The following is a 54507-nucleotide window of genomic DNA, read 5'->3' as shown; positions in this document are numbered from 1 at the left end:
TGACACCGCGACCGACTATAACCATTATACCAAGCGCGCGATCCTGGCGGGCGTCTATGGTGCGACGGTCACCGTCTTCCTGGGTGACGAGAGCGAAGGCCATGCCGATACCCGCGCCTTTCTGGGCCGCCGGATCGAGGGCATCATGCGCTTCGAGAAGGCCAAGGCGCAGTTCATCGCCCGCACCGAGCATCGCCCCAGCCTGTCGCGATTCATCGGCCGGCTGCGCTATCCGGTCGCCTGACTGCTATAAGGCTAGGGTAAGCCACCACTAGCGCGGTCCCGATGTTATTGATAATGAATCGCAGCATGAATGCCCCCGCTGCGATTCCCGTGCCTGTTCGACTCGCACATCTACCGCGCCAACGCCCCGGAACGGTCTCGGCCGTCGATTGGGACGCGCTCGCAAAGCCCGAGGCGCGGCGCCTGCGCGAGCTCGGGTTGGACGAGGGAGTCGAGGTCGAATTGCTGCATCGCTCGAGCTTTTTCGGCGGCGGACCGATCGCCTGCCGCATTGGTCGCATGACCGTGGCGCTGCGCCGCCATGTCGCCGCCGCGATCCACGTCACTCCGGCCGCCTGAGATGAACCCCGCCCCGCTGGTTGCGCTGGTCGGCAACCCCAATGCCGGCAAGAGCGCGCTGTTCAACGCGCTGACCGGTGCCCGTCAGAAGGTCGGCAATTATCCCGGCGTCACTGTCGAGCGCCACGCCGGCCGAATGGCCCTGCCCGATGGCCGCCCGGTCGAGCTGCTCGACCTGCCCGGCGCCTACAGCCTCGATCCGTCGAGCCCCGACGAGGCGGTCACCCGCGACGTGCTGTTCGGCAAGCAGGAGGGTGAGCGGCTGCCCGACGCGATCATCACCGTGATCGACGCGTCGAACCTCGACAATCACCTGCGCTTCACGCTTCAGTTGATCGCGCTTGGCCTGCCGATCGTCGTCGCGCTCAACATGGTCGATCTCGCCGAGCGCGACGGGTTGACGCTCGATGCCGATGCGCTCGAGCGCGAGCTCGGCGTCCCCGTGGTGCCTACCGTCGCCGTACGCCGTCGCGGTCTCGACGACCTCAAGGTCCGGCTCGCCGAAGTGGTGAAGGGTGTCCACAAGATCCGCCCCAGCGCCGGCGTTCAGCACGATATCGTCGTGCTGCAGCGCCGCGCCCGCCAGATCGCCACCGCGGTCACGGTGTCGGAGACCGCCGCGCGCCGCTGGACCCACCGTCTCGATGCGATCGCGCTTCATCCGGTCTCCGGCCCGATCATCCTGCTCGGGCTGATGTTCCTGATGTTCCAGGCGGTGTTCGCCTGGTCCGAAACCCCGATCGGCTGGATCGAGGCGGGCATGGCAATGCTGTCCGATGCGGTGGGCGGCTTGTTGCCCGCCGGCTTCCTCCGGTCGCTGATCCTGGACGGCGTTATCGCCGGCGTCGGCGCGGTGGTGGTGTTCCTGCCGCAGATCCTGATCCTGTTCGCCTTCATCCTCGTGCTCGAGGCGACAGGCTATATGGTCCGCGCCGCCTTCCTGATGGACCGGGTGATGGCGAGCGTCGGCCTGTCGGGCCGCGCCTTCATTCCCTTGCTTTCCAGCTTCGCCTGCGCGGTTCCCGGCATCATGGCGACCCGCACTATCGCGGACGAGAAGGACCGGCTGACGACGATCCTGATCGCCCCACTGATGACCTGCTCGGCGCGGCTGCCGGTCTACACGATCATCATCGGCGCGCTGATTCCCGATCGAAACATCCTGCCCGGCATCGGTCTGCAGGGCTTCGTGCTCTTCTGCCTCTACATCTTCGGCATCGTCGGCGCGTTCGGCGCGGCGCTCGTGCTCCGCCACACCGTGACGAAGGGCGCGACCTCGGGCTTCATGATGGAAATGCCCAAATACCAGCTGCCGCGCTTGCGCGACGTGGTGCTTGGGCTGTGGCAACGCGCGGAAATCTTCCTCAAGCGCGCCGGCACGATCATCCTGTTCACCACCGTGGTGCTCTGGGCGCTGCTCAGCTTCCCCAAGCCGCCCGAGGGGAGCAACATCTCCAAGGTCGATTATTCGATCGCCGGGCGGATCGGCAACGGCCTCCAGGTGCTGGTCGCGCCGATCGGCTTCAACCGCGACATCGCGCTTGCGCTGATCCCGGCAATGGCGGCGCGTGAGGTTGCGGTCGCGGCGATCGGTACCGTCTACGCTGTCGATGATCCCGAAGGAGACGCCGGTAAGGCGACGATCCGCCAGAATCTACAGGCGCACTGGTCCCTGCCGACCGCGCTTGCCTTCCTGATGTGGTTCGTCTTCGCGCCGCAATGCATCTCGACGATCGCCGTCACGCGGCGCGAGACCAATGGCTGGAAATGGCCCGCCTTCATGGTCGGCTATCTGTTCGCGCTCGCTTATGCCGCGGCGGGGATCACCTATTGGAGCGCGGTGGGGCTGGGGCTGTAGGGCCGGCCAGGCCTTGCAATGTAGGATTTCGGAGCCGATCCGGGGGCGGCTCTTTCTCATCGCGAATATGATCCGGTCACGCGCGCAGGCGCGCGAAGAACCTGTGAGTTTGGGACGTTAGGGTATCCGGCTACCGCTCGGAGCGCTCGCTACGACGAAAAGTCGGGGAAGAAGATTTTTCGACATAGCAGGTGTCAACCGTGTCAACTTATCCGGCGCCGAGCCGGACTAGTCTCGCTTCGAATCGTCCAGCAACTGGCCGATCCTCGCGGTTTCGGCAGCATCCCCCGCCTTTTGCGCCTTGGTCCGGCCGAAGCGCACCCGGTTCTCCTCGGCCTTGGCACTTTTCTCTGCGCGGGCGCGTTGCTTGCGGGCTTGGTTAAGGTTGATGATGTCCGCCATCGATAGTACCCCGTTCGTTCGCGCGCCTCTGGGCGCCTCTTTTATTGATTGCTAGGCGGAGTTTCCATGGCGGGCAGTGTTAACAAGGTGATTCTCGTCGGCAATCTTGGCCGGGACCCGGAATCGCGCAGCTTTCAGAACGGCGGCAAGGTGGTCGAACTGCGCATCGCCACGTCGGAAAGCTGGAAGGATCGCGGCACCGGCGAGCGCAAGGAAAAGACCGAGTGGCATACGGTAAAGGTCTTCAACGAAGGCCTCGCGACCGTTGCCGAGAAATATCTGCGCAAGGGCAGCAAGGTCTATATCGAAGGCGCGCTGCAGACTCGGAAATGGCAGGACCAGTCGGGTGCCGACCGCTATTCGACCGAGATCATCCTTCAGGGCTTCAATTCGGTGCTGACCATGCTTGACGGCGCACCGGGCGCGGGCGGCGGCGCGTCGCGCGGCGGCGGCGCCGAGGATTGGGGCGGCGGCGATGAATTCGCCGGCCAGTCCTCGAGCCGCGGCGGCGGCAATTTCAACAGCGGCGGCCAGCGTGGCGGTGGCGCCGCCGCTGGCAGCGGTGCTCTGGGCGGCGGCTTCCCGGACGATCTCGACGACGACGTCCCGTTCTGATTCTGTGAGGGAGAGCTTCATGCGACAGGCAGTGCTGACGGCGGGGTTGCTCCTCGCCGCGTGCGGCGGCTCTCCCAAGACCACGGATGATCCGGTCGGCCAGAATGTCGCGGCGGCCGCCGCCGAGGGCAAGCCGGCAGCGCTGACCGCGGCAACCGATTGCGGCCAGGCGCCGCCCGATTTCGTGCCGCTTTATACCAATGCGAAGATCATAAGCTGCGTCTCCGGCCCCGATGGGCAGCAGGATCATGTCAGCGGCACGATCGTCTATGTGACCAACGCCAAGCCGGCCGAGGTGCTTGGCTGGTCGCGCGGACAGGCCAATGCCTCGGGGCTCGCCCAGCGCATGGCGACCGACAAGATGTACTCGGCGGGCGAGGAGCGCCGGCGCAGCCTGATGGTGGTGGTCGATACGGTCGACGGCCAGACCCGGGTAACCGTCAACTGGGGCAAGGATATCTGAGCCGCCCTTCGGCGCGGCTTGCAATGTAGGATTTCACCTGCTCGGTTCGAAGCGTCGCCCTGTGCGGCCGCTCTTTGAAACTTGATTCGCGACGAAACAAAATTTCACAATTGCGCGCGTTGGCGCGAACTTGGTTATTTTGGAGGTCGGGCTTCGACGATCTCCGCTACGCCGAACTTGCCCGCCTGGTAATCTGCATAGGCCTGTCGGATCTCCTCGATCGTGTTCATCACGAACGGTCCGTGCGCGGCGATCGGCTCGTCGATCGGCTCGGCATGGCCGAACAGGAACAGCGCCGGCTCGTGCGCGGCTATCGTCACCGCGCCGCCATCGCTCAGTTCGGCCAGGTTGAACTGCGGCACGCGCGTACCCGCCACGTCGATCGCGCCGCGCGCGGAATAGAGGAAGACGTCGCGGCCGCGCAGCCCCTTGAAGGTCAATTCGGCGCCCGGTCGCGCCTCGACCCAGGTCATAAACACGCCGCTGATCGATTCGATCGCGCCGCCGTGGCCCGCATAGTCCCCCGAGACAAGGTGGATCTTGGCGTGATCCGCCTCAACCGTTGGAATCGCTTCCGCCTGCACGCCCACATAGCGCGGACTGGTCATCTTCAGCCTCGCGGGCAGGTTCACCCAGAGCTGGAGGATCTCCATCGGCCCGCCGTCGCGCCGGAAATCGGCGGGCGAGATCTCGGCATGGACGATGCCGCTGCCCGCGGTCATCCACTGCACGCCGCCCTTGCGGATGATGCTCTCATGGCCGGCGGAATCGGTGTGCGCCAGCTCGCCGTCGAGGATGAAGGTCACCGTCTCGAACCCGCGATGCGGATGCGGGCCGAAGGGCAGGCCGCGATTGTTCGGCGGATAGAGCTGCGGCCCGTGATGGTTGAGGAACAGGAACGCGCCGACATTACCGATTCTAGCGCCGGGCAAGGGCCGGTGGGTCACCAGGTCGCCGATATCGTCGCGGATCGCGGAGTGCAGGCGCGTAACAGTGCGGCTGGTCATGAATCCTCCTTGCTGAGCAGGAACACCGCATGCTCGGCGAACAGGTTCGCCATGGCGGAGCCGGTGCCCTGGTCTCCGCTAAGGAACCAGCAGCCTTGAATCGCGATCCCGCGTTCCTTCAGCAGGGCGCGAAAATCATCGACGGTTACATGGTGGATGTTGGGCGTGGCATACCATTTGAGCGGCAGCAGCCGGGTCACCGGCATCCGCCCTCCGAACAGCAGCGATGCGCGCACCCGCCAATGCGCGAAATTGGGGAAGGAGACGAAGGCTTGGCGCCCGATCCGGAGCAGCTGCTCGAGCACCCAGTCGGGTCGCTTGGTCGTCTGGAGCGTCTGGCTGAGGATCGCATAGTCGAAGCTGGCATCGGGATAGTCGGCCAGGTCGCTCTCGGCGTCGCCCTGCACCACCGAGAGACCCCGGGCCATGGCGGCGGCGACATTGTCCGGATCGATCTCCAGCCCGCGCGCGTCGCATTGCCGCTGGTCGCGCAGCGCCGCCATCAGCGCGCCGTCGCCGCAGCCGACATCGAGCACGCGGCTGCCCGGCGCGACGTTGGCGGCGATGATCGCAAGATCAGGGCGAAGGCTCATCGCTCGTATAGATCCACTTCGTGCCGCTCCATGCAGCGCTCCGGATGTGGGATCGGTGTCCAGCCGAGCTTGGCATAGAGTGGCTGCATGTCGCGGGTGAACAGCAGCCAGCGGCGCAGGCCCTGCAGCTCGGGATGTGCCTGCAGCGCCTCCAGCATCTGCCGCGCCAGCCCTTGGCCGCGATGCTCCGGCAGCACGAATACGTCCGCCAGATAGGCGAAGGTCGCCCGGTCGGTGATCACCCGGGCAAAGGCGACCTGCTCATTGTCCTCGTCGTACATGCCGACGCTGAAGCTGTTCGCAACCGCCGCCTCGACGATGTGGCGCGGAATCCCCTTCGACCAATAGGCGCCGCTCAGGAACGCATGGATCAGGTCGATCTGCTGGTCGGCAGGGTCGAACGAAAGCCGGTACGCCATCAAGCCTCTCCCGCGCGCAGGAAGCCGCCGATCACCCGGTCGAGCTCTGGGCTTTCGAGCAGGAACGCGTCATGCCCGAACGGCGATTTGAGTTCGACGAAGCTCGCCCGGGCGCCGGCCGCGTTGAGTGCATGGACGATCGTGCGTGATTCGGAGGTGGGATAGAGCCAGTCGGTGTCGAAGCTCACCAGGCAGAAGCGCGGCGGATTGTACCGGAATGCGCTGGCGAGCATCCCGCCATGCTCCTCGGCCAGGTCGAAATAGTCTAATGCTCGCGTAATGTAGAGGTAGGAGTTGGCGTCGAACCGATCGACGAAGCTCAACCCTTGGTGGCGCAGATAGCTCTCGACCTGGAAATCAGCGTCGAAGCCGAAGGTCTTGCTCTCCCGGCTCTGCAGCTTGCGCCCGAACTTGGCGGTGAGCCCCGCTTCGGAGAGATAGGTGATATGCGCCGCCATCCGCGCCACGGCGAGGCCGGCTGTGGGCGGGTCGTTGCTCTCGTAATAGTCGCCGCCGCGCCATCTGGGATCGGCCATCACCGCCTGGCGCCCAACTTCGTGGAAGGCGATGTTCTGCGCCGAATGCCGTGCGGCGGAGGCGATCACCACGGCCGAGGCGATGCGCTCCGGGAAAGTCGCCGCCCAGCTCAGCGCCTGCATGCCGCCCATCGACCCGCCGACCACCGCGAACAGCTGCTCGACGCCGAGATGGTCGAGCAGCATCGCCTGGGCGCGAACCATGTCGCGGATGGTGATGACCGGAAAGGCCATCGCCCAGGGTTTGCCCGTCGCCGGATTGATGCTGGCAGGCCCCGAGGAGCCCAGGCAGCTGCCGAGCACGTTCGAGCTGATCACGAAATAGCGATCGGTGTCGATCGGCTTGCTCGGCCCGACCATCCGCGCCCACCAGCCGGGCTTGCCGGTGACGGGGTGGGTGGAGGCGACATGCTGGTCGCCGGTCAGCGCGTGGCAGACCAAAATCGCGTTGCCGCCGTCGGGCGCCAGTGTGCCATAGGTCTCATAGGCAATGTCGACCGGCGACAGCAGCACGCCGCCATCGAGGCGCAGCGGCCCCGGCAGCGTCACCGAGCGGGCAAGGCCGAAGCGCGGGTCACCAGACATGGCGCCTGACTAGGGATGCGCGAGGCAGGGTTCAAGCCGCGCGGCGCATCCTCCGTTTGCCGGTGACCGCCTCTGCGGCCAGCCGCCCGGTCTGTGCCGCGCCGTTCATATAGCCCGGATAGGCATCGGATAGGTGCTCGCCGGCGAACAGGATGCGGCCCGCTCCGGCGACCTGGGAGGCTCCGCCATGCGCGTCCTCGAGCCACATCAGATGGCCGAAGCGGGTGAGCTGGCCCGGCGCGAAGGTTGAATAGGCACCGAGCGTCAGCGGGTCGCGGTGCCAGGCGGTGCGCCGGAAGGGGCCCGCTGTCGAGGCCGCGCCGATGCCGGGGATCGCCTTCTCCGCGCTCGACGCGAACGCGGCCGCCAGCGCCGCTGCCTGCTCCGGCGCGTCGACTTCGTTGCCTCCGAGAAACCAGGTCCATGCATGATCGATGCGATCCGGAAGGTGGACGCTGCCGTCCCAGCCCAGCGCATAGCCCGCAGCCGCATCGGTCTGCCAAAGCTCGCCGCCCAACCCCATCGGTTGCTGCCAGGGGAGCTTCTGCGTCGCCACTTGGACCTTCTCGCAGCGTCCGAGCGCCATCTCGGCGATATAGGCGCGCCACAGCGCGGGCAGCGGCACCGCGAAATCGATCTGACGGGTGAGGGGGGCGGGGACGGCGACGATCACCGTCTCGGCCTCGACATGGCTGCCGTCGAGGAAATCGAGCCGCATCCCGCCACGCGCCGAAGCGATGCGGAGCAGGCGCTTGCCGGTCTCGATACGATCACGGTGCTTGTCGGCGACCGCCCGGGCCAGGGCCTCGCTGCCGCCTTCGATGACGAAGCGTTCGTCCGATTCGCCGAGCACTTCGATCCGCTTGCCGTCCACGGTCGGCAGGTTCCAGATCAAAGTGACCGCCGATGCCTTGTCGGGCTCGACGCCATATTCGGTGCGGCTCGTCGCCTCCAGCAGACCGCGCAGCCAGGGATCGCTGGTCAGCGCCGTGTGCCGGTCGAGATAGTCGCGGATCGAAAGCCGGTCGAGTTCGGCGAATATCCGCGGGCTGGCGTCCATCCGCTTCGAATCGCGATCGATCTGATCGGCGATCGGGCGCAGCGCCTCGGTCAGCGCGTCCTCGGCGATTTCGCGGTCGCCGGACAGGATCAGCGTGCGGTGCGGATCGGCCTTGCGGTCGATCAGGCCGATGCCGAACGCCTTGGCGAGTTCGTGCATGTCGGCATGATCGGTGTTGACCAGCTGACCGCCCACTTCGAACGCAGGCCCCTGGGCGGGGCGATGGGTGAACATCCGCCCGCCGATCCGGCCACGGGCTTCGTAGATCCGGGCGTCCACGCCCTCCTCGCGCAGCCGGTGGAGTGCGCTGAGCCCAGCGATGCCGCCGCCGATGATCGCCACGCGCCCGCCGCGGAAGGCATGCGCGGGGCGGGAAAGGGCGGGGACCAGACCCGCGGCCAACATGCCCTTGAGCAGCGCCCGCCGCGTCGCCCCCGGGCTGCCCGTTGCAGGCAGAGCCTCGCCGGCCGCACCGAGATTGCTTCGCCGTGCCGCCTCCAGCGCGCGCCACAAAGTACCGCTCCCCCGCATGTCGCCCTCCTTGCAGTTTCGTGCAGCTTGCCATTCGCCGGCCGTTCCGCCAATCCGCCGCCCATGACCGCACCCGTTCCCAAGCCCTGGATCATGGAAATCGCCCCCTATGTGCCGGGGCGGTCGACCACCGATGACGGCCGCAAGGTCCACAAGCTCTCGTCGAACGAGAACCCGCTCGGCACCTCGCCTAAGGCACGTGAGGCGTTCCTGACCGCGGCGACCAGCCTGGAGCGCTATCCCGACGCGAGCGGCACCGAACTGCGCGAGGTGCTAGCGGCGAAGTACGACCTCGATCCGGCGCGGATCATCTATGGCAACGGATCGGACGAAGTGCTCCACCTCGCCGCCGGCGCGTTCGCGGGGCCGGGCGACGAGATCATCTACGTCCATTACGGCTTCACCGTGTATCCGATCGCCACCCGGCGCGTCGGCGCGACCCCGGTGGTGGCGCCCGACAAGGACTATGCGACCGATGTCGACGCGATCCTCGCCTCGGTGACCGACAAGACGAAGATCGTCTTCGTCGCCAATCCAAACAACCCGACCGGCACCTATGCGCCGCGCTCGGAGATCCTGCGCCTGCACGCCGGCCTCCCGAACCATGTCCTGCTCGTGCTCGATCATGCCTATGCCGAATATATCGAGGGCGACGATGACGATGGAGGCATGGAGCTCGCCCGCACCGCGTCTAACGTGCTGGTGACGCGCACCTTCTCGAAGATGTACGGCCTCGCCGCCGAGCGGATCGGCTGGGGCTACGCCTCGGCGCCGATCATCGAGGCGATGCACCGCATCCGCCTGCCCTTTTCGATCACCATCGCGGGCACCGCGGCGGCGGTCGCGGCTTTGGGCGATACTGATTTCGTCGCCCACACCAAGGCGCACAATGCCGAGTGGCGCCGCTGGTTCGCGGACGAGATCGCCAAGCTGGGCAATGCGGGCCTCCGCGCGGTGCCCAGCCAGGCGAACTTCGTGCTGGTGCTGTTCGAAGGCCAGCTGACCGCCGAGGCGGCGTACAAGGGCCTGATGGACGCCGGCTATATCGTCCGCTGGCTGCCGGGGCAGGGGCTCCCGCACGGGCTGCGCATCACCATCGGCACCGAGGACGAGACGCGCGGCGTGATCGCGGCGCTCCGGAAGATGGCGGGCGCCTGATGCTGCCCTTCGCCCGCGTCACCATCATCGGTCTGGGCCTGATCGGCTCCTCGATCGCCCGCGCGGTCCGGCAGCACATGCCGACGGTGCGGCTGACCGGGTACGACATGGATCCGGCGGTGCGCGAGACGGCGGTGCGGATCGAATTGTGCGACGATGTCGCCGACAGCGCCGGTACGGCGGTGATCGATGCCGATCTCGTCATCCTGTGCGTGCCGGTCGGCGCTATGGGCGCGGCGGCGGCGGAGCTGGCGGCGGACCTGCCGGCCGAAGCGATCGTCAGCGATGTCGGCTCGTGCAAGGCGATGGTCATCGAGGCTGTGGCTACCGCGCTGCCCAATGCCGTGTTCGTGCCCGCCCATCCGGTGGCAGGTACCGAGAATAGCGGGCCAGAGGCCGGCTTCGCGACCCTGTTCCACCATCGCTGGTGCATCATCACGCCGCCCGAGGGGACCGATGCGCTCGCCATCGAACGGGTGTCCGAATTCTGGCGGAGGCTGGGCGCGCTGGTCGAGACGATGGCGCCGGACCATCACGACCGGGTGCTCGCGGTCACCAGCCATCTGCCGCACCTCATCGCCTACACGATCGTCGGCACCGCATCGGACATGGAAGAGGTGACCCAGTCCGAGGTGATCAAATATTCGGCGGGCGGCTTCCGCGACTTCACCCGCATCGCCGCATCCGATCCGACGATGTGGCGCGACGTGTTCCTCGCCAATCGCGAGGCGGTGCTCGACATGCTCCAGCGCTTCTCCGAGGATCTGAGCGCGCTGCAGCGGGCGATCCGCTGGGGCAAGGGCGACGAATTGTTCGACCTGTTCACGAAAACGCGCGCCATCCGCCGCTCGATTATCGAGCAGGGTCAGGACGATGCCGCACCCGATTTCGGCCGCTCGCACGAGTGAGCGACGCCCGGCTAAGTTGACACGGTTGACACCTGCTATGTCGAAAAATCTTCTTCCCCGATTTTCGTAGTGCGACCGCGCCTGAACGGTAGCCGGTTACCCTAAAGTCTCAAATGTCACGGGCTCCTCGTGCGCGCGCGAACGGATTATATTCGCGATGAGAAAGAGCCTGGTCAGGCTCCCAGACGAAATCCTACATTGCAAGCGTTGGGCTCCCCTCGGTCTTGACGTTATGTTGTATATACACCATAATTGACCCATGACGACGAACACGAACAATCAGAGTGCCGGGGCGTCCGTGGTGGCGGAAGTTACCCGCGATTGCCTATTGACGCGCACGCGCCGGATCTCGCGCGTCATCACCAGCTTGTACGATGCTGCGATACGGCCCCTCGGGATCAATTCGACGCAGGTTTCGCTGCTGGTGACGATCGCCAAGCTCGGCGGGGCGAGCCGCGCCGAGATCGGGCGGGCCAATTATCAGGAACGCTCGACCCTGACGCGGAACCTCGCGCTTCTGCTAAAGGACGGCTGGATCGAGGAGTTGGCGGCGGAAGGCCGCAGCCGACCGATCATCCTGTCGGAGGCCGGGCGCAAGCTGCTGGTCACGGCCGCGCCGGCATGGCGGGCGGCGCAGGAAGAGGCACACAAGCTGCTCGGCGATCAAGGCGTTGCCGCCCTGATCGGCGTGGCGGACAACCTGCCCATCCATGAGCTCGCGGACTGAAGCTACTAATGTTGTATATACAACAATAATTGCCCCTACAAATCAAGGACAGTGATATGACTTCCCAACCTTCGCACGACCGGCCCATTCTCGTCACCGGCGCGGCCGGTGCTGTCGGCGCCATCGGCCGCCACCTCACCGAAATGCTGCTCGCCAAGGGGCACAAGGTTCGCGCCCTCGTCCGGCGCGAAGACGAACGCGCCGAGGCGCTCCGCCGGATGGGCGCCGAGGTGGTGCAGGGCGATCTTACCGATCTCACCGACATGCACCGCGTGATCGAGGGCGTTAAGCGCATCTATTTCGGCATGTCGGTGTCGGCGGCGTATCTCGAGGCGACCGTCAATGTGGCAGCGGTGGCGCGCCATCACCGCGTCGAGGCATTCGTGAACATGTCGCAGATGACGGTCTCGTCGATGAGCATCACCGAGACTACACCCAGCCCGCAGCACAAGCTGCACTGGCTGGCGGAGCAGGCGCTGGCCTGGTCCGGGCTCCCGGTCGTCACGGTACGGCCGACGGTCTTCATGGAAGGCTTTTTCGGGAATTTGGCGGCAGTCAATATCCTGGCGCACGACGAGCTCGCAGCGCCATTCGGCACTAGCAGGACCTCGCCGATCTCCACCATCGACGTGGCGCGCGCGGTCGCCGCGATCCTCGACGATCCGGCCCCGCATATCGGCCGGGCCTACGATCTGACCGGACCGGAATCGGCCGATCTCGACCATTATGCCCGGGTCTTCTCCGCGGTGCTGGGCCGGACGATCCGCTATCGCGACGTGCCGGTAGAAGCGTGGACCGGCAAGCTGCGCGAATATGGCATGCCGCCGCACCTGGTCAGCCATCTGGCGGTGATGGGGGATCTGCATGCGGCGGGCCTCTATGACCGCATGACCGACGATGTGTTTCGGCTCACGGGTGAGAAGCCGTTGAGCATGTATGATTTCGTCAAGCGCAACGCGGCCATGTTCACGAAGCCAGAGGCGGCAGCCTGAAAGGCCTGGCGCCTAGCCGTTCAGCCGGTTGATCCCCGCATGGACCAGAGCCTCGGCCTCGGCGCGGGGCAAGCCCGGGGGGATCGGCTCGCCAAAGCTGAAGGTGATCGTGCCGGAGCGCTTGTGCCCCTTGAGCGGCCAGACATGGCCGCTCTTCACCGCGACCGGGATCACCGGCAGGCCCAGGATCCGATAAAGGCCGGCAAAGCCCGAGCGCAGTTCGGGCGCCTCGCCGGGGTTCACCCGGGTGCCCTCGGGAAAGATCATGATCGACCGGCCCTCGGCGAGCGCGGCCTTGGCGTCCTTCATCATCGTGCGCAGCGCCGCGGCGTTGGCGCTGCGATCGACGACGATCACGCCGTAGCGCCGCGCCGCCCAGCCCCAGATCGGGATCGACGCGAGCTCGCGCTTCATCACCGTGGCAGGCGAGCCGAGCAGCCGGGTGAGCTCCATCGCCTCGTAGATCGATTCATGCTTGGCGGCGAACAGCACCGGGCCCTGGGGGATCGTCCCTTCGATCCGGGTGCGGATGCCGAGGATGGTGGCGGTGCACCAGCGAAGCACCGACACCCAGGCCATCGCATAGCTACGCAGCGCCTTGCGCCCGAACAGCCCGGCCAGCGGGACGAACAGCACCAGCAGCGCCGAGACGCCGTAGAAGACGATCGCAAACAGCAGCGAGCGCAGCCGGTTCATCGTCAGTCGGCGCCCAGCCACAAAGCCGCTCGTCGCACCAGGAACTTGTGATATTCGCGGAACAGCATGCCGTAGCCGGGCTTGCTGCGTACGCCGTCGCCGACGATCTCGACCTGGTCGAGCGTGTGCGAAAGCTCCATCCGTGCGCGCGCCATGTGCCAGTCCGACGTCACCAGCCGCACGCTCTTATAGCCGTGCTGGCGCACCCAGCGCGCGGTTTCCTCGGCGTTCGAGCGCGTGTCGACCGATTCATGGCCGAGGTCGACGCAGCAATCGAACAGCTTGCGATCGTTCTTGAACTGGGCGGCGAGCTCGTGCGGGCGGACATCGGGATCGACCCCGCTCACCAGCATCCGCTGGGCGTCGCCGGCGCGCAGCACGTCGAGCCCGCGCGCGATCCGTCCGGAGCCGCCGGTGAGTACGACGATCGCATCGGTCCTGCGCGCCTCGAGGGGCTTGCCGAGCGTCAGCAGGAAGATGCCGAACCCCACCGCCCAGGCGAGGATCAGCAGCACGACGAGACGCCAGATCACAGCGTCCTCCTCAGCGCGCCGAGCACCGCCAGCCGCGCCGCGACCGTCGCGAGCAACGCGAAACCGAGCGGGAGCAGCAACAGGAGGAACCAGTCGCGCTGCTGGAGCGCGACGCCGCTCATCAATTCGGAGCCGAGCGCGTCTATCCGCGACTGGAGAGCCCAGATCAGCGCCAGCGCGGCCACGGTGCCGCCCAGCCCGCCGACCAACGTGTCGAACGCGATCCGGCGCTGGAAGAGACGCGCGACCTGGATATCGGTGGATCCGAGCATGTGGAGCACTTCGATCGTGTCGCGGTGCGTGTCCAGCCCCGAACGTGCGGCGAGCAGCACGACGGCGGCGGTGGCGGTGGCGATCAGCAGCATCAGCCCGACCGCGAGCCAGGTCATCGTCGTCATGAAGGTTCGGACGGGGGAGAGCCATTGCGCATGGCGATCGACCCGCGCGCCGGGCGCGATCCGCCGCGCGGCCCGCTCGACCGCGGCACCGTCGCCCCCGCGCATATCGACGTCGATCATCGCCGGCATCGGCAGATCAGGATCGAGCCCCGCGTCGCCGAGCCAGGGCTTGAGCAGTTCGGCGAGATGGGCGCGGTCGGCCTCCTCAGCGCGGGTGACGCCGGGCAGCTTGCGCAATTCGGCGAGCACGCCGGCGGCCTGGCTATCGCGAAGCTGGGGATCGGGTTCGACGATCTGGACGGTCAGCCGCCCGGCAAGCTCGCGGTCGAGCTGCGCGGTGGCGGCGAACATGCCGAGCCCCAATGCGCCGGCGAGCACGGTGAGGAACACCATGATCGCCATGATCCAGGTCATCGCGCGGGTGCGCCGGCTCTCGTCGAGCAGGCGCCGATCGGCGGCGTTCGGATTGAGCCGGAGCCTCATGCCTCACCCGGCGGATTGCGCAGCGAACCGGTGGGATCGATCACCTGACCCTTTTCGAGCCGCATCATATGCGCGTTCGGAATGCGGTTGATCAGGTGGAAGTCGTGGGTGGCGACGACCACGGTCGTGCCCAGCCGATTGAGCGAATCGAACAGATGGAGCAGCCGCTCGGCCATGTCGGGATCGACGTTTCCGGTCGGCTCGTCGGCGACGAGGATCTCGGGCCGGCCGATCACCGCGCGGGCGATGGCGATGCGCTGCTGCTCGCCGCCCGACAGCGTCGGCGGCTTGGCGCGGCCGCGATCGGTGAGGCCCACCCAGGCGAGCATCTCGCGCACCGGCGCCTCGATATCGCTTTCGGAAACGCCGGCGACGCGCAGCGGCAGCGCGATATTGTCGTACGCCGAGAGATGCGCAACCAGCCGGAAGTCCTGGAACACGACGCCGATACGGCGGCGGAAGCCGGGCAGCCGCTGGCGGGGCAGCGCGCCGGCATCCTCGCCGAACAGGCGGATCACGCCGCGCGTGGGGCGCTTGGCGAGGTAGAGCAATTTGAGCAGCGAGGTCTTGCCCGCGCCGGAGGGGCCGGTGAGGAAATAGAAGGCGCCGGTGCGGAGCGTGAAGCTGACGTCCGAAAGCGTCTCGGGGCCCGTCGCATAGCGCAGGCCGACATTCTCGAATTGAACGATGTTCGCCATGCGCCGCTCGGCCGTCCTCCCTATCCGTTCGGCCGATCAGCCATCGCACAGCCGCCCCTATGGCTCAAGCGCAAGGGGAGGCGAATGTGTCTGCTGCGTGACACTTGCTGCCCCGATTCGATGCGTCTAGAATCACCACCAGTGGCCAATGGGGTTGCCGCTCAGCGAGAACAACCAATGATCCTGGAATGTAGCCAGTGCCGTACCCGGTACCTTGTCCCCGATAGCGCGATCGGCGAGGGGCGTACGGTGCGGTGCGCCAGCTGCAAGCATAGCTGGTTCCAGGCGCCCGAGATCCTCGATCTCGCCACCCGCGCCACGAAGAGCGACGGCCCGCCGACGCCCGCGCCCAAGCGCGAGGCGCGCCCGCCGGCCGAGGCGGCGCCGCCGCGCGTCTATGAGGATGCCGCAGTCTCGGCGCCCGCCGACATTGGTTATGATCCGTTCGCGCCGGAGCCGCCGTTCAAGCCGCGCCGCAATCCCGCGCGGCGCTGGACCGCCGCGGCGATCATCGCGGGCGTGTCGATGCTGCTCGGCACCGCCGCGATCCTCTATTCGGGCGCGCCGGGGATCGCCGCGCAGCTTGGGCTCGGCATCGGCGGCGAGGTCGAGACGCCGCTGCTGTTCACCGACAAGGCGGTCGAACGGCGGACCATGCCCAATGGCAGCGAGCTGTTCATGGTCTCGGGCAAGGTGGTGAACCCCACCGGCAGCAAGCAATCGGTGCCCGATATCCGCGTCGAGCTGACCGACGCGCATGACCGGCTGGTCTATAGCTGGCGGATCACGCCGCAGGTCCGCTCGCTGGGGGCCAAGGGCGCGATCGAGTTCAACGGCGCCAAGGTCGACGTGCCGGCCAGCGCCAAGGTGGTGCAACTCAGCTTCGCGAACGAAATCGGCGGCTGATCCACGCCAGGCGGCCGCCGTTGAGCAATGCCGCCACGACCATGCCGAGGCCCGAGGCAAAGACTAGCGCATTGGGGCCGATCCCCGCATGCACCAGCCATAGCCCGACGCCGCCGGTGATGACGAAGAAGGCGATGATGCCGTTGACGCCGGCCGCGACCTGGTCGCCGAGCGAACGCAGCGCATAGACGAACACCACCTGCACCCCGTCGAACAGGATGAACGGCGCCCAGACCGGCAGCATCGCGATCGCCATGGCATGGACCGCGGGCGTGGCGGGGAAGAGATCGACCAAAGGCGCGGGCGCGGCGATCAGCAGCAGCGCGAGCAACCCGGTGGAGACCGCCGCCAGCACGGCGGCGATGGTCGTGCGCCACGCCGCCGCCTCGGGCACGCCTTCGCCCACGGCATTGCCAGCGCGGACCCCCGCCGCCGATCCTAGCCCGAGCGCGACCCCGAAGGTGACGTTGTGGACCGAGAAGACGATCTGGAAGGCATGCGCCGTCGTCTCGCCGAGCTGGGTCGACAGCGCGATCAGGATCGCGAAGCCGGCGAGCTCGAGCCCCGACGCGATGGCGGGGACCGCGCCGAATTTCGCCAGCTCGACCGCGCCGCGTACCGTCTGGGCGGAGAACAGCTTTGCCATCTCGTGCACGCCGCGCGACTTGGCGCGCGGCAGCGTCCAGGCGGCGGCGAGCATGCCCAGCGCGCCCAGCGCCGAGGCGATCGCGGTCGCCGCCGCTGCGCCGACAGCGCCGAGCGCGGGCATGCCCAGATGCCCGCCCGAAAGCGCCCAGGCGAGCACCGCGTTGAGCGGCAGGGTCGACAGATTGACCACGGTCACCCGGCGCGGACGGCTGACGCCCTCGAGGAAGAAGCTCGCCGCGATGATGATGAGCTGGAAGGGATAAGCGAGCGCCATCACGCGGACGATATCGGCGGTGGCAGGGGTCAGCTCGGGCGTGACGCCCAGGCCGAGCAGCATCGGCTCGGGAAAGGCGAAGAGTATCGCAGCACTGACCAGGCCGAGGACGAGCGCAAGCAGCAGCCCTTCGTGGAACACCCGGCCGGTGCCGCGCAGATCGCCGGCGCCGTCGGCACGCGAGACATGGACGAGGATACCGGTGAGCGCGCCGAGCCCCATGACGATGCCGGGAAAGGTCAGCGTGCGGCTCGCGCCCAGCGCTGCGACTTCGTGCGTGCCGGTGAGGCCGACGACCACCACGTCGGTGACGTGCAGGATCGTCCAGTTGAGGCTGGTGAGCATCACCGGCCAGGCAAGGGCGAGGATGCGGCGCGTCTCGGCGGTCAAAGCGGGGGAGCGGAACATGAAGGGCCCACGCGCTTAGGCGTATCTGCGCAATCGGGAAAGCATGTCCACGCGGGTTGCCAGCACCGGATCGCTTTGCTAGGGGCCGCTGCCTTACCAGCCGTCGGGGTCCTCCGGCGGGGTTTCACGTGCGGCCGTGGCGGAACTGGTAGACGCGCAACGTTGAGGTCGTTGTGGGCGAAAGCCCGTGGAAGTTCGAGTCTTCTCGGCCGCACCACTAGTCCCCTGAGGGACAGGTAATTTCGGGGTCTCGTGATCGGGACCCCGGTTTCCCCAGATATCCAGAAGCTTCGCGGCGCCAGTGTTCGCCTGCGCGTGAAATATAGCTGTCGTCTTGATCGCCTAGGCCGCCCTCTTCCGCATCCGATGGGCGCAAGCTATGATCCTGACTCTCACCCGTCGTCACGTGCTGGGCGGGCTTGCCGCCTCGCTGGTGCCGCTGTCGCCGGGCTGGGCGCGGATCGGCGGCCCGTCGATGACCTTCCTCGTGCTGGGCGACTGGGGACGCTTCGGGCGCGGCAACCAGCGCCTCGTCGCCGACCGGATGGCGGACACGGCAATGGCGATCGGCGCCGAATATGTGCTGACCGTCGGCGACAATTTCTACGAGAACGGCGTGACTGGCATCGACGATCCGCACTGGCGGGGATCATTCGAGGACATCTATCATGCCCGCTCGCTCCAGGTGCCCTGGTATGCCGCGCTCGGCAATCACGACTATCGCGGCAACGAGCAGGCGCAGATCGACTATGGCGCGAGGAAGAACCGCTGGAACATGCCGGGCCGCTGGTATGCGTTCCGCAAGCAGGCGCCCGACGGGGCGACGGTGGAGTTCTTCGTGATCGACACCACGCCGATGATCTCGGGCTATCACGACCGCAAGACCAATGCGGGCGGCCAGGATCTGGAAGGGCAGCTCCGCTGGCTCGACCGGAGCCTGGCGGCGTCGCGGGCGCAGTGGAAGATCGTGATCGGCCACCACCCGGTGGTGCGCTACACGGCCGCGGAGAAGGCCGCCAAGGTCGACGTGATCGACCGGGTCGACCCGATCCTGCAGCGGCACCGGGTGCCGCTCTACCTGCACGGCCACAACCATAATTTGCAGCATGTGAAGAGCGGCGGGACCGACTATATCTGCGCAGGCGCCGGCTCGCAGAACGACGATCCGTGCAGCGACAATGGCGGCGATTTCTGCGCGCTGAAGCCCGGCTTCGTCGCCTGCGCGCTCAATCGCTCGGCGATCCGCATCGGCTATAGCGACGCCGACGGCAGCGAACTCCATGTCGTCCAGATTGACGCGGCATGATGCGATAGTCCCCTCCGGGAAGGTGATTCCCTAGGATTGCGCCCTGTTTCCGGCATTTTGCCGGAAGCTTGGTATAATTGTGCGACAAACCGTGTTTAGGCGGCTGCTTTGTTGCGGGTCATTTCGGCCCCGGTTCGGAGTGGGCGATGCGGAAACTCGGATGCGCGGTAGCGGGATTGCTGGCGGGCGTGTCGCCGATAGCGGCTTTCGCGCAGGCGCAGAAAGGCCAGGCGCAGGCTCCGGCCCCGACTCCCGCCCCCACTTCCGCGCCCGCGCAGGACGCGCCGATCGACGAGCAATCGGAGGACATCGTCGTCACCGGCGAGCTGCGCGGCGCGGTCAAGACCGATATCAAGCCCGAAGTCCAGCTCAGCCCGGCCGACATCCAGTCCTATGGCGCGTCGAGTGTCGGCGACCTGATCAACGCGCTGTCGGCGCAGCTCGGCAGCGGCCAGGGGCGCGGCGGCGAACAGCCGGTGATCCTGCTCAGCGGGCGGCGCTCGACCTATAACGAGGTGAATTCGCTGCCGCCGGAGGCGATCGAGCGCATCGACATCCTCCCCGAGGAGGTTGCGCTCCAATATGGCTACAGCGCCTCGCAGAAGGTGATCAACTTCGTGCTGCGCCGCCGCTTCCAGGCGCTCACCGCCAGGCTGGAGGGCCGCGCGCCGACCCAGGGCGGCAATTCCGGCCAGCAAGGCGAGTTGGACCTGCTCAAGATCAATCGCGACGGGCGCTTCGAGTTCAACCTCAACTACGACCATAGCTCGAGCATCCTCGAGAGCGAGCGCGGCGTCACCCGCGCGGGCACGTCGCTGTTCGATACGCGCGGCAACATCATCGGGCTCGATCCGATCACCGGCGTACCGGGCGGCGAGATCGATCCGGCACTGAGCGCGCTCGCCGGTTCGACGGTGACGGTCGCGGGGGTGCCCGATGCGGCGGCGGGCGGCGCGCAGGGCCTTGGCGCCTTTGCCGCAAATGCCAACGATCCCAATGTCAGCAACCTCACCCCCTATCGCACCCTGGTGAGCCCGCAGAAGAATCTGACGTTGAAGGGTGTCTATAACCACACCATTTCGCCGCACGTCTCCGCCACGGCCAATGTGCAGCTCAACGTGACCGAGAGCGATTCACTGCTCGGCCTGCCGGGCGTCACGCTCGAGCTGCCCACGGGCAATCCCTATTCGCCCTTCTCGCGCGACGTGCAGCTGCTGCGCTATCTCGACAATCTGTCGCCTCTGGAGCGCTCGGCCGATAGCCAGACCGTGCAGGGCGAAGTTTCGGTGAACGGCGACCAGGCGCCCTGGTCGAAGGATTGGAACTGGTCGTTCCAGGGCTCCTACAATCGCGCGACCAGCGAGACCACCACCGACACCAACGTCAATCCGGTCGCGATGCAGGCGCTGCTCGACGCGGGCGATCCGAGCTTCAATCCCTTCGCGGCGATCCCGGCGAGCCTGGTCACCGTAGCTGCCGCCGATTATGCGCGCACGACCACCAACACCGGGAATGTCGAGTTCCTGACCAACGGCCCGCTCTTCTCGGTCCCCGCCGGCAAGGTGAATGCGAGCATTCGCATCCGCGGCAACACCAACGACCTTTCGAGCGAGTCCTTCCGCCGGGGTCTGACGAGCAATTCGGACATCTCGCGCGACACCGCCGCCGTGCGCGGCAATATCAACCTGCCCGTCGCCAGCCGGCGCAATGCCGTGCTCGATGCGATCGGCGACCTGACCCTCAACGCCAATTTCGAGGTCGAGCAGCTTTCGGACTTCGGGCGGCTGGTCACGACCGGCTATGGCTTCAACTGGTCGCCGATCACCCAGGTCCAGGCGCGGGTGAACTGGGTCGAGGACAGCAACGCGCCGAGCCCCCAGCAGCTCGGCAACCCCACGATCACCACGCCCAATGTCCGCGTCTTCGACAATGTGCGCGGCGAGAGCGTCGACATCACCACGATCACCGGCGGCAACCCGCTGCTCAGCGCCGACAGCCGGCACGTTTTCAATGTCGGGCTCAACATCAGGCCCTTCGCCGACACCAATTTCGGGATCGTCGCCAACTATACCAACCAGCGCTATCGCAACACGGCCCAGGCCTTTCCCGGCGTGACCGCGGCGATCGAGGCGGCATTCCCCGACCGGTTCGTGCGCGACGCCGATGGCCAGCTGCTCAGCGTCGACTATCGCCCGGTGAACTTCGCTCGCCGCGATCGCGAGCAGTTCCGCTGGGGCTTCAACCTGTCGCTGCCGATCGCGTCGCCCCAGGCCACGCGGATGCGCGAGCGCCGCGAGGCGTTCCAGAAGGCGCGCGCCGAATCGCAGCGCACCGGACAGCCGATGCCGCCCGAATTCACTGCCCAGCTCGAGCAGTTTCGCCGGCTGGGGCAGCAAGGGAGCCTGTTCGGAAGTCCAGCCCAGGGCGGCCAGGGCGCCAATCGAAGGCAGGGGCAAGGTCAGGACCAGGGCCAGGGCCAGGGCCAGGGCCAGGGCCAGGGGCAGGGGCAGGGGCAGAACCAGGCCCAGGGTCAGCAGGGCCAGAATGGACAGCAGCCGCGCGGCGATGGGCAGGGCGGCGCCGGTGCGGGAGCTGGCGGCGGCGGCTTCCGCGGCGGCGGGGGTGGTGGCGGAGGCCGCGGTGGCTTTGGCGGCCGAGGCGGTGGCGGCGGCAACCGTCTATTCTTCAACGCCTATCATACCTGGGTGTTCAAGGACGATGTCGTGATCCGCCCCGGCCTACCGACGCTGGATCAGTTGAGCGGCGAGCTCTCGGGTCGCGGATCCCCGGCGCACCAGATCCAGGTCCAGGCCGGGATCAAGCGTGACGCGCTCTCGTTCCGGCTCGACGGCAGCTGGCAGAGCGCCACGCAGGCGTCGACCGGAACGCTTGGCAGCGGTGACGGGCTGACCTTTGCCAGCCTGACCAAGTTCAACCTGCAGGCCGAGGCCAATCTCGGGCAGGACGTGGATCTTCTGCTCAAGCACCCCTGGCTGCGCGGAACGCGGATCGCGTTCAACGTCGACAATCTGTTCAACGCCAAGCAGCGCGTGACCGACGAGAATGGCGCGACGCCCGCCGCCTATGCGCCCAATTTGATGGACCCGCTGGGGCGTGTCGTCCGGATCAGCGTCCGCAAGCTGTTCTTCTAGGCACAATTCTCGCCGGCATGGAGGATCGCCACTAGCGCGCGCCAGGTTCCAGGCGGCTCGAGAATTTGCCGCCCTTGAGCTTGCCGTCGCCATCCTGGTCGATGATCCGGCGGTAGAGCAGGGTGATCGCGACGCGGCGGTTGCGCGGATCGGTGGGGGTGTCCTGGATCAAAGGCTCGCGGTCCGCGACGCCCTCGATCCGCTCGAAGCGGGTCTCGGGCACGCCGCCCGAGAGCAGTCGCCTGCGCGTGGCTTCGGCGCGGCCGCTGGAGAGCATCCAGTTGTTCATGTTGCGCGGGTCGCCATAGCCGAGGCTGTCGGTATGGCCGCGGATCATGATCGGGTTCTCGAGCCCCTGGATCGATTCGGCGATCGTGCCGATCAGGCTGCTGGCATCGGGGACGAGCGCGGTCGTGCCTAAGTCGAACATCGAATAGTTCGCATCGTCGAGCAGATCGATCCGCATCCCGTCGCGCGTGGGGACGAAGCGGATATGGTTGGCGAGCTTGGCGAGCGCGGGGGTCGAGCGCATCCGCGCCTGGATGCGCTTGGTCGTCTCGCTGAAATTCTTCTGATCCTGCTGCGTCAGCGCACGCTGATCCTTGAGCGTGCCCTTGTCACCGGTGCCGACATCCTTGCCGCCGACGCCGCCCACCGGGATGGTCATTGACCGGGTGCCGGTCTGTCCGGACCGGTTCGGATAATTCTCCTGCGAATTGATCGCGTCACCGCCGAGCAGCCCGTTCGAGCCGGCGCTGTTCTGCTTGAACTGCACCAGCGTGGGCGCGAAATAATCGGCCAGCGCCTTGCGCTGCTTCTCGTTGGTGGCGCCGAGCAGCCACATCAGCAGGAAGAATGCCATCATCGCCGTCACGAAATCGGCATAGGCGACCTTCCACGCGCCGCCGTGATGGCCGCCATGCGCCTCGATATAGATCTTCTTGACGATGATCTTCGGCGGCTGGTTCGATCCGTGGGGTGCGCGCGCCATGGCTTAACGCCCGCGGAGACCGTCAAAGACTTCCGCGAAGCCCGGCTGGTTGGAATGGGCGATGCCCGAGCGCGCGGCCTCGATCACCAGCGGCTGCGGATGGCCGTGGAGTGATGCGATGATGATCTGCTTGACGGTGTGATAGATCGCGCCGTCGGCGTCGATCACCTGCTGGAGCCGGCTGGCGAGCGGACCGACGATGCCATAAGCGAGCAGCACGCCCATGAAGGTGCCGACCAGCGCCGAGCCGATCATCGCACCCAGGATAGCGGGCGGTTTGTCGATTGAGCCCATCGTCTTCACCACGCCGAGCACCGCCGCAACGATGCCGAGCGCGGGCAGCGCGTCACCCAGCGACTGGAGCGTCGTCTGCGGACCCTGGACCTCGTGGTGGTGGGTCTTGATGGTGCTGTCCATCACCTCTTCGACCGCATGCACGTCGAGCGTGCCCGACGACACCACGACGAGGCGCAGCGTATCGGCGATCAGGTTGATCAGCGTGTGATCGGCGAGCAGGCGCGGATATTCGGAGAAGATCGCGGAGGATTTGGGATCCTCGACATGCGGCTCGAGTGCGATGGGCCCCTCGGTGCGCAGCATCTTCATCAGCTTCGAGACGAGGAAGATGACGTCGAGATAGTCCTGCTTCTTGTATTTCGGGCCCTTGAAGACCTTCATGAAGCCGCCGCCGAGCGCCTTCAGCTCCTTCATCGAATTGCCGATGATGAGCGCGCCGAGCGCGGCGCCGCCGATGATGAGCATCTCGTGCGGGATGGCTTCCATCACCGGGCCCAGGGCACCACCTGTGATGGTGAACCCCCCGAACACCATCGTCAAAAGCACGACAAGACCAATCAGCGGATACATGCGCTCTGCGTTCCCCCGTCGCCGCGATCGGCCACTCTGTCTCGGTTAACGGCCGCTTCCCCGGTTTCTTGCGCGGGTTTAGCGCGTTAAGATGGTTAACGGAGGATTGGTTACTTCAGATAGTCGAACAGCGACATGCTGGAGAGCTTGGTGAAGCTCGCCTGGGTCGCCTGGAGCACCGTCAGCGTCTTCTGGAGCTGGGTGATCGCGGTCGGGATATCGGTGTCTTCCAGGCTCGAGCGCTCGCCTTCGCGCGCCTCGCCCGCATCGACGAGATGGTCGGCCGAAAGATCGAGCCGCGCCGCGCGCGCGCCGACCGAGGCGCGGGCCGCCGCGACGCTGTCCAGCGACGCATCGACGCCGGTCAGGGCATCGGAATATGCCTGGCTGATGTCGCCGCCGGCCTTGAGCGCGGCGGAAAGATCGGCAAGCACTGCGAACACGTCGCTGCTACCCGCCGCGAAGGCCTGTGCCCCGCTGATCGAAGGCTGGATGCTGTCGCCTTCGCCGATCGGAATCTTGGCCGGATCGCCGGTGCCGACGAAGCTGATCGTACCGTCGTCGGCCTTCACATAGGCGGTGTCGCCGGTCGAGCTGCCGAACAGCGGCTGGCCGCGCACGTCCTTGGTATTGGCAAGTCCGAACAGCGACTCCCGAATGGAATCGAGCTCTTCGGCGATCGCGGCCCGATTGGCGCCGGTCAGCGTGTCGTTACCGGCCTCCAGGGTGAGTTCCTTGACGCGCTGGAGCTGCGATTCGACGCTCTCTAGCGTGCCGTCGCTCTGCGCGAGCACGCCTTGGGCGAGCTTGATATTGGCACTGTAGGCGCCGTCGTCGGCGCCCGCACGGGCGAGTCCCTGGAGTCGCAGCCAGGCAGTCGGGCTGTCGGCTGCGCCACTGATCTTCTTCGTCGTCGCGATCTGGTTCTGCGCCTTGTCTGCCTGCGCCGAGAGTTGCGACATCAGCGACATCGGGCGATCGAACATCTGGCTGGTGGCTATGCGGATGGCCATGGCGTCACCGGATATCGAGGATGGACTGGAGCGTCTCGCGCGCGACCTGGATCACGCGGCTCGACGCCTGATAGGCTTGCTGGAAGCGCATCAGATCGACCGCCTCCTCGTCGATATTGACCCCACTCACCGAATCGCGCGCGGCGACCGCGGTGTCGCGGATCGCGCCCTGCGCCTCGGCGATGTTGCGCTTGGCGGCGAGCGCCGCGCCGTTCGACGCGGCCATGTTGGTGATCGCGCCTTCGACATTGCCGGTGCTGCGCAGCGTATCGAAGCCGGCGAGATTGCTGTTGTCGCGCGCGCCGGCGCCCGGAGCGGCGGCGGCGATGCCGCGCGGATCGTTCAGCACCATCGTCAGCTTCGAGGCGGGATCGCCGATCTCGAAGATCGGCGCGCCGGGCTGGCCGTTCAGATCGACGCCGGCGGCCTGGACCGCGTTGACGCCCTGGGCGAAGGCAGTCGCCTGCTGGTTGAGCGTAGCCTGCGCCGCGGCGATCTTCTGCGCGCCATCGGCATAGCCGGCGAACGCGCCGCCGCTGGGCGACAGCGTTGCGCTGGTGTTGCCGAGCCGGGCAGCGAAGGAGACCGCACCTTCGTCGTTGCGGACATAGGTAACGGTGGCGGACTCGACGCCCTGGACGAGCAGCGGCCCGCCTTCGCCGCCGCCGCGCACCGTGACGCGGCCGATCGCGTCGAACGAGACCGACACGTCGGTGATCGCGCTCATCGATTCGAGGATCTGGTCGCGCTGGTCGAGCAAGGCGGAGTTGGCCGCGCTGCCATCCTGGGCCCGGGCGAGGCCAGAATTGACCTTGGCGAGCGCCGCCGAGAGCCCGTTGAGCTGGGTGGTGGCGGCATCGGCGCTGGCGTCGAGGTCCGACGCGGCGGCCGAGAGCGCGGCGCCGGTGGCCGAGAAGGCGGTCGCGACGCTCTGCGCTGCCTCGAGCGTCGTCGCGCGCGGGGCGAGGGCGGAGGGATCGGCGGCGATCGCCTTGGTCGAGGTGAAGAAGGCGGTCAGCCGGTCACCGAGCTTGTTGCCCGAGAGCGCGCCGTCGATGCGATCGAGCCAGGCGGCACCGGTCTCGCTGCGCGCGAGATCGGCGCCTGCGGTGCGGACCTCGGCCGAGCGGTAGAGGTCGGACGCGCGGGTGACGCCGGCGACGACGACGCCCAGGCCGTTCGGCACCTTGGTCGTGGATTTCGAGGGCGCCGCGACCTCGTTGAGCACGGTCGTGCGCCGCGAATAGCCGACGGTGCCGGCATTCGCGATATTTTCCGAGGTGGTGGTCAGCGCCGTCTGATAGGCGCGAACGCCCGTGGCGCCGATCGTGAGGAGATCGCTCACGGCTTGGTCCCTTCGCTATCGGGATTTGCAGGTGCTTGGGCCGGTACCTGCGCCGCGGCTGCCCTGCCGAGGAAGTCGGTCATTGCCTTGCCGATGCCGATCGGCGCGTGCGCGGCCATGTTCTCGGCGAGCTTCTGGTCCTGCATGTCGCGGAACTGCTCCTCGCTCTTGCTGTCGAACAGGCCATCGCCGAGCTTCGCGGCGCGCATCGACTTGAGCATCATGCCGGTGAAGATCGATTCGAACTTCTGCCCCGCGGCCTGGAGATTCTCCTTGGACGCGAGGCGCGAGGTATCGAGCGAGATGCCGCTGGTAGCGGCAACGGTCGAAGGCGGGGCGATGGGCGTGCTCACAGGATGATCAGCTCGGCCTTGAGCGCGCCGGCTTCCTTGAGCGCCTCGAGGATGGCGACGAGATCGGCCGGCGACGCGCCGATGGCGTTCACTGCCTTCACCACATCGGCAAGCTTGGGTCCGGGCTGGAGCAGGAACATCGGCTTCTTCTCCTCTTCGACGCCGACGGTGCTGTGCTGCTCCGTCACGGTCTTCCCGTCAGTAAACGGCAAAGGCTGGCTGACATTTTGCGCCTCATCGATACGAACGGTGAGTTTACCATGAGTCACGGCCGCCGGGCTGACCCGGACGGCGGAATTGATCACCACCGTACCGGTGCGCGCATTGACGATGACGCGGGCGGGCGCCTCGGCGGCCTCGACCGTCAGATTCTCGATCTCGCTCATCATTTCGGCACGGACATCGGCGCCCAAAGGCGACTGCACTGCGATCGAGACGCCGTCGAGCGCGCGGGCGCGGCCGCCGCCGAAACGGGTGTTGATCGCGTCCTGCACGCGCTGGGCGGTGGTGAAATCGGCGCGAGCGAGGTTGAAGGTGAGGAAGGGCGACTTGTCGAAGCCGGTGTCGACGGTGCGCTCGACCGTAGCGCCCTCGGGGATGCGACCGGTCGAGGGGATGTTGACGACGATCTTCGAGCCGTCGGCGCCTTCCGCGCCGAGACCGCCGACCGCGAGATTGCCCTGCGCCATCGCATAGATCTGGCCGTCGGCGCCCTGGAGCGGAGTCATGATCAATGTGCCGCCGCGCAAGCTCTTGGCCTTGCCCATCGACGATACGGTGATGTCGAGCTTCTGGCCCGGCTTGGCGAAGGGCGGCAGATCGGCGGTGATCATCACCACCGCCGCATTCTTCAGGCCCGGCGCGACGCCCTGGGGCAGCTGGAGGCCGAAGCGCGACGCGACGCTCTTCATCGACTGGACGGTATATTCGAGATTGTCGTCGCCGGTGCCCGGCAGGCCGACCACCACGCCATAGCCGGTGAGCTGGTTGGTACGGATGCCCTGGAAGCCGCCCAGATCCTTGACACGCTGCGCCGCGGCCGGATGGACCGCGAGCAGGCAGGCGAGGAAGGCGATCGCGAGACGGATCATTGGGAAACTCCGCATCAGAAGGGGCTGAGCATCTGGAAGAAGCGGCTGAGCCAGCCCTGGCGGCTGGCGCGGGCGACATCGCCCTTGCCGGTATAGGCGATGCGGGCATCGGCGACGCGCGTGGACGGCACGCGGTTGTTCGCGTCGATATCGGCGGCGCGGATCAGGCCCTTGATCTGGATGAACTCGTCGCCGCGATTGAGCGTGACGCGCTTCTGGCCCTGCACCAGCATCGTGCCGTTGGGATAGACCGCGGCAATGGTGACGCTGATCTCGCCCGACAGCGCGTTGGACTGGTCCGCCGCGCCCTGGCCCTGGAAGTTGCGCGCGCCGCTGACGCTGGCGTCGCTCGGCTTGAACAGGGAGAGGTTGCCGGTCGAGGGCGGGGTGATCGAGAAGCCGCCGCCGCTGTCGAGCTTCGAGCTCGACGATTTGGAGGCGCTGGTCTTCTCAACGAGCACGATCGTCAGCGGATCGCCGACGCGGCGCGCGCGCTGGCCCTCGTAGAGCGCGGCATAGCCATCACTCGCCTGGAAGATGCCGCCATTGGCCACAGGCGCCGCGACGGGTGTCGCGGTGGGCATGGTGGCGGAGAAATCCTCCTTGGGCTTCTTCTTGCCGATGATGCCGAGAAACTGCGCCTGTGCCGGCGTCGCGCTCGCCGCGAAGGCGAGCACGGCGATACCGGCGGCGAGCCGCGTGAGCCGCTTAGATGTTCTGATTGACATATTTTTCCATCTCATCCGCGGCGGAGATCATCTTGGAATTGACCTCATAGGCGCGCTGGGTCTCGATCATGTCGACCAGCTCCTGGACGACATTGACGTTGGAGCCTTCGAGCATGCCCTGGCGGATATTGCCGCGGCCGTCCTGGCCGGCCACCCCCAGATTGGCGGTGCCGCTGGCGGAGGTCTCGACCAGATAATTGTCGCCGGTGGCCTGGAGGCCGGCCGAATTGGGGAAGCTGGCGATCTGGATCTGGCCGATCTGGGTCGCCTCGCTCTGGCCCGGCACGGTGGCGGAGACGGTGCCGTCGGTGCCGATCGTGATGTTGGTCGCGCCGTCGGGAACGGTGATGCCGGGCATCACCTGATAGCCGTCGCTGGTGATCATCTGGCCTTCGGGCGAGCGCGAGAAATTGCCGGCGCGGGTATAGCCGAGCGTGCCGCCGGGCATCTGCACCTGGAAATAGCCATCGCCGTCGAGCGCGAGATCGAGCGCAGCGCCGGTGGTCTGGAGCGAACCTTCGGTCTCGATCCGGCTCGTCCCCTGGACGCGCACGCCGGTACCGAGATTGAGGCCGGTCGCGTATTTCGTCTCCGCGGTCGAGGCGGCGCCGGGCGCGGTCACGACCTGGTAGGCGAGCGTCTGGAACGAGGCGCGATCGCGCTTGAACGCGGTCGTGTTCACGTTGGCGAGATTGTTCGAGATAACCCGCATGCGCATGTCCTGGGCGTCGAGCCCAGTCCGCGCGATGTGCATTGCCGATGAACCCATCGTCTAAACTCCCTTATGCGGGCATCCGCATCAAAGATGCGGCGCTCTCGTCCATGGTCTTGGCTTCCTTGAGCAGGTTCGCCTGCACTTCGTAGCTGCGCTGGTTCTCGATCATGTCGACCAGCGACTGGGTAAGATTGACGTTCGACTGCTCGAGCGCGCCGGCCTGGACCTTGGCGTCCAGATCCTCGGGCAGCACGCCGCCGCCCCGCACGTGGAGCAGGTTGTCGAGGCCCTTGGAGGTCTGGGTGCCGTCGGTGCTCGCCAGCTTGATCTTGTCGATCACCTGGGGCTGGCTGGCATCGCCGCCGGGAGGGACGATCGTGACGGTGCCGTCGCCGGCGATCGCGATCGATTGATAGGGGGGCACGGTGATGGGGCCCCCCGACCCCATCACCGGGAAACCGTCGCCGGTTTCCAGCACGCCCGAGGCTGCGACGTTCAAGTCGCCGCGCCTCGTATAGGCTTCGGTGCCGTCCTTGGCCTGCACCGCCATCCAGCTGTCGCCGGCCACCGCCATGTCGAGCGGGCGCCCGGTCTGGACGAGCGTGCCGGCGCGGCGATCGAAATCGTTGACCTCTTCCGACGCGAGCTCGCGGCTTTCGAAGCCGGTGCCCTGCAGGATGAGGCGATCGAAATTGACGCGCTCGGCGCGGTAGCCCGTCGTCGATGCGTTCGCGATATTGTTCGCGATCGTCGATTGCGCCGACATCTGGCTGCGAAGCCCCGAGAGCGCGGTGTAGACGAGCTTGTCCATGGTGGTTTCTCCTCAGCCCTTCTGCGTCAGCTGCGGATGTTGAAGATGGTCTGCGAGATCTGGCTCGCGGTATCGAGCGCCTTGGCGTTTGCCTGGAAGTTGCGCTGCGCCGCGATCAGCCCGACCAGTTCCTCGGTAATGTCGACGTTCGAGCGCTCGACCGCGCCCGACATCAGCGAGCCGAAGCCGTTCGAGTTGGGCTCGCCGAGGCGCGCCTCGCCCGAAAGGCCTGTCGCCGCCCAGGTCGAGTTGCCGAGCTGGCGGAGCCCTGAGGGATTGGTGAAGTTGGCGAGGATCACCTTGCCGAGCGGCTGGAGATCGCCGTTCGAGAAGCTGGCGTTGACGGTGCCGTCGTCGCCGATCGTGATGCCTTCAAACTGGCCCACCGCTGCGCCGTCCTGCGTCTTGTTGTTGACGCTGAAGGGCTGGCTGGTCTGGCTCGTCTGCGTTCCGAAATCGAGCGTGATCACCTGGTCGGCGGAGGCGCCGGGCGCCAGGAAGCCGCCGAAGGTGGTCGCGCCGGTCGGCGCGGTCATGTGGCCGGTCGCATCGAAATCGAGCGTGATCGGCTGGGTGCCGGCGGTCGTCGCATCGGAATCGAGCTGCTGGTCGCCGACGAACGAATAGACCTTCCAGCTGCTGGTCGCGTTGCCCGTACTGGGCGCGCTGTCGCGCACATAATAGTTGGTGAGCGTCAGCGCATTGCCGCCGGCATCATAGATCGTCGTCTGCGAGGACTGGTTGTAGGTGCCCGGATCGAAGCGATCAAAGGCATAGGGCGTGTCATCAAACCGCGCGGCATCCTTGGGGATCGCCGAATTGGCCGAGAGATTGAGCGCCAAGCTGACATTCTCGGTCGCCTGGGGCGTGCCGCTGGTCTGGGGCAGGCGCAGCGGGATCGCCGAATCGATGCCGGTCGCGACCACCGCGCCCGAGCCGTCGACCGGATAGACGAGCAGCTTGTTGCCCTGCTGGTCGGTCACGAAGCGGTCCGGATCCACCGTGAAGTTGCCGTTGCGGGTGAAATTGATGCTGCCGCTGCCGGCATCCGAGCGCACCGCGAAGAAGCCGTCGCCGGTAATCGCGAGATCGAGTGCCGAGCTCGACTGGGTATAGCCGCCCTGGCTGAATTGCTGGCGGATCGAGCGCACGACCGTGCCCGAACCGACCATCTGGTTGGGGTTCGAATCCTTGGTCGACGCGATCACGTCGGCGAACATGGTCGTCGAGCGCTTGAAGCCGTTGGTCGAGACGTTCGCGAGGTTGTGCGAGATCGTCGACATGTCGGTCTGGGCAGCCTGCAGCCCGCTCAGGGAAGTGTAGAAGGACATTCAAGATACTCCGGTTTTGAGTGGGGTCAGCCGATCTTGCGGACGGCGGAAACGGGGACCTGGCCGAGGCCGGGCAAAGTGAGGATCGGCGAGCCGTCGCTGCCGAGCGTGACGGAGGTGACCGGCGACCACACCAGAGGCGTGGCGCTGACCGAGCCGCCATCGGCGTTGCGCGCCGCGGCCTTGATCGTGAACGGACCCGAACCGGCGGGATCGGCGCTATCGGTGGTGCCGTCCCATTCGAAATCGATCGCGCCCTTGCTCTGCGGCCCGAGCGACACGGTCTTGAGCAGGCGGCCATTGGCGTCCGAGATCGACACGTTGACGTCGGTCGCGTCGGCGCCGAGCTCGATCGTGCCGCCGAGCGACCCGTCGGTGCGTGGATAGGCAGTCTCGCCCGGGGTCAGCACGGTGCGGCCGATCCACGACATCGCGTCGCCGGTCGAGGTGCCGTTGAGCCGGTCCGAGATCGCCTTCAGCGTGGTGTTCATGTCGTTGATGCCGGCGAGGCTCGAGAACTGCGCCATCTGGGCGACCATCTGGGTGTTGTCGACGGGCGCGAACGGATCCTGGTTCTTCAGCTGCGCGGTCATCAGCTGCAGGAAGTCGTTCTGGTCCATGTTGGTCTTGCCGAGATTGGAAGACGCCGCGGCCTGCTGTGCGGCCGAACCCGTGCGGTTGATGCCGAGATTGGCGAGTGTGCTATCGAAATCGGACATGATCAGCGGCCCAGCTTGAGGGTGTCGGTGATCAGCTGCTTGGCAGTCTGCATCACTTCGACATTGTTTTGGTACGACCGTGCGGTCTCGAGCATGTCGACGAGCTCGCGGGTCTCATCGACCGCGCTCTCCCAGACATTGCCTTCCTTGTCGGCCATCGGATTGCCGGGATCGTAGCGCTTGGTGGGCTCCGATCCGGCGGTGACGACCTGCTCGACATCGACCGTCGACATGCCGCTCGCTTCGTCGAACGCGGTGCGGAACACCGGCTTGATCGTGCGGTAGGCGGCGTCGGCGCTCGATGCGACCGTGCCGGCATTGGCGAGGTTCGACGCCGTGGTGTTCATCCGCACGAGCTGCGCGGACATCGCACGGCCCGAGACCTGGAAGATCGAAAGCGGCCGGTCACCCATGCTCATTCTCCCCTGAGTGCGCGCGTGATCTGACCGATGCGGCCGTTCAGGAACGACAGCGTGGTCTGATAGGCGACGGCGTTTTCGGCGAAGGCGGTCTGTTCGGTGGCGAGCTCGACGGTGTTGCCGTCCTGGCTCGGCTGCAGCGGCACGCGGTAGAGCGTGTTGCTGTCGATCGCATTGTCGACCGATCCGCCCTGTGCGTCGATCGACGCGAGCGCCGCATTGAAGTCGATGTCCTTGGCCTTGTAGCCCGGGGTCGACGAGTTCGCGATGTTCGACGCGAGCTGGCCCATGCGCTGCGAACGCAGCTGGAGCGCTGCGCCGTGAACGCCGAAAAGGCTGTCGTTGGACATGGGCAGTCTCCCGCACAAAAGTTCGTGCGCAAACTCTGCAATGGGCGTGCCAATTTGCCCGGGGAGCCGCGAAAGTGTCGGAATCTCTGGGAAAGCGGGGAAAGGCGGCAAGGTTTTGCCGGTCGGCGGCAAGCGGCTGCCGCACACCGGCAATCGGCTTGTCGCGTGCCCCCCGAACCGAAATTGGCCCGGCCCTTGCACACACGAGCGCATGGACTTTGCCAGCTTTCCCGGCCTTGCGCCTTTCATCGATCCGCTTGCGTTCGCCATTGTCGGCGGGGGCACCGCGCTTGTCGTGGTGCTGCGCACTCCGGTGCGCGACCTGGTGCGCGGCTTCGCGGCGCTCAGCGTGCTGCCGCGCCGCGCCTTCCGGGCCGAACCCTTGCTCGACCAGATCGGTGCACTTACCCGCATCGCCCGGCGCCACGGCGTGATCGCGCTCGATCGTTCGGTGATTTCCGACCCGGATGTTGCCGCCGCGGTAGCCGCCGCGGTCGATGGTGCGACGCCGGAGACGATCGAATTGCTGGCCGAGCAACACCGAAGCGCCCGGCTGGAGCGGCACCGCGCGGCCTGTGAGGTTTGGTCCGGGGCGGCCGAGATCGCACCGGCCATGGGCATGGTCGGCACGCTGATCGGGCTGGTCCAGATGTTCTCCTCGATGCGCGACACGTCCGCGATCGGCGGCGCGATGGCGGTGGCTTTGCTCACCACGCTCTACGGCGCGTTGCTCGCCAATCTGGTCGCATTGCCGATCGCCACGCGGCTCAAGCGGCGCGCACGCCACGAAGCGCTGGAACGCGCACGCCTGGCCGCGCCGCTTGCCGCATTGGGCGCAATCGAGCCGGCGGCGCGGCGTGACCTGCACGAGATCGCGGCATGACCTTCGACGACGATAGCCCCGAGCGCCCGGTCTGGCTGATCACGCTGGCCGATCTGTCGCTGCTGCTCGTCGGCTTCTTCGTCTTCCTCAAGGCGAGCGAGACCGATCCACGCGCACTCGCCGCGCAGATCCGTGCCGGCTTTGTCACCGAGACAGTGGTCGCGATGCCTGTGGACATCGCGGCCGTGAGCGGCTTCGCGGCGGGATCGGCAGAGATCGTCGATGCCTCGGCGGCGCTCGACTGGGCACGGGCCGCCGCGCGTGATCCGCGCACGCGGCTGCATGTCACCGGCGAAGTCGACGGCACCCCCGGCGATGTCGATCCGCTCACCGGAAGCGGGCCCATCCTTGCCGCCGACCGTGCTCGTGCCGTCGCCGCGCGGCTCGTCCGTTCGGGGGCGATATCGCCGGAGCGGATCCTTCTTTCCACCGGACGCGGCCAGCGCCGTACCGTCCTCACCCTCGGCTATGACGGGGGGCGGCAAGACCCTGCCGCCCGGCAACCGGCCATTGCCGCCCGACCGCAATAAGGAAGTCCGCCATGATCCTGTTCGCCGCGCTCCTCGCCGCCGCGCCCGAATTCCAATCGACCATCGTCCTCGACGCGATCGTCACGCAGTTCACCGGCAAGCAGGTCGGCGAGCTCGGCGGCGCGCGCGCGCCGGTCGATACGCGGCTGAAGCTCGCTTCATGCGCGGCGCCCCAGCTCGAATGGCGGAGCGAAGCGAAGGACGCGGTGCTCGTGCGCTGCATGGCGCCGGGCTGGCGGGTCTATGTGCCGGTCAACGCCGCGCCGCAGCCCAAGCCGGTCGCAGCCCCCGCCGCCGCGCGCGTCGCGCCAGCAGTGAAGGCCGAGCCGGTGATCCGCCGCGGCGATCCGGTCACGGTCGAGGCTGGAGCGTCGGGGTTTTCGATCACGCGCGAAGGCGTCGCGATGAACGACGCCGCGCCAGGCGCCCGGTTGCTCGTCAAGGTCGACGATAAAAAGCAGCCGATCCAGGCGGTTGCGATCGAGCAGGGCCGCGCGCGCCTGCCCGGCTTCGGGGAATGATTTTTTTGTTAAAGCTTGTCCGTGCCCTGCCGTTATTAGCAATGTCGGCACAGGTTCAAGGAACGCAGGCAATGGTAGACCCTATCGGCATCAAGACAGGCACGGTCGCTGACCGCCGCCCGGTGTCGGTCGGCGCTGCGCCCAGCGTCGCACCGATAAAGACGGTTGCAAGCGAGCCCCAGGCGGTCGAATCGGCCGCGGCAGAACTTTCGCAGACGATGGCGGCCCAGCCGCCCGTCGATTCCGAGCGCGTGGCGCGCATCCGCAAGGCGGTCCAGGACGGTCGGTTCCCGATCTATCCCTCGACGATCGCCGACCGGTTGCTCGCGCTGAAGCTCGAATGGAACCCCAATGCAAAGGCGTGAGGCCCTGATCGAAGTGATCGAGGCACTCCACGCCGAGATCGCCGCGCTCAAGTCCAACGACGTGCCCGCGCTCGAGGCGGCGACGCGCGCCAAGCTGGTCGGCATCGATACCGTTGCGCTCTATGACGGCGAAGCGCCGTCGGCCGAGGTCAAGGAGCTCGCCGCCGAGGCGCATCGGCTCAACGAGACCTGCCGCATCTATGTGAACCTGATGGCGGCAAATGTCCGCCGCCGCCTGCAACTTCTTTCCGGCAACATGGCGCCCGCCTACCGCCCCGGAGGCTACGCCTTCGCTTGAGATCTTCCCGCGGGGGAAGCGGTGGAGGGGATTACGGCCTGCCAAGCGCTTGCCGCGTGCCCCTCCACCATTTATCGAACTCTACCGCACAACTGGCACGGTCCTTGCTGATTACGCTCACACCTAGGGCAATCGGATCGGGGATCGATGAGCGTAGTTTCGGTCAACACCAGGGCCAGCGTCCAGACGGCGATCGCCGCGGCGAGCCGCAAGACCGGCGTGGACTTCAACTATCTGCTCGGCCAGGCACAGGTCGAAAGCGGCATGCGCGCCGACGCGCGCGCCGGAACCTCGTCTGCGGCCGGCCTCTACCAGTTCATCGACCAGAGCTGGCTTGGCGTGATCAAGCAGCACGGGGCCGAGCACGGCCTGGGCTGGGCCGCCGACAACATTTCGCGCACGTCGAGCGGGCGGTACGTCGTCAGCGATGCCGGCACGCGCCAGGCGATCCTCAACCTGCGGAGCGATCCGCAGACCTCGGCGCTGATGGCCGCCGAGCACGCCGCGGACAACAAGGCCGCGCTCGAAGGCTCGCTCGATCGGCCGGCCACCGGCACCGACCTCTATATGGCGCATTTCCTCGGCCTGGGCGGCGCGCGCTCGTTCCTGAGCACGATGGAGAATAATCCGGGCCGCACCGGCGCCAGCATGTTTCCCGCTGCCGCCCGCGCCAATCGCGGCATCTTCTATGCCTCGAACGGCCAGCCGCGCACGCTGGGCCAGATCTACGAGAAGCTTTCGGGCAAGCTCGATCGCGGCGCCGCTTCGGCGGGCGCGACCGGGCTGGCCTCGGACGGGCTCGATGCGCTGTCGCAGGGGCTCGACGATTTCGGCGCCAGCATCGGCGACGACAACAATGAAGTGATTCTGGGCAATGGCGCGGTCGGCGGCGACCGCCACTGGATCCAGAACACCCTGGCGCAGCTCAACACCGGCAATCAGCGCGAGGCGATCAATCCGCTCCGCCCGACGCCGGCGAATGCCAGGCTCGCCTATCTCATGCTCGCGAATCTGGGAGCGTAACCGCCCGTGAATAGTATGGCGCTTCCCGCGGGCTTCGGCCCGGCCGTAAAGAGCTTCGCACTGCCCGGCGCCATTCTGCTGCTGGTCGCGCTGATGGTGGTGCCGATCCCGGCATTCCTGCTCGACGTCTTCTTCGTCATGAACATCATGATCAGCCTCGCCGTGCTGATGGTGGCGCTGAACGCGCAGAAGCCGCTCGACTTCTCGGCCTTCCCGACGGTGTTGCTGTTCGCCACCTTGTTCCGGCTCGGCCTCAACGTCGCCTCGACACGCGTCGTGCTGGTGCACGGGCATGAGGGCGAGGCGGCGGCCGGGCACGTCATCGAGGCGTTCGGCACCTTCCTGATCGGCGGCGACTATGTCGTCGGCCTGTTCGTCTTCGCGATCCTGATCATCATCAACATGATCGTCGTGACCAAGGGCGCGGGCCGCGTCTCCGAGGTTTCGGCGCGCTTCACCCTGGACGCTCTGCCCGGCAAGCAGATGGCGATCGATGCCGACCTCAACGCCGGCCTGATCACCCCCGACGATGCCCGCGCGCGGCGCATCGAGGTTTCGACCGAGGCCGATTTCTACGGCGCGATGGACGGTTCGTCCAAGTTCGTGAAGGGCGACGCGATCGCCGGGCTGCTGATCCTGGCGATCAACATCATCGGCGGGCTCATCCTCGGCGTCGTCAGCCACAAGATGGCGGTCGGTGAGGCGGCGCAGACCTATGTGCTGCTTGCGATCGGCGATGCGCTCGTCGCGCAGCTGCCGTCGCTGATGCTCTCGATCGCCGCCGCCGCGATCGTCACCCGCGTCGCCTCCACCTATGACCTTGCCGGCCAGATCGGCAGCCAGTTCGGCAGCCATAAGACCTGGATGCCGGTCGCGGTGATTCTGGGTCTGCTCGGCGTCATGCCCGGCATGCCGCATCTGGTGATCCTGCCCGCCGCTGCCATTGCCGGCTTCGCCGCATGGAAGCTCCGGAGGATCGCCAATCGTCCGCCGCCGCCAGCGCCCGCCGCCGAGCCGGTCGATCTGTCGAAGATCGGCTGGGACGAAGTGACCGACAATATGCAGGTGATGCTCGACATCGGTTACGGGCTGGTCCCCCTGGTCGACGAGCGGCGCGGCGGGCCGCTGATGGGGCGGATCACCGGGGTCCGGCGCCAGCTTTCCAAGGATCTGGGCTTCGTCGTGCCGCAGGTGCGCGTGCGCGACGACATCAACCTGGCGCCCTTCACCTATCGCATCGTGCTCGGCGGCGTCGTCGTCGGCGAGGACAATGTCTCGCCCGACGAGATGCTCGCGCTCGATACCGGCCAGGCCTCGGGGCATCTGGGCGGCAAGCCGGTCAAGGACCCGACCTTCGGTCTCGACGCGGTGTGGATCCATTCCAGCGACGCCGATGCCGCCACCGGCATGGGCTATCTGGTCGTCGATCCGGGCACTGTGGTCGCGACCCATCTCAACCAGGCGCTGATCCAGAACGCATCCGACCTGCTCGGCCCCGACGAGGTCCAGTCGCTGCTCGACGGGCTCAAGGAACGCGCGGCCGCTTTGGTCGCCGCGCTCTCGCCGCAGCCAGTGCCGCTCACCACGCTCACCACGGTGCTGCGCGGGCTGCTGGCAGAGAATATCCCGCTCAAGGAATTCCGCCGCATCGCCGCCGCGATCGCCACCGCCGCGCAGAAGACGCTCGACGCCGACGAGATACTCGAGCTGATCCGCCCCGATCTCGGTCCGCTGATCATCCAGCGGCTGTGCGGCGTGCGCGAACCGCTGCGCGTGATGACGCTGGAGGGCCAGCTCGAGGCTTTGCTCGGCCAGGCGGTCCGCTCCGATCCGTCGCGCCGCCACACGATCGAGCCCGATCTCGGCCGCCGCATCGCCGACGCCCTCCAGCGCGCCGCCGGCCCGCTCGTGGCAGAGGCCAAGCCCTTCGCACTCGTCGTCCAGCCCTCGATCCGCGTCGCCATCCGCAAGCTGGTCAAGACCGTGCTGCCCGACACGCCGGTGATGAGCTTCTTCGAAGTGCCGGAGGACAAGGCCGTCGAGGTCGTCGCCGTGATCGGCGCGCCCGAGGCGCTGGCCGCATGAACGCTTACACCCCGAGAGATAGGTACGACATGGCTTCGCTGGCTTCGACTCCGCTTACCTATGCTCGCACGCCGCAGCGCGATGCCGAAGCGCTGGTGCGCAAGCATCTGCCGCTGGTGCGCCGCCTTGCCTGGCACATCCACGGATCGATGAGCACGATCGTCGAGATCGAGGATCTGATCCAGATCGGCATGGTCACGCTAATCGAAGCAGTGGGGAGTTTCGAGGATCGCGGCGCGGTGACCTTTGAGCAATATCTGGTGACCCGCGTGCGCGGGGCGATGATCGACGAGCTGCGCCGCCAGGCGACGCTGACGCGCGGCGCGATGCGCCGCCGCCGGGTGTATGGTGATGCGGTGTCGGCGCTCACGATCGAGCTCGGACGCACACCCACCGATATCGAGATTGCCGAACGGCTGGGCGTCACGGTCGAGAAGCTGCGCACCGAATATGCGACCGCGGAGGCGGTGCGCTTCGATTCGATCGACGAGATGTATTCGGACGAGTCGCCCTGGTTCATGTCCGACGATCCCGACGCGTTCGACCAGCTCGCCGAAAGCGACCAGCGCGAGGCGCTGATCGAGGCGATCACCGAGCTGCCCGAGCGCGAGGCGCAGGTGATCCAGCTCTATTATGTCGAGGAACTGAACCTTGAGGAGATCGGCCAGGTCCTCGGCGTCGGCGCTGCGCGGATCTGCCAGATCAAGGCTGCGGCGCACGCAAAGCTGAAGAAAGCGCTGCACAAACGCCTGGGATAGCCCACGCGAAACCGCGCGGTGTGTTGTCCCAGTTGCACACCGCCGCCGATTGCCGCATCACCCGCGCCTTCACGGGCGAGGGGGTATCGGTACATGTCCAGGCACTATCTATTGACGGCCGTCGCGGTGACGAGCCTGTTTTCTTGCCAAGCCTTTGCGCAGGAATGGACCGTGCGCCCCGAATGGGTGCGCGCGCATGAATCCTTCCTCGCCAGCGAGGCGTTGCAGGGGCGCGGCAGCGCGACCCGCGACGAGGCGATCGCCGCGGCCTATGTCGCCGCGCAGTTCGAGAGCTTCGGGCTGAAGCTGGCGCCGGGGATGACCGGCTATCTCCAGAAGGCCGAAATCATCCGCTTCCGGCTCGACGGCCCCCCGGTGCTGACCGTCGACGGCAAGACCGTCGCCGATCCCAAACTGCTCGTCGGGCGGACCGAAGCCGTCACCGGCAAGCTCCAGGTCTATATGGGCAAGCCCGAGGGCGTGCCCGCCGGAGATGTGGTGCTCGCCGGCGGCGATGCGCCGGCGATGCAATATTATCGCGCGGCCAGCGCCAAGAAGGTCAAATTGGTCATCGTCCGTGACAGCGAGGCGATCCAGGCCACCTATAAGGGCGTCGGCGGCAAGCCGCGCATGCCCGCCTATCTGGGCGGCGGCGACGTGCCCGAGCAGCGGACCGCGGTGATGATCCTGCCGGCCGCGGCGTTCGACGCGCTGGCGAAGAAGCCGGGCGCCGAGGTCTCGATGACGCTGCCGGGGCTCGCCAAGGACGTGGCGATTACCACCAACGCGATCGGCTATCTGCCCGGCACCGATCCCAAGGCGGGCGTGCTGCTGCTCAGTGCGCATCTCGATCATCTGGGCGTGCGGCCCGACGGCGTGATCATGCCCGGGGCCAATGACGACGCCTCGGGCACCACCGCGGTGCTCGAACTCGCCCGCGCGCTCGCGGCAGGCAAGCAGACCAAGCGCGGTATCCTGTTCGTCGCTTATGGCAGCGAAGAGATTGGCGGCTTCGGCTCCAAATATTTCGGCGCGCATCCGCCGGTGCCGCTCGGCGACATCGTCGCCAATATCGAAGTCGAGATGATCGGCGCTCAGGATCCCAAGCTCCCGGCCGGATCGATGATGATGACCGGGTTCGAGCGCTCGACCCTGGGCGAGACGCTGAAGGCGCACGGCGCGCTGGTGTCGCCCGATCCCTATCCCGAGCAGAACTTCTTCCAGCGATCGGACAATTATTCGCTCGCGGTAAAGGGGGTCGTCGCCCACACGCTTTCGGGCTGGGCGGTCACGCCGACCTATCACAGCGCGAACGACACGCTGGAGAGCCTCGACATCGCCTTCATGACCCGCGCGATCCAGTCGCTGGTCGAGCCGGTCCGCTCGCTGGCGGACAGCGACGCCAAGCCCGAATGGAAGCCGGGCGGCAAGCCCGCCGAATGAATATGGAAAACCCCGGTGGCCAATGACCACCGGGGTTCCCCGTGCGCCCTCCCTTGCGGGAGGTGACCGGCCGCAGTGCCTCGTCAGGGGGGTGACACCCCGACCGGCACGCGCTTAACGGAGCAGCGAGAGCACCGTCTGCTGGCTCTGGTTCGCCTGGGCGAGCATCGCCGTCGACGCCTGGGCCAGGATCTGCGCCTTGGCGAGCGCCGTCGTCTCGGCCGAGAAATCGGCGTCCTCGATGCGGCTGCGCGCTTCGCTCAGATTGGCGGTCGTCGTCGTCATGTTGTTGACCGTCGACTGGAGGCGGTTCTGCACCGCACCCAGATCGCCGCGCTTCGACGAAAGCAGGTCGAGAGCGGCATCGATCACCGTCATCGCACTGGAAGCATCGTCCTGCGACGAGATCGACAGCTTGGTACCGGCCGAAGCACCGCCCGGTGCGCCGCCCTGCTGGGCCAGGCCCATCACGCTGGCGTTGGTGCCCTCGACGCGGATCGGGCTACCGTCCGTGCTCTTGAGCGTCAGCGAGCCATAGACCGTGGTCGAAGCCGCACCCAGCGTCGCGCCATCGACGGTATCGACGAGATCGTCGGCAGTGTCGGTGATCACGATGTTGGCGCCCGAGGTCGAGGTCAGGACGAGGTGGCCCGATTCATCGGCCGTGGCAGTCACGCCGGCGCCCGCCGCATTGATCTCCGTGATCGTGTCGTCGAGCGTATCGGTGGCGGCAGGAGAGATGCTCTTGCCGTTGATCGTGAACTCCTTCGTACCGTCGAACGAAGCCGGCTTGAGAACCAGCACCGCCTTGGTGGTCGCCGAAGCGACGACGCCGGTGTCCGCGCTCTTGGCGTTGATCGCCGCAGCCTTGGCCGCCGCCGAAGCGTCGGTCGACGCGCCGATGGCAACGCCGTTGATCGACAGCTTGTCGGTTGCCGAGAAAGCCGCGTTGGTCACGGCCTTGCCGACGATGCCACCATCGGCCGACAGGTTGAGGCCGACATTGGTCAGCTCCGCCGCCGTGGCCGAACCACCGATCTTGAGAGCGCTGCCGTCCGCGGTGTTGAGCGAGACATAGCCCTGATAGGTGGCTGCAGTGAGACCCGCCTTGGCCGCGCCGCCATTGGCACCGGCATTGACGGTGATCGTGGCGCCGGTGTTGTTGCTGAGGACGATCTTGCCGTTGACCAGGCTGGCAGTAACGCCGGCCACGTCGCGGTTGATGTTCGACACCAGTTCTTCAACGCTGTTGGCCGCGCCGACATTGTCGCCGTTGATCTGGATGTCGTTTGCAGCCCAGGCCGAACCCGTCGGCGTGGTGCCGGTGACTTCGTTATAGGCAGTCGCCTTGACGCCGGTCGCGGCGGTGTTGGCGTTGACGGCGGCGGCGAAGGTCACTGCATCGCTGATCGTCGGATCGCCGGTGAAAGCGCTGACGCCGTTGAAGGTGATGTCCCCTGCCGCATCGACGTCACCCGAAACGCGGCCGGTGGTCACCTGACCGCCGACGCCCGAGCCGACCAGACCCAGCGCGGAGGCCGAGGTGGTCACCATGGCGATCGAGACCTGCTCGCCGGCGTTGGTGCCGGTCTGCAGTGCCAGCGACTTGGTCGAGCCGTCGAGCAGCTTGACGCCGTTGAAGTTGGTGGTCTTCGAAATGTCGTTGATCTGCGAAACGAGCTGATCGACTTCCGCCTGAAGCGCACCGCGCTCCGACGTGCCGAGCGTGCCGTTGGCCGACTGGGTCGCCAGTTCCTTCATGCGCTGAAGCATGTTGGTGACTTCGCCCAACGCGCCTTCGGCGGTCTGGGCCAGCGAAATGCCGTCATTCGCATTGCGGATTGCGACCGCCATGCTCTTTACCTGGCTGGTCATGCGGCTCGCGATAGCAAGGCCAGCCGCATCGTCCTTGGCGCTGTTGATCCGCTTGCCGGTCGACAGGCGCTCCATAGCGGTCTGCAACGACTGCGAAGCGCCCGCAGACGCATTCGCGGCGCGCAGGCTCGCGATGTTGGTTCCGATAACAGTCATCTCCGTTACTCCGTTCAAAGCTGGCGCTCCCGCCACCCCCCCATGCGAAGAGTCCGAGCCGCCAAGCCTGAGAACGGCCGTCCGGTTTTTTGATTAAGCAGAAAGTTTCGCTGTTCGGGCGCGTCTACGCGCGCGCGTAGGACGCGCTCGGACCTAGGTAGCAGGCCGCGTACGATATTTTACTGAGAGTTAACCATCAGATGCGCAAGGTGCGTCCAAAGGGGACATACATGCGCTCGATAGTTCCATCCGCGGCAGTACTTCGTCAGAAATATGCGCTGGTATCGGCACTGCGCGCGCAGGGGTTCGCGATCGATTCGTGCGAGGCCGGCAAGCCCGCGGCTTCCAGCCTCTATCTCGTCGCCGAAGGCGAAGTCTCGCCGTCGCCCGCCCGCACGCTGATCCTGGGCGAAGGCGAACGCAGCGCGGTCCCGTTCCGCGACGGCAATCCTGCCCGCCTCTCCTATGGCAGCGAGGACGCCGCGATCGGCAGCGGTTTCGTCGGCGCGATGCTCCGCGGACCCGGCGAGCCCGTTGCTGCCGATCCCGAGAGTCTGGCGCTGCTCGCGCTCGCCGAACGCATCGCCGCTTCCGACATCACCGTCCTGATCAACGGCCCTACCGGCACCGGCAAGGAAGTGCTGGCCCAGGCAATCCACATGGGATCGTCGCGCCGCGACGGGCCATTCGTCGCGATCAACTGCGCCGCTTTGCCCGAGACGATGCTCGAGGCGATGCTGTTCGGCCATCACAAGGGCTCGTTCACCGGCGCGTCGTCGGGCGGCCAGGGCTTCTTCCGCGCGGCCAATGGCGGGACCCTGCTGCTCGACGAGATCGCCGAGATGCCGATCCAGCTTCAGGCCAAGCTGCTGCGCGCGCTCCAGGAGCGCGAAGTCGTTCCGATCGGCGGCACGCTGCCCGAGAAGATCGACGTGCGGGTCATCGCCTGCGCCAATCGCGACCTGCAGGGCGAAGTCCTTGCCGGACGTTTCCGCGCCGACCTTTACTACCGCCTCTCGGTCTTCCCGCTCTCGACCAAGGCGCTGTCGGAACGCCCGGGCGACATTCCCGCGTTGGCCGCGGCAATGGTCGTGCGCCACGGCGGCGCGCGCGCCACGCTTCCCTGGATCAGCGCCGATGCGCTCGAAATCCTGATCGATCACGACTGGCCGGGCAATGTCCGCGAGCTCGAGAACGTCATCCAGCGTGCGCTGCTGCTGGCGCCGGGTGATGCGATCGAGGCCGAGCATCTGATCTTCGATCGACCTGCCGAGCGGCGCGTCGATACGGGCGGCTCGCTCAGCAACATCGTCCAGATCCACGAATTCCATGCGATCCGCGAGACGCTGGCGGCCTGCAACGGCAGCCGGATCGAGACCGCCAAGCGGCTCGGCATCTCGGAGCGGACGCTGCGCTATCGCCTCGCTAAGGCGCGCGAACAAGGTGATGACATCGCCCGGGCGGTATCGGCATGACCAGTATCACCGGCTCGATGAGCGTCGATCGCGTGATGGCGCTCCGCTCGCAGATCCTCGAGCGCAACGCCGCGCTCGCCCGTGCCAACCAGGCGCCCAGCGCCAGTCCCGCCACCGAGGCCAAGCCCGCCAGCTTCGCCTCGACGATGGAGGACGCGTTCAAGCAGGTGAACGCCAGCCAGAACGAGGCCGGCGCGCTTTCGGAAAGCTATGAGCGCGGCGAGACGGTCGACATCGCCAAGGTGATGCTCGCCCGCCAGCAGGCCTCGGTCGGCTTCGAGGCCACCCTGCAGGTCCGCAACAAGCTTCTCTCCGCCTATCGCGACATCATGAGCATGCCGGTTTGATATGAGCAACGCACTCACCCCCACCGACGCGGCTGTGCCCGCGAGCTTCAATCCGCTGCGGCAGATGGGCGACATCCTCGCCCAGCCCGCGGTGAAGCGGAGCCTGCCTTTCCTGTTCCTGGTCGGTATCGTCGCCGCGGGCTGGCTCGCCTGGTCGACGGTGGCGACCTCGCCGCAACGGATCCTGTTCGCCAATGTGACCGATTCGGACAAGGCGGCGATCACCAGCGCGCTCCAGGGCGCCAACATCTCGGCGAGCATCGACGATTCGGGCTCGGTCACCGTCGCCGAGGATCAGTATCACAAGGCGCGGATGCTGCTCGCCAGCCAAAACCTGCCAAAGGCGGCGCCCGGCGGCTATGCGATCCTCGACCAGCTGCCGATGGGCGTCAGCCGCGCGGTGGAGGGCGAACGCCTCCGCCAGGCGCGCGAGACCGAGCTGGCCCGCTCGATCGAGGAAATCGATTCGGTGGCCGAGGCGCGCGTGCATCTCGCCACGCCCGAAGCATCGGTGTTCGTCCGCGATCATGCCGAGCCCTCGGCTTCGGTGATCCTCAAGCTTCAGGGCGGCCGTGCGCTCAGCGAGTCGCAGGTCCGCTCGATCGTCAACCTCGTCGCCTCCTCGGTGCCGGGGATGCAGTCCGATGCGGTGACGATCGTCGACCAGATGGGCGCCTTGCTCTCCAAGGCAGGAAACGGCTCGGGCGGATCCACCGTCGGCGACACGCGGATCGATTTCCAGCGGCGCATCGAGGACAAGTATCGCACCCAGCTCATCCAGCTGCTCACGCCCCTGGTTGGTGCCGGCAATTTCACCGCCGAGGTGCAGGCCGATGTCGATCTGGACGAGAGCCAGGCGACGCGCGAGAGCTATGACAAGCAGGGCGGGGTAATCCGCGCCGAGCAGGGGGCCTGGACCGGCACGTCGAAGGACGGCGCGCAGCCCGGCGGCATCCCCGGCGCACTTTCGAACACGCCGCCGCCCGCCAGCACCTTGGTCGTGCCCAACGCGCAGGGCCAGGCTGCTGCCGCCGGCACGACCGTGCCTCCGGCCGGCGCCACGCCTCCGGGCACCCCGCCGGTCACGCAGAAGCAGAGCGACAGCTTCGCTCGCACCTTCGAGACGGGCAAGGAAATCTCGGTCACCCGCGCCACGCCCGGCAACGTCAAGCGGCTCTCGGTCGCGGTGCTGCTGCGCGAGGAGCCCGGCAAGCCGCGCGGCACGGTGGAGATCAACCAGATCAACGAGCTTGTGAAGGCGGCCGTCGGCTTCAACGCCGGGCGCCAGGACCAGGTGATGGTGGTCAGCCGCAAGTTCACCGCGCCCACCGAAGCGGCGACGAGCGGCCCCGCCTGGTACGATGCCGGCTGGGTGCCGCTGGTCGCGCGCAACATGACCGCGCTGGTGATCGCGCTGCTCGTGCTCTTCCTCGGCGTCCGGCCGCTCGCCAAGGCGCTGCTCAAGAAGCGCGACGATGCCTCGCATCGCCCGGCACTGGCGATTGGCGGTCCGGATGGTCCTGCCCACCATGCTCCCCCGGCGGTGAGCATCGACATGCTCCAGCAGGGCGGCAACGGCTATGACGACCGCGTTGGGCTGGTCCGTGGCTTCACGCGTGACAATCCCGCACGCGCCGCACTCGCGGTGCGCGACATGATCCGGGCGGACGGCCAATGACCGCGCTGCGCAGCTTCAACGGCGTCGAACGTGCCGCCGTGCTGATGATGCTGGTTGGCGAGGAGGAAGCCGCGGCGATCCTCCAGAAGCTCGATCCCGACGAAGTGCGCGATCTGGGCAAGGCGATGTTCACCGTCGCCGATGTCAGCGAAGCCGAGGTCGAGCAGGTGCTCGACGATTTCACCTACAAGGCGCGCGGGCGCTCGGGCATCCAGTTCGATCCGGCGCCGCGCATCGAAGGCATGATGAACCGCGCGCTGGGCGCCGAGCGCGCCGAGGGCGTGCTCGCGCGGATCATGCCGCCACAACCTTCGGCCGGCCTCGAGCTGCTGCAATGGTACGAGCCCGACGAGATCGCCGCGATGATCGAGGCGGAGCATCCGCAGATCGCCGCGGTGCTGCTCGCGCATCTCGATCCCGACATCGCCGCCAAGGTCTTCGAGCATCTGCCCGAGGCCGCGCAGCCGCAGATCCTTCGCCGCGTCGCGCGGCTCGGCCCGGTCCCGCCTGAGGCGATCGAGACATTGAAGGCAATGCTCACCAGCCGGAGCGGCACGCGCAAGAAGTCCGCCGGCCTGCAGATGGGCGGCACGCGTGAAGCGGCCAAGATCCTGCAGGGCGCGCGCAAGATCACCGGCGCGCGGGTGATGCCCAAGCTCGCCAAGATCGACAAGGAAGTCGCCAAGGCGATCGAGGAGGCGATGTTCGTCTTCGACAATCTGCTTGAGCTCGACGACAAGAACCTCTCGACCCTGATCCGCAGCATCGACAGCGAAGTGCTGGTCAAATCGCTGAAGGGCGTCGAGGAAGATGTCCGCAACCGCTTCCTCGGCTGCATGTCGAGCCGCGCGGCCGACGGCATCCGCGACGAGATGGAAGCACGCGGGCCGATGAAGCTCGCAGAAGTGCTCGAAGCGCAAAAGGCGATGATCGCGACTGCGCGCGCTTTGGTGAAGGAAGGCACGATCACGATGCCGGGCGGCGGAGGCGAGGACGATTATGTCTAGCTTCGCACCTGGTTTCGCCGGCCGCCACCGCGCGGCCGAGCATATCCTCCAGCGCGCCTTTGGCGATCCGGTGGCGTTCGCGGCGTCGACGATCGATACGATCGGACGCCGTACCGCGCCGGAACCGGCGTCCCCTCGCCACTTCGCGCCTGCCGATCCCACGGCCAACCCGACCGAGGGATGGAATCCCTTTGATGCGGGCGCCCAGCAGGCGCCTGCGCCCAGCAGCGCGTTCGTCGATCCGATCGCGGCCGCGCATGCCGCCGGGTTCGAGGAAGGCCGTGCCGCTGCGCTTGACGATCTCGAGGCCACCGAGGCACGCGAAGCGGCGTTGCTCGAACAAGTCTCGATCGCTTTGGCCACCGCCGCACATTTCGATCGCGAGCGCATGGCCGGGCATCTGCGCCAGACCGTGCTGCATCTCGTCGGCAAGATGGTCGGGGAGATCGGCGTTGCACCCGATATCCTGGTCGCACGCATCAATGCGGCTTCCGATCTGCTTGCCGACAAGGCCGAATCGGCGCTGCTCCGGCTGCATCCCGACGATGTCGCGCTGATCCAGGGCAAATTGCCGGCAACCATCTTTCCGGTCGGCGATCCGCATCTGGCGCGCGGCGCCTTCGTGATCGAGAGCGCCTCGACGATTGTCGAGGACGGACCCGATCTCTGGCTCGAACAGCTCGCCCAGGCGATCGAGCGCGTTCCGATCCCGCCTGCATGCTGAACCGCTTCACCGCCGATTACCTCGACAGCCTGGGCTGCCGGGATTTCGCGCCCATGCCAAAGGTCTCGGGCCGGCTCTCCTCCTATGACGGGCTGCTGATGGAAGCGGTCGGGCTGTCGCTGCCGGTCGGCACCATCTGCGCGATCGGCACGGGGGCGACGCGGATCGAGGCCGAAGTGATCGGCTTCCGCGCGGGCCGCACGCTGCTGATGAACCTGGGCGGCCCTGCCGCCCTGCTTCCCAATTCGCCGGTGCGGCCGATCGGGCCTCCGGGCGAGGCCGAAGTCGGCAGTGCGATGCTCGGCCGCGTGGTCGATGGATCGGGCAAGCCGATCGACGGGCTCGGGCCGATCCGGGGGGCAGGCAAATGGCCGCTCGCCGGTAAGCTCCAGTCGCCGCTGGACCGTGGAAGAGTGCTCCAGCCGATGGACGTCGGCGTGCGCGCGATCAACGGGCTGCTGACGATCGGCCAGGGCCAGCGCGTCGGCATCATGGCCGGATCGGGCGTCGGCAAATCGGTGTTGCTCGGCATGATGGTCCGGGCCGCGCAGGCCGATGTGATCGTCATCGGGTTGATCGGCGAGCGTAGCCGCGAAGTCGCGGACTTTCTCGAGACCAAGGTCGCGGGCGAGGCACGCGCGCGCTCGGTGGTCGTCGCCGTCCCTGCCAATCATTCGCCGGTGCTCCGCATCCGCGGCGCGCTGCGCGCCACCGCGATTGCCGAGGCGTTCCGCGCCGAGGGCAAGAAAGTGCTGCTGATCATGGACAGTCTGACCCGCGTCGCGCATGCCGGCCGCGAAATCGGGCTGGCGCTCGGCGAGGCGGCATCGGCGCGCGGTTATCCGCCCTCGGCGATTGCGATGCTGCCCAGCCTGATCGAACGGGCGGGCACCTGCGTGTCCTCGGGCGGCTCGATCACGGCGATCTACACGGTGCTCGCGGATGGCGACGACGGCAACGATCCGGTCGTCGACAGCGCGCGCTCGATCCTCGACGGACATATCGTGCTCAGTCGGGCATTGGCCGAGCGCGGGGTCTATCCCGCGATCGACCTGGGGCCCTCGGTCAGCCGCGTGATGACCGATATCGCCTCGAAGGAGCATATCCATGCCGCGCGCGTGTTGCGGCGGCATCTCGCCACCTATGAGGAAAATCGCGATCTTGTGCTGATGGGTGCCTATCGCCCCGGCGCCGATCCCGAGATCGACGCGGCGATCGCCTGCCATCCGGCGGTGATGGAATATATCCGCCAGGGCGCCGACGAGGTCGTGACACTCGACGATGCCGTTGCCGAGCTGACCGGCGTCTTCGGGGATGCGTGATGTTCTAAAGGCGGCACCAGCCCGCTCCCCCACCCGGCCACCCATAGAATACTGCCGTTGGGTGGCCGGGCGGGGGAGTGGGCCGGCGCCGAACGAACATGCCTAGGAGCGCGAAGAAGCTCGAGCGCTTGCTCCGCGTCCGCACGCTCCAGCTCGGGCAGGTCCAGGGCGACGAGGCGCGCGCGCGTGCCCGGGTCGACCAGGAGGAAGCGCTGCGCCAGCGCATCGCCGGCCTCGCCGCCAATGTCTCGCCCAAGGCCACCCCTGCGCCGACTTCGGCGACCAGCCTGATCGCCGCTGCGCATTATCGCGAGCGGCTCCAGCAATCGGCGCATGCCGCCGAACAGCGCGTCGCGGTCGCCGAACAGGGGCTCGACGTCGCACGTGCCGCCACCCGCGATGCGCGCCGCGACCAGAGCGCGATCGAGAAGCTGATCGCCCGCGAACAGGCCGATGCAGCGGTCAAGGCATTGCGCGAACTCGAACAACTCCCGCCTTCCGGAAGAAATCGGCACGATCTTTGCTGATGTCTTTGGTGAATGTATTTCACCGAGGATTTCGACGTGATCCAGATGTCGCCTGCCACAGCATCGCCCGCCCCAGCGGCGCCGCGCGCGGCGCCGGTTGCGGCTGCGGGCGTCAGCGAATTCGCGGTCGCGCTTGCGACGGTTCTCGTTCCTGGCGCAGCGGCCGAGGCCGGCGAAGCGCTGTTGCCCGGACGGCAGGCGCTTGCCGCGGGCGGCAAGAAATTGCCGGGTCTCGATGAAAAGCTGGGCGATAGCGAAACGGACCAGGATAGCGATAGCGACGCCGATGCGTCCGACGCGAGCTTTGCCTGGTTCGCCGCACCCGTCACGACCGACCCGGCGCGCACCGGCTTTTCCCAGGCGGGCAAGCCCGCGCCGCGTCCGATAACCTTGGGCTCCTCGCCGGACGGCAACACGCCGACCGGCGCGCCGCCTGCGCTCGATGCGGCCGCGCTCCAGCCTGGCGGCACGACGCCGACGAACGCCGACGGCACTGCCCCGACATCCAAGCCGGCACCGCAGCCAGTCGACGTACCGACCGTCAGCATCGTGTTGCCCACCGAGTCCAAGCCGGAGCTGTTTGCCAAGAGCGATGCGGCCACGACCGCAACACCGCCGCAGCCGGTGGCACTGCCCAGCGTCGAGGCCACGCTCGAAGTGCCCGCACTGGTTACCCGCCCGGTCTTGGCATCCGCGCTGGTCCTCTCGCCCGACACATCCGCGTCGCGCCGCCTGATCCGCGAGATCGCGGGTGCGACCTTCGCGCCCCCTGCGCCTGATGCCCCTTCGGCCCCGGCGATCGCCGCGGCGGCGGACATGCAGCAGGCCGCGCTCGACACGCGCCGTCACGAATGGATGGGCGCGATGATCGACCGGATCGAGACGATGCGCGACGCGTCGAACACCGGCGACACCCGCATCCGTCTGGCGCCCGCAGCGCTCGGCCAGGTCGATATCTCGATCCGGCACGAGGGCGATCGCATCCATGTCCATTTCGCGGCCGAGACCCAGGCCGCGCGCCAGCTGCTCACCGATGCCCAGCCGCGCCTGAACGAACTCGCCGAAGCGCGCGGCGTGAAGCTCGGCCAGACCACGGTCGACAGCGGCACCGCCGGTTCGGGCCAGCAACAGAACGCCGCGACGCACCAGCCGGTGCTGCCGCCCCCCGCCAGCGTCGCGACGACTGACGTCGCGGGCGACACCGATCAACGCATTGCCTGACACAGGAGACCTTAATGGCCGACAAGACTGACGACGCCGCTGCGGCGGCCCCCAAGAAGAAAAAGAAGGGCAAGCTGCTGCTGTTCGTCGGCCTGCCCGTGCTGCTGCTCGGCGGCGGCGGCGGCGCGGCCGCTTACGGCGTCAAGGCCGGCTGGTTCAACGCGGCTGGCGGGCATGGCGCTAATCCCGACGAACCGCAGCTCGTCCCCAAGAGTGACGAGAAGCGCGCCTCAATGAAGGGCGGCGAGGGCGGCGGTCATGGCGAGGAGGCCGGCACCGAGGTCCATGGCAAGGAAACGCCAAAGGGCGTGGGCGGCGACAAATATGCGTCGAACTATTATCCGCTCGAGAAGGAGTTCACCTCCAATCTCCAGGACAGCGTCCATTTCATCCAGGTCGGCGTCGCTGTCTCGACGCCCTATGACGAGCGCGTCCTCGAAAACATCAAGACTCACGAGATCGCGATCCGCTCGTCGATCCTGATGTCGCTCGGCGAGACAACCGAGGACGAAGTGTTCACGGCCGAGGGTAAGAAGCACATCCAGGACCGGCTGGTGAAGGCGATCAACGCCGTTCTTAAGGAAAAGGAAGGATTCGGCGGCGTCAGTAACGTCTACTTTACCAATTTCATTGTTCAGTGAACGGACATGGTTAACGCCCCTTCAGAACTTGCCGGCGATCGGCGCGAGCGGCCCCGGGCCAGCGCGGAACACGCGCCGGCGCTAGGGACGGTCAATTTGAATCCGTTCGGCGACCTGGTCACGCTGCAGCATCTGTCTGCGCGGCTGGCCAAGTCGCTGAAGGGCGTGTTCGAGGGCGTGCTGCGCCGGGAATTGCGCTGCTGGGCCGAGCCGCTCGTCGTCCAGCGCTTCGCTGACTACAAGGCCGAGCGCGGCGACGCGCTTGCCGCCTGGCAGCCACTGGCAATGGGCACGGCCAAGGCGCGCGCGCAGATCGTGATCGACGCCAAGCCATTGCTCGAGATGCTTGACGCATTCTTCGGCGGTGACGGCGAAGCGCCGAACCCTATGCCCACCGAATTCACGCCGGCCGCCGATGCGCTGCTGGCGCGGCTGGGGGCGATGCTCGCAGTGCCGATGGAAGCCGCCTGGGAGCCGCTGACCCGCATCACCTTCCGCGCCGAAGCATCGGCCAATATCGCCGCCGCGCCCGATCTTTCGGGCGAGGATCCGGTGGTAGTGACGCGCTTCGGGCTCGCCGTGGGCGAGGGCAAGCCCCAGCATATCGACATTCTCTACCCCGTGGCGGCGCTCAAGCCGCACACCAATTCGCTGGTCGCCAAGGTGCATGGCGCCGAAGTCGAGATCGAGCCCGAATGGCGCTCGGGCCTCACCCGCGCGGTGATGGGCGTGCAGCTGTCCGTGCGCTCGGTGCTTGCCGAGCCCGTGGTGCCGCTCGCGATGCTGCTCGATCTCAAGGCGGGCGACATCATTCCGATCGATTTCGGCCCCGAGGTTCCGGTGATGGTGGCCGATCGCCGCCTGGGCACCGGCCTTGTCGGCACTGCGAACGGCCGCGCGGCCGTCCGCCTCACCCAGCTCGAACCGCTCACCGAAGAGGATTTCCGATGAACGACATGACCGGCGGCTTCCCCGTCGATTCGTCCGTGGCGGCCAATTTCCGGCTGCTCCAGGATGTCGACGTCAAGCTCACCGTCGAAATCGGTTCGACGTCGCTTACCCTCCGCGAACTGCTCGCTTTGGGCGAGACGAGCGTGATCGAGCTCGATCGCGAAGCCAATGAGCTGCTCGACGTGTTCGTCAACGGCACGCTGATCGGCCGCGGCGAAGTCGTCACGGTCGGCGAGAAGTTCGGCGTGCGGATGACCGAGCTGGTTTCTCCCGAGAAGCGGGCCGTCAAGTAATGATGTGGGCCTATATCCTGAAGCTGGTCATCCTGCTTCCGCTCGTCTGCGGGCTGCTGATCGGCTGCCTCTATGCCTGGCGCAAGCTCGAGGCCCGGCTGCCCAAGAACCAGGGCGAGAAGCTGGTCCAGGTCAAGGAGACGATGATGCTCGCCCCCGGACTGCGCCTCGCCGTAGTCGATTTCGAGGGGCGCAGGCTGCTCGTTTCAGTGAGCCGCACCGGCGTCACTCTGGTCGACAAGGCCGGCTGATGCGCGCGATGCTTGCCATTCCACGCACGCTGGGCGGGCGGGCGGCGCTCTTCATCGGGCTGCTCGCCTTCCTGGTCCTGTTCGCGGCGCCCGCCTTTGCGCAGGGCGCGCCGCTTCCTACGCCGGCGGCGACGCCGGGCGTCGGCGATGCCGTCGATCGCGCGCTGGGCGACCTTGGCGGCGGCAATGCGCCGCTCAGCCTGTCGCTCCAGGTGCTCATCATCATGGGGCTGCTCTCGGTCCTGCCGGGCATCCTGCTGATGATGACCAGCTTCACGCGGATCGTGATCGTGCTGGCTTTGCTCCGCCAGGCCTTGGGCCTGCAGCAGACCCCGCCGAATCAGGTGCTGATCGGCCTGGCGCTGTTCCTCAGCTTCTTCGTGATGGCGCCGACGATCGCGACGATGAACACCAATGCGATCCAGCCCTATGCCGCCGGCAAGATCAACGCGACCCAGATGATCGCCGGATCGGGCGAGGCGCTGCACGGCTTCATGATCAAGCAGACCCGCAACCGCGACGTGAAGATGTTCGCCGACATGGCCAAGAGCGGTCCCTATGCGAAGCCGGCCGACGTGCCCTTCTCGGTGCTGCTGCCCGCTTTCGTCACGAGCGAGCTCAAGACCGCCTTCCAGATCGGCTTCCTCATCTTCCTGCCCTTCATCGTCATCGATCTGGTCGTCGCCACCGTGCTGATGAGCCTCGGCATGATGATGATGTCGCCGACGATCATATCCTTGCCCTTCAAGCTGCTGCTCTTCGTCTTGGTCGACGGATGGGCGCTGACGATGGGTTCCCTTGCTCAGAGCTTCGCGAGTTAGCCATGGACGCAGACTATTTCCTCACCGTCGCGCGCGAGGCCATGTGGGTGCTGGCGCTCGCCGCCGCGCCGATCCTGATCCCCGCGCTGCTTTCGGGCCTCATCCTGGGCATGATCCAGGCGGCGACCTCGATTCAGGAGCAGACGCTTACCTTCGTGCCCAAGCTGATGGTGGTGGGCGTCAGCCTGGTCATCTTCGGCAGCATGATCCTGGGCCTGCTCGGCGATTTCACCACGAGCATCTTCGAACGCATCCCGGACTTGGTGCGGTGACTTCTTTCCCCCCTCCCGCTTGCGGGAGGGGTCGGGGGAGGGGCCATCCTTCTCCGGCCATCCTTCCGATAGGCTCAACCCCTCCCCTAACCCCTCCCGCAAGCGGGAGGGGAACTCGATGATGGGCTTCGGCCTCTCGATCGAGCCGCAGCTCTGGGCGCTGCTGTTCGCGATGGTGCGGATCGGCGCGGCGTTTATCGCGGCGCCGGTGTTCAGCGCGGTATCGGTGCCGCTCCCCGTGCGCATCGCGCTGTCGGGGGCGATCGGCGTACTCGTGGTCAACACCGCGCATATCGTGGCGCCGCCCGAGATCTTCTCGATCAACACCTTCCTGGCGGTCGCCGCCGAGGCGCTGATCGGGCTCGCGAT

General features: G+C 67.0%; 60 protein-coding genes, 1 tRNA gene and 2 pseudogenes (2 of these 63 running past the window's edge). 37 read left to right on the top strand and 26 right to left on the bottom strand.

The window, feature by feature from the left end:
• The 3 genes from IAG41_RS19250 to IAG41_RS19240 form a co-directional block, all read left to right on the top strand.
• Positions 1-244, top strand: the final stretch of a protein-coding gene (locus IAG41_RS19250) for a COQ9 family protein (RefSeq protein ID WP_187730291.1). 413 nt of this gene lie to the left of the window's left edge; the window shows 244 of its 657 coding nt (coding positions 414-657); the start codon falls outside the window, past its left edge; it ends in the stop codon at positions 242-244.
• A 65-nt stretch (positions 245-309) separates the two neighbouring features.
• On the top strand, positions 310-582 hold the full coding sequence (locus IAG41_RS19245) for a ferrous iron transport protein A (protein ID WP_187730290.1): 273 nt from the start codon (positions 310-312) through the stop codon (positions 580-582).
• A 1-nt stretch (position 583) separates the two neighbouring features.
• Entirely contained in the window at positions 584-2440 is a 1857-nt protein-coding gene (locus IAG41_RS19240; protein WP_187730289.1) for a ferrous iron transporter B, read from the top strand.
• Between the two features lie 228 nt (positions 2441-2668).
• On the opposite strand, the gene IAG41_RS19235 is transcribed toward IAG41_RS19240, so the two are convergent.
• Complete coding sequence (locus IAG41_RS19235) at positions 2669-2842, bottom strand: DUF4169 family protein (RefSeq protein ID WP_187730288.1); 174 nt, start codon at positions 2840-2842, stop codon at positions 2669-2671.
• A 66-nt stretch (positions 2843-2908) separates the two neighbouring features.
• On the opposite strand from IAG41_RS19235, the gene ssb reads away from it, so the two are divergent.
• Both ssb and IAG41_RS19225 read left to right on the top strand, forming a co-directional pair.
• Positions 2909-3457 (top strand): single-stranded DNA-binding protein, encoded by a 549-nt coding sequence (gene ssb, locus IAG41_RS19230; RefSeq protein WP_187730287.1) that lies wholly within the window; start codon positions 2909-2911, stop codon positions 3455-3457.
• 19 nt (positions 3458-3476) lie between these two features.
• Positions 3477-3920, top strand: coding sequence for a hypothetical protein (locus tag IAG41_RS19225; RefSeq protein ID WP_187730286.1), 444 nt, complete (start codon positions 3477-3479; stop codon positions 3918-3920).
• 134 nt (positions 3921-4054) lie between these two features.
• On the opposite strand, the gene IAG41_RS19220 is transcribed toward IAG41_RS19225, so the two are convergent.
• Genes IAG41_RS19220 through IAG41_RS19200 form a run of 5 tightly spaced genes read right to left on the bottom strand, consistent with a single transcriptional unit; the run spans position 4055 to position 8651 of the window.
• Positions 4055-4927: a pirin family protein gene (locus IAG41_RS19220; protein WP_187730285.1), complete on the bottom strand. Its 873-nt coding sequence runs from the start codon at positions 4925-4927 to the stop codon at positions 4055-4057.
• On the bottom strand, positions 4924-5520 hold the full coding sequence (gene metW, locus IAG41_RS19215) for a methionine biosynthesis protein MetW (RefSeq protein ID WP_187730284.1): 597 nt from the start codon (positions 5518-5520) through the stop codon (positions 4924-4926). The genes IAG41_RS19220 and metW overlap by 4 nt, the downstream gene beginning before the upstream one ends.
• On the bottom strand, positions 5517-5939 hold the full coding sequence (locus tag IAG41_RS19210; RefSeq protein ID WP_187730283.1) for a GNAT family N-acetyltransferase: 423 nt from the start codon (positions 5937-5939) through the stop codon (positions 5517-5519). Before IAG41_RS19210 ends, metW begins: the two co-directional genes overlap by 4 nt.
• Positions 5939-7060 (bottom strand): homoserine O-acetyltransferase MetX, encoded by a 1122-nt coding sequence (locus tag IAG41_RS19205; RefSeq protein WP_187730282.1) that lies wholly within the window; start codon positions 7058-7060, stop codon positions 5939-5941. The genes IAG41_RS19210 and IAG41_RS19205 overlap by 1 nt, the downstream gene beginning before the upstream one ends.
• Before the next feature lie 31 nt (positions 7061-7091).
• Positions 7092-8651: a flavin monoamine oxidase family protein gene (locus IAG41_RS19200; protein WP_187730281.1), complete on the bottom strand. Its 1560-nt coding sequence runs from the start codon at positions 8649-8651 to the stop codon at positions 7092-7094.
• Positions 8652-8714: 63 nt separating this feature from the next.
• On the opposite strand from IAG41_RS19200, the gene hisC reads away from it, so the two are divergent.
• The 4 genes from hisC to IAG41_RS19180 all read left to right on the top strand — a co-directional run bounded on the left by hisC (position 8715) and on the right by IAG41_RS19180 (position 12436).
• Positions 8715-9809, top strand: coding sequence for a histidinol-phosphate transaminase (gene hisC, locus IAG41_RS19195; RefSeq protein ID WP_187730280.1), 1095 nt, complete (start codon positions 8715-8717; stop codon positions 9807-9809).
• A complete protein-coding gene (locus IAG41_RS19190; protein ID WP_187730279.1) occupies positions 9809-10717 on the top strand; it encodes a prephenate/arogenate dehydrogenase family protein in 909 nt (302 codons plus the stop codon). The genes hisC and IAG41_RS19190 overlap by 1 nt, the downstream gene beginning before the upstream one ends.
• Before the next feature lie 301 nt (positions 10718-11018).
• Positions 11019-11444 carry a MarR family winged helix-turn-helix transcriptional regulator gene (locus IAG41_RS19185; RefSeq protein WP_222950778.1) on the top strand — a complete coding sequence of 142 codons (426 nt, stop codon included), beginning with the start codon at positions 11019-11021 and terminating at the stop codon, positions 11442-11444.
• Positions 11445-11500: 56 nt separating this feature from the next.
• Positions 11501-12436, top strand: a complete 936-nt coding sequence (locus tag IAG41_RS19180; RefSeq protein ID WP_187730277.1) for an SDR family NAD(P)-dependent oxidoreductase — start codon at positions 11501-11503, stop codon at positions 12434-12436.
• 12 nt (positions 12437-12448) lie between these two features.
• Here IAG41_RS19180 and IAG41_RS19175 read toward each other — a convergent pair whose 3' ends face one another.
• Genes IAG41_RS19175 through ftsE form a run of 4 tightly spaced genes read right to left on the bottom strand, consistent with a single transcriptional unit; the run spans position 12449 to position 15244 of the window.
• Positions 12449-13132: a lysophospholipid acyltransferase family protein gene (locus tag IAG41_RS19175; protein ID WP_187730508.1), complete on the bottom strand. Its 684-nt coding sequence runs from the start codon at positions 13130-13132 to the stop codon at positions 12449-12451.
• A gap of 2 nt (positions 13133-13134) precedes the next feature.
• Complete coding sequence (locus IAG41_RS19170) at positions 13135-13665, bottom strand: YdcF family protein (protein WP_187730276.1); 531 nt, start codon at positions 13663-13665, stop codon at positions 13135-13137.
• A complete protein-coding gene (locus IAG41_RS19165) occupies positions 13662-14546 on the bottom strand; it encodes a cell division protein FtsX (RefSeq protein ID WP_187730275.1) in 885 nt (294 codons plus the stop codon). The genes IAG41_RS19170 and IAG41_RS19165 overlap by 4 nt, the downstream gene beginning before the upstream one ends.
• A complete protein-coding gene (ftsE, locus tag IAG41_RS19160) occupies positions 14543-15244 on the bottom strand; it encodes a cell division ATP-binding protein FtsE (RefSeq protein WP_187730274.1) in 702 nt (233 codons plus the stop codon). The genes IAG41_RS19165 and ftsE overlap by 4 nt, the downstream gene beginning before the upstream one ends.
• A gap of 177 nt (positions 15245-15421) precedes the next feature.
• On the opposite strand from ftsE, the gene IAG41_RS19155 reads away from it, so the two are divergent.
• Positions 15422-16150 carry a zinc-ribbon domain-containing protein gene (locus IAG41_RS19155; protein ID WP_187730273.1) on the top strand — a complete coding sequence of 243 codons (729 nt, stop codon included), beginning with the start codon at positions 15422-15424 and terminating at the stop codon, positions 16148-16150.
• On the opposite strand, the gene IAG41_RS19150 is transcribed toward IAG41_RS19155, so the two are convergent.
• Entirely contained in the window at positions 16122-17480 is a 1359-nt protein-coding gene (locus tag IAG41_RS19150; protein ID WP_262408772.1) for an MATE family efflux transporter, read from the bottom strand. The genes IAG41_RS19155 and IAG41_RS19150 overlap by 29 nt on opposite strands.
• Positions 17481-17610: 130 nt before the next feature.
• Here IAG41_RS19150 and IAG41_RS19145 point away from each other — a divergent pair.
• The 3 genes from IAG41_RS19145 to IAG41_RS19135 all read left to right on the top strand — a co-directional run bounded on the left by IAG41_RS19145 (position 17611) and on the right by IAG41_RS19135 (position 21938).
• A tRNA-Leu gene (locus IAG41_RS19145) sits at positions 17611-17697 on the top strand.
• 162 nt (positions 17698-17859) lie between these two features.
• Positions 17860-18786, top strand: coding sequence for a purple acid phosphatase family protein (locus IAG41_RS19140; protein ID WP_187730272.1), 927 nt, complete (start codon positions 17860-17862; stop codon positions 18784-18786).
• Positions 18787-18932: 146 nt separating this feature from the next.
• Positions 18933-21938 carry a TonB-dependent receptor gene (locus IAG41_RS19135; protein WP_187730271.1) on the top strand — a complete coding sequence of 1002 codons (3006 nt, stop codon included), beginning with the start codon at positions 18933-18935 and terminating at the stop codon, positions 21936-21938.
• A 31-nt stretch (positions 21939-21969) separates the two neighbouring features.
• Here IAG41_RS19135 and IAG41_RS19130 read toward each other — a convergent pair whose 3' ends face one another.
• From IAG41_RS19130 to flgB, 13 genes are all read right to left on the bottom strand, one after another.
• Positions 21970-22929, bottom strand: a complete 960-nt coding sequence (locus IAG41_RS19130; RefSeq protein WP_187730270.1) for a flagellar motor protein MotB — start codon at positions 22927-22929, stop codon at positions 21970-21972.
• 3 nt (positions 22930-22932) lie between these two features.
• The gene (gene motA, locus IAG41_RS19125) at positions 22933-23796 is read right to left on the bottom strand and encodes a flagellar motor stator protein MotA (RefSeq protein ID WP_187730269.1); all 864 of its coding nucleotides are present in this window, start codon (positions 23794-23796) and stop codon (positions 22933-22935) included.
• Positions 23797-23906: 110 nt separating this feature from the next.
• Positions 23907-24809 carry a flagellar hook-associated protein FlgL gene (gene flgL / locus IAG41_RS19120; RefSeq protein ID WP_222950777.1) on the bottom strand — a complete coding sequence of 301 codons (903 nt, stop codon included), beginning with the start codon at positions 24807-24809 and terminating at the stop codon, positions 23907-23909.
• A 4-nt stretch (positions 24810-24813) separates the two neighbouring features.
• Positions 24814-26154: a flagellar hook-associated protein FlgK gene (gene flgK / locus IAG41_RS19115; protein ID WP_187730268.1), complete on the bottom strand. Its 1341-nt coding sequence runs from the start codon at positions 26152-26154 to the stop codon at positions 24814-24816.
• Positions 26151-26507 (bottom strand): rod-binding protein, encoded by a 357-nt coding sequence (locus IAG41_RS23515; RefSeq protein WP_316251188.1) that lies wholly within the window; start codon positions 26505-26507, stop codon positions 26151-26153. The genes flgK and IAG41_RS23515 overlap by 4 nt, the downstream gene beginning before the upstream one ends.
• A complete protein-coding gene (locus IAG41_RS19105; protein WP_262408771.1) occupies positions 26504-27598 on the bottom strand; it encodes a flagellar basal body P-ring protein FlgI in 1095 nt (364 codons plus the stop codon). Before IAG41_RS19105 ends, IAG41_RS23515 begins: the two co-directional genes overlap by 4 nt.
• Before the next feature lie 14 nt (positions 27599-27612).
• Complete coding sequence (locus IAG41_RS19100) at positions 27613-28326, bottom strand: flagellar basal body L-ring protein FlgH (RefSeq protein WP_187730266.1); 714 nt, start codon at positions 28324-28326, stop codon at positions 27613-27615.
• Positions 28307-29095, bottom strand: a complete 789-nt coding sequence (flgG, locus tag IAG41_RS19095; protein ID WP_187730265.1) for a flagellar basal-body rod protein FlgG — start codon at positions 29093-29095, stop codon at positions 28307-28309. The genes IAG41_RS19100 and flgG overlap by 20 nt, the downstream gene beginning before the upstream one ends.
• A 13-nt stretch (positions 29096-29108) precedes the next feature.
• The gene (gene flgF / locus IAG41_RS19090; protein ID WP_187730264.1) at positions 29109-29852 is read right to left on the bottom strand and encodes a flagellar basal-body rod protein FlgF; all 744 of its coding nucleotides are present in this window, start codon (positions 29850-29852) and stop codon (positions 29109-29111) included.
• Positions 29853-29878: 26 nt separating this feature from the next.
• Positions 29879-31183 (bottom strand): flagellar hook protein FlgE, encoded by a 1305-nt coding sequence (locus tag IAG41_RS19085; protein ID WP_187730263.1) that lies wholly within the window; start codon positions 31181-31183, stop codon positions 29879-29881.
• A 26-nt stretch (positions 31184-31209) separates the two neighbouring features.
• Positions 31210-31902 carry a flagellar hook assembly protein FlgD gene (locus tag IAG41_RS19080; RefSeq protein WP_222950776.1) on the bottom strand — a complete coding sequence of 231 codons (693 nt, stop codon included), beginning with the start codon at positions 31900-31902 and terminating at the stop codon, positions 31210-31212.
• Between the two features lie 2 nt (positions 31903-31904).
• A complete protein-coding gene (gene flgC, locus IAG41_RS19075) occupies positions 31905-32315 on the bottom strand; it encodes a flagellar basal body rod protein FlgC (RefSeq protein ID WP_187730262.1) in 411 nt (136 codons plus the stop codon).
• A 2-nt stretch (positions 32316-32317) separates the two neighbouring features.
• Complete coding sequence (gene flgB, locus IAG41_RS19070; RefSeq protein ID WP_187730261.1) at positions 32318-32671, bottom strand: flagellar basal body rod protein FlgB; 354 nt, start codon at positions 32669-32671, stop codon at positions 32318-32320.
• 211 nt (positions 32672-32882) lie between these two features.
• Here flgB and IAG41_RS19065 point away from each other — a divergent pair, with 211 nt between their 5' ends.
• From IAG41_RS19065 to IAG41_RS19025, 9 genes are all read left to right on the top strand, one after another.
• A complete protein-coding gene (locus IAG41_RS19065) occupies positions 32883-33554 on the top strand; it encodes a motility protein A (protein WP_187730260.1) in 672 nt (223 codons plus the stop codon).
• Positions 33551-34084 (top strand): flagellar motor protein MotB, encoded by a 534-nt coding sequence (locus IAG41_RS19060; protein ID WP_187730259.1) that lies wholly within the window; start codon positions 33551-33553, stop codon positions 34082-34084. The genes IAG41_RS19065 and IAG41_RS19060 overlap by 4 nt, the downstream gene beginning before the upstream one ends.
• Before the next feature lie 11 nt (positions 34085-34095).
• Positions 34096-34605 (top strand): flagella basal body P-ring formation protein FlgA, encoded by a 510-nt coding sequence (locus IAG41_RS19055; protein ID WP_187730258.1) that lies wholly within the window; start codon positions 34096-34098, stop codon positions 34603-34605.
• A gap of 71 nt (positions 34606-34676) precedes the next feature.
• Positions 34677-34970, top strand: a complete 294-nt coding sequence (flgM, locus tag IAG41_RS19050) for a flagellar biosynthesis anti-sigma factor FlgM (RefSeq protein ID WP_187730257.1) — start codon at positions 34677-34679, stop codon at positions 34968-34970.
• Positions 34957-35268 (top strand): flagellar protein FlgN, encoded by a 312-nt coding sequence (locus IAG41_RS19045; RefSeq protein WP_187730256.1) that lies wholly within the window; start codon positions 34957-34959, stop codon positions 35266-35268. Before flgM ends, IAG41_RS19045 begins: the two co-directional genes overlap by 14 nt.
• A 147-nt stretch (positions 35269-35415) precedes the next feature.
• On the top strand, positions 35416-36291 hold the full coding sequence (locus IAG41_RS19040) for a lytic transglycosylase domain-containing protein (RefSeq protein WP_187730255.1): 876 nt from the start codon (positions 35416-35418) through the stop codon (positions 36289-36291).
• A gap of 15 nt (positions 36292-36306) precedes the next feature.
• Complete coding sequence (gene flhA / locus IAG41_RS19035) at positions 36307-38376, top strand: flagellar biosynthesis protein FlhA (RefSeq protein ID WP_187730503.1); 2070 nt, start codon at positions 36307-36309, stop codon at positions 38374-38376.
• 29 nt (positions 38377-38405) lie between these two features.
• Positions 38406-39134 (top strand): sigma-70 family RNA polymerase sigma factor, encoded by a 729-nt coding sequence (locus tag IAG41_RS19030; RefSeq protein WP_187730254.1) that lies wholly within the window; start codon positions 38406-38408, stop codon positions 39132-39134.
• 93 nt (positions 39135-39227) lie between these two features.
• Complete coding sequence (locus IAG41_RS19025) at positions 39228-40577, top strand: M28 family metallopeptidase (protein ID WP_187730253.1); 1350 nt, start codon at positions 39228-39230, stop codon at positions 40575-40577.
• 114 nt (positions 40578-40691) lie between these two features.
• On the opposite strand, the pseudogene IAG41_RS23355 reads toward IAG41_RS19025, so the two are convergent.
• Positions 40692-40985 (bottom strand): annotated as a pseudogene (locus tag IAG41_RS23355) (flagellin); the annotation flags it as partial.
• Between the two features lie 228 nt (positions 40986-41213).
• Positions 41214-42608: pseudogene (locus IAG41_RS19020) on the bottom strand (flagellin hook IN motif-containing protein); the annotation flags it as partial.
• Between the two features lie 230 nt (positions 42609-42838).
• Between IAG41_RS19020 and IAG41_RS19015 the strand changes: the two are divergent.
• From IAG41_RS19015 to fliR, 15 genes are all read left to right on the top strand, one after another.
• Positions 42839-44083: a sigma-54 interaction domain-containing protein gene (locus IAG41_RS19015; protein WP_187730251.1), complete on the top strand. Its 1245-nt coding sequence runs from the start codon at positions 42839-42841 to the stop codon at positions 44081-44083.
• Positions 44080-44430 carry a flagellar hook-basal body complex protein FliE gene (gene fliE / locus IAG41_RS19010; protein ID WP_187730250.1) on the top strand — a complete coding sequence of 117 codons (351 nt, stop codon included), beginning with the start codon at positions 44080-44082 and terminating at the stop codon, positions 44428-44430. The genes IAG41_RS19015 and fliE overlap by 4 nt, the downstream gene beginning before the upstream one ends.
• A gap of 1 nt (position 44431) precedes the next feature.
• Positions 44432-46108, top strand: coding sequence for a flagellar basal-body MS-ring/collar protein FliF (gene fliF / locus IAG41_RS19005; protein ID WP_187730249.1), 1677 nt, complete (start codon positions 44432-44434; stop codon positions 46106-46108).
• Entirely contained in the window at positions 46105-47115 is a 1011-nt protein-coding gene (gene fliG, locus IAG41_RS19000; protein ID WP_187730248.1) for a flagellar motor switch protein FliG, read from the top strand. Before fliF ends, fliG begins: the two co-directional genes overlap by 4 nt.
• Positions 47108-47839, top strand: coding sequence for a FliH/SctL family protein (locus tag IAG41_RS18995; protein WP_187730247.1), 732 nt, complete (start codon positions 47108-47110; stop codon positions 47837-47839). Before fliG ends, IAG41_RS18995 begins: the two co-directional genes overlap by 8 nt.
• Complete coding sequence (locus tag IAG41_RS18990; RefSeq protein ID WP_187730246.1) at positions 47833-49161, top strand: FliI/YscN family ATPase; 1329 nt, start codon at positions 47833-47835, stop codon at positions 49159-49161. Before IAG41_RS18995 ends, IAG41_RS18990 begins: the two co-directional genes overlap by 7 nt.
• Before the next feature lie 98 nt (positions 49162-49259).
• On the top strand, positions 49260-49688 hold the full coding sequence (locus tag IAG41_RS18985) for a hypothetical protein (RefSeq protein ID WP_187730245.1): 429 nt from the start codon (positions 49260-49262) through the stop codon (positions 49686-49688).
• A gap of 12 nt (positions 49689-49700) precedes the next feature.
• On the top strand, positions 49701-50909 hold the full coding sequence (locus IAG41_RS18980; protein WP_187730244.1) for a flagellar hook-length control protein FliK: 1209 nt from the start codon (positions 49701-49703) through the stop codon (positions 50907-50909).
• 14 nt (positions 50910-50923) lie between these two features.
• Positions 50924-51550, top strand: coding sequence for a flagellar basal body-associated protein FliL (gene fliL / locus IAG41_RS18975; protein WP_187730243.1), 627 nt, complete (start codon positions 50924-50926; stop codon positions 51548-51550).
• Positions 51551-51646: 96 nt separating this feature from the next.
• A complete protein-coding gene (locus IAG41_RS18970; RefSeq protein ID WP_262408770.1) occupies positions 51647-52501 on the top strand; it encodes a FliM/FliN family flagellar motor switch protein in 855 nt (284 codons plus the stop codon).
• A complete protein-coding gene (gene fliN / locus IAG41_RS18965) occupies positions 52498-52794 on the top strand; it encodes a flagellar motor switch protein FliN (protein ID WP_187730241.1) in 297 nt (98 codons plus the stop codon). Before IAG41_RS18970 ends, fliN begins: the two co-directional genes overlap by 4 nt.
• On the top strand, positions 52794-53045 hold the full coding sequence (locus tag IAG41_RS18960) for a flagellar biosynthetic protein FliO (RefSeq protein ID WP_187730240.1): 252 nt from the start codon (positions 52794-52796) through the stop codon (positions 53043-53045). Before fliN ends, IAG41_RS18960 begins: the two co-directional genes overlap by 1 nt.
• Positions 53045-53866 (top strand): flagellar type III secretion system pore protein FliP, encoded by an 822-nt coding sequence (fliP, locus tag IAG41_RS18955; protein ID WP_187730239.1) that lies wholly within the window; start codon positions 53045-53047, stop codon positions 53864-53866. The genes IAG41_RS18960 and fliP overlap by 1 nt, the downstream gene beginning before the upstream one ends.
• Before the next feature lie 2 nt (positions 53867-53868).
• Positions 53869-54138 carry a flagellar biosynthesis protein FliQ gene (gene fliQ, locus IAG41_RS18950; protein ID WP_187730238.1) on the top strand — a complete coding sequence of 90 codons (270 nt, stop codon included), beginning with the start codon at positions 53869-53871 and terminating at the stop codon, positions 54136-54138.
• Between the two features lie 118 nt (positions 54139-54256).
• Positions 54257-54507, top strand: the beginning of a protein-coding gene (gene fliR, locus IAG41_RS18945; RefSeq protein WP_187730237.1) for a flagellar biosynthetic protein FliR. It continues 520 nt past the right edge of the window; 251 of the gene's 771 nt are visible here — the first part of the coding sequence; the start codon lies at positions 54257-54259; its stop codon lies off the right edge, out of view.

It is taken from the genome of Sphingomonas sp. JC676 (genome assembly GCF_014489075.1).
In the GTDB taxonomy this organism is placed as follows: domain Bacteria; phylum Pseudomonadota; class Alphaproteobacteria; order Sphingomonadales; family Sphingomonadaceae; genus Sphingomonas.
The sequence above is the reverse complement of the archived record's forward strand: the minus strand, read 5'-3'. Positions and strand labels throughout refer to the sequence as shown.

Bases quoted from the DNA above. Each gene is read 5' to 3' on its own strand.
- IAG41_RS19065 (WP_187730260.1), top strand. From the start codon at position 32,883: ATGGACTTTGCCAGCTTTCCCGGCCTTGCGCCTTTCATCGATCCGCTT.
- fliF (WP_187730249.1), top strand. From the start codon at position 44,432: ATGAGCAACGCACTCACCCCCACCGACGCGGCTGTGCCCGCGAGCTTC.
- flhA (WP_187730503.1), top strand. From the start codon at position 36,307: ATGGCGCTTCCCGCGGGCTTCGGCCCGGCCGTAAAGAGCTTCGCACTG.
- IAG41_RS19030 (WP_187730254.1), top strand. From the start codon at position 38,406: ATGGCTTCGCTGGCTTCGACTCCGCTTACCTATGCTCGCACGCCGCAG.
- fliL (WP_187730243.1), top strand. From the start codon at position 50,924: ATGGCCGACAAGACTGACGACGCCGCTGCGGCGGCCCCCAAGAAGAAA.
- IAG41_RS18960 (WP_187730240.1), top strand. From the start codon at position 52,794: ATGATGTGGGCCTATATCCTGAAGCTGGTCATCCTGCTTCCGCTCGTC.
- IAG41_RS19025 (WP_187730253.1), top strand. From the start codon at position 39,228: ATGTCCAGGCACTATCTATTGACGGCCGTCGCGGTGACGAGCCTGTTT.
- IAG41_RS19155 (WP_187730273.1), top strand. From the start codon at position 15,422: ATGATCCTGGAATGTAGCCAGTGCCGTACCCGGTACCTTGTCCCCGAT.
- IAG41_RS19015 (WP_187730251.1), top strand. From the start codon at position 42,839: ATGCGCTCGATAGTTCCATCCGCGGCAGTACTTCGTCAGAAATATGCG.
- flgG (WP_187730265.1), bottom strand. From the start codon at position 29,095: ATGGGTTCATCGGCAATGCACATCGCGCGGACTGGGCTCGACGCCCAG.
- flgM (WP_187730257.1), top strand. From the start codon at position 34,677: ATGGTAGACCCTATCGGCATCAAGACAGGCACGGTCGCTGACCGCCGC.
- IAG41_RS18995 (WP_187730247.1), top strand. From the start codon at position 47,108: ATGTCTAGCTTCGCACCTGGTTTCGCCGGCCGCCACCGCGCGGCCGAG.
- IAG41_RS19150 (WP_262408772.1), bottom strand. From the start codon at position 17,480: ATGTTCCGCTCCCCCGCTTTGACCGCCGAGACGCGCCGCATCCTCGCC.
- fliE (WP_187730250.1), top strand. From the start codon at position 44,080: ATGACCAGTATCACCGGCTCGATGAGCGTCGATCGCGTGATGGCGCTC.
- IAG41_RS19055 (WP_187730258.1), top strand. From the start codon at position 34,096: ATGATCCTGTTCGCCGCGCTCCTCGCCGCCGCGCCCGAATTCCAATCG.
- IAG41_RS19045 (WP_187730256.1), top strand. From the start codon at position 34,957: ATGCAAAGGCGTGAGGCCCTGATCGAAGTGATCGAGGCACTCCACGCC.
- IAG41_RS19135 (WP_187730271.1), top strand. From the start codon at position 18,933: ATGCGGAAACTCGGATGCGCGGTAGCGGGATTGCTGGCGGGCGTGTCG.
- IAG41_RS19040 (WP_187730255.1), top strand. From the start codon at position 35,416: ATGAGCGTAGTTTCGGTCAACACCAGGGCCAGCGTCCAGACGGCGATC.
- IAG41_RS19165 (WP_187730275.1), bottom strand. From the start codon at position 14,546: ATGAGGCTCCGGCTCAATCCGAACGCCGCCGATCGGCGCCTGCTCGAC.
- IAG41_RS19200 (WP_187730281.1), bottom strand. From the start codon at position 8,651: ATGCGGGGGAGCGGTACTTTGTGGCGCGCGCTGGAGGCGGCACGGCGA.
- IAG41_RS19140 (WP_187730272.1), top strand. From the start codon at position 17,860: ATGATCCTGACTCTCACCCGTCGTCACGTGCTGGGCGGGCTTGCCGCC.
- motA (WP_187730269.1), bottom strand. From the start codon at position 23,796: ATGTATCCGCTGATTGGTCTTGTCGTGCTTTTGACGATGGTGTTCGGG.
- IAG41_RS19080 (WP_222950776.1), bottom strand. From the start codon at position 31,902: ATGTCCGATTTCGATAGCACACTCGCCAATCTCGGCATCAACCGCACG.
- IAG41_RS19245 (WP_187730290.1), top strand. From the start codon at position 310: ATGAATGCCCCCGCTGCGATTCCCGTGCCTGTTCGACTCGCACATCTA.
- IAG41_RS19240 (WP_187730289.1), top strand. From the start codon at position 584: ATGAACCCCGCCCCGCTGGTTGCGCTGGTCGGCAACCCCAATGCCGGC.
- ftsE (WP_187730274.1), bottom strand. From the start codon at position 15,244: ATGGCGAACATCGTTCAATTCGAGAATGTCGGCCTGCGCTATGCGACG.
- IAG41_RS19130 (WP_187730270.1), bottom strand. From the start codon at position 22,929: ATGGCGCGCGCACCCCACGGATCGAACCAGCCGCCGAAGATCATCGTC.
- metW (WP_187730284.1), bottom strand. From the start codon at position 5,520: ATGAGCCTTCGCCCTGATCTTGCGATCATCGCCGCCAACGTCGCGCCG.
- IAG41_RS19205 (WP_187730282.1), bottom strand. From the start codon at position 7,060: ATGTCTGGTGACCCGCGCTTCGGCCTTGCCCGCTCGGTGACGCTGCCG.
- IAG41_RS19105 (WP_262408771.1), bottom strand. From the start codon at position 27,598: ATGATCCGTCTCGCGATCGCCTTCCTCGCCTGCCTGCTCGCGGTCCAT.
- IAG41_RS18985 (WP_187730245.1), top strand. From the start codon at position 49,260: ATGCCTAGGAGCGCGAAGAAGCTCGAGCGCTTGCTCCGCGTCCGCACG.
- IAG41_RS19100 (WP_187730266.1), bottom strand. From the start codon at position 28,326: ATGTCAATCAGAACATCTAAGCGGCTCACGCGGCTCGCCGCCGGTATC.
- IAG41_RS18990 (WP_187730246.1), top strand. From the start codon at position 47,833: ATGCTGAACCGCTTCACCGCCGATTACCTCGACAGCCTGGGCTGCCGG.
- IAG41_RS19085 (WP_187730263.1), bottom strand. From the start codon at position 31,183: ATGTCCTTCTACACTTCCCTGAGCGGGCTGCAGGCTGCCCAGACCGAC.
- IAG41_RS19220 (WP_187730285.1), bottom strand. From the start codon at position 4,927: ATGACCAGCCGCACTGTTACGCGCCTGCACTCCGCGATCCGCGACGAT.
- IAG41_RS19190 (WP_187730279.1), top strand. From the start codon at position 9,809: ATGCTGCCCTTCGCCCGCGTCACCATCATCGGTCTGGGCCTGATCGGC.
- flgL (WP_222950777.1), bottom strand. From the start codon at position 24,809: ATGGCCATCCGCATAGCCACCAGCCAGATGTTCGATCGCCCGATGTCG.
- fliN (WP_187730241.1), top strand. From the start codon at position 52,498: ATGAACGACATGACCGGCGGCTTCCCCGTCGATTCGTCCGTGGCGGCC.
- IAG41_RS19060 (WP_187730259.1), top strand. From the start codon at position 33,551: ATGACCTTCGACGACGATAGCCCCGAGCGCCCGGTCTGGCTGATCACG.
- hisC (WP_187730280.1), top strand. From the start codon at position 8,715: ATGACCGCACCCGTTCCCAAGCCCTGGATCATGGAAATCGCCCCCTAT.
- IAG41_RS19225 (WP_187730286.1), top strand. From the start codon at position 3,477: ATGCGACAGGCAGTGCTGACGGCGGGGTTGCTCCTCGCCGCGTGCGGC.
- flgB (WP_187730261.1), bottom strand. From the start codon at position 32,671: ATGTCCAACGACAGCCTTTTCGGCGTTCACGGCGCAGCGCTCCAGCTG.
- fliQ (WP_187730238.1), top strand. From the start codon at position 53,869: ATGGACGCAGACTATTTCCTCACCGTCGCGCGCGAGGCCATGTGGGTG.
- IAG41_RS18980 (WP_187730244.1), top strand. From the start codon at position 49,701: ATGTATTTCACCGAGGATTTCGACGTGATCCAGATGTCGCCTGCCACA.
- flgC (WP_187730262.1), bottom strand. From the start codon at position 32,315: ATGGGTGACCGGCCGCTTTCGATCTTCCAGGTCTCGGGCCGTGCGATG.
- IAG41_RS19210 (WP_187730283.1), bottom strand. From the start codon at position 5,939: ATGGCGTACCGGCTTTCGTTCGACCCTGCCGACCAGCAGATCGACCTG.
- IAG41_RS19175 (WP_187730508.1), bottom strand. From the start codon at position 13,132: ATGAACCGGCTGCGCTCGCTGCTGTTTGCGATCGTCTTCTACGGCGTC.
- IAG41_RS19235 (WP_187730288.1), bottom strand. From the start codon at position 2,842: ATGGCGGACATCATCAACCTTAACCAAGCCCGCAAGCAACGCGCCCGC.
- fliG (WP_187730248.1), top strand. From the start codon at position 46,105: ATGACCGCGCTGCGCAGCTTCAACGGCGTCGAACGTGCCGCCGTGCTG.
- IAG41_RS19180 (WP_187730277.1), top strand. From the start codon at position 11,501: ATGACTTCCCAACCTTCGCACGACCGGCCCATTCTCGTCACCGGCGCG.
- flgF (WP_187730264.1), bottom strand. From the start codon at position 29,852: ATGGACAAGCTCGTCTACACCGCGCTCTCGGGGCTTCGCAGCCAGATG.
- ssb (WP_187730287.1), top strand. From the start codon at position 2,909: ATGGCGGGCAGTGTTAACAAGGTGATTCTCGTCGGCAATCTTGGCCGG.
- fliP (WP_187730239.1), top strand. From the start codon at position 53,045: ATGCGCGCGATGCTTGCCATTCCACGCACGCTGGGCGGGCGGGCGGCG.